The sequence below is a fragment of the Paranoxybacillus vitaminiphilus genome (assembly GCF_003259935.1).
GTDB classification, from domain to species: Bacteria; Bacillota; Bacilli; order Bacillales; family Anoxybacillaceae; genus Paranoxybacillus; species Paranoxybacillus vitaminiphilus.
The window spans coordinates 173,015-230,086 of record NZ_QLMH01000002.1; the positions used below are offsets into that span (position 1 = coordinate 173,015).

The following is a 57,072-nucleotide window of genomic DNA, read 5'->3' on the forward strand; positions in this document are numbered from 1 at the left end:
ATGTATATTATATTGTGTAATGTGGTCTGACACTTTGCTTCAGGTCGCCTCTTTTGTTTTCATACAGCAATTTCCGAACATTTAAGATAAAAACGCTTACATTTGTATGACTTCTTCTCAGCTCATTGACAGCCTTTTTTTCGTATGATAAATTATCAGAAATTTAAAAAATATACATTTAAGAAAGGAGTTATCACCGTGTTCCGGATTTTAGTATCTGATTCCATCAGCGAAGAAGGATTAGCCCCTCTATTAAACGCAGAACATATTGAAGTCGTGCAAAAAAAAGTTGCTGAAGTGGAAGAATCTCTTGATCAGTTTGATGCCTTGCTTGTACGAAGCGCGACAAAAGTAACAGAAGAGCTGCTGGCTAAAATGAAAAACTTAAAAATCGTCGGCCGGGCTGGAGTCGGTGTTGACAACATTGACGTAGATGCGGCAACAAAATATGGAGTCGTTGTCATCAATGCTCCTAACGGCAATACGATTTCCACGGCAGAGCATACATTTGCGATGATTGCTGCGCTTGTGCGCCATATTCCCCAAGCACATGTTTCCGTGAAGTCACGGGAATGGAATCGTTCCGCATTTGTCGGCAGCGAATTATACGGAAAACATTTAGGAATTATCGGCTTTGGCCGAATCGGTTCGGAAGTAGCAAAACGCGCGCGTGCTTTTGGAATGAAAGTTCATGTATATGATCCGTTTTTAACAAAAGCAAGAGCGGAAAAAATCGGAGTAGAGCCTTGCACGCTCGATGAATTGTTATCCGTTTCCGATATTATTACGGTACATACCCCTTTAACAAAAGAAACAAAAGGATTGCTGGGCCCGAAAAATTTAGCAAAAACAAAAAAAGGCGTTTACCTTGTGAACTGTGCACGCGGCGGCATTATTGACGAGCAGGCGTTAGCAGAGTTCCTTAAAAGCGGTCATGTTGCCGGTGCTGCTCTTGACGTATTCGAGCAAGAACCGCCTGGTGACCATCCGCTTCTTGCGTTTGATAATGTCATTGTTACACCGCACCTGGGGGCGTCAACGATCGAGGCTCAATTAAATGTGGCCACTCAAGTGGCAGAAGAAGTATTGAAATTTTTAGAAGGAAAACCAGTTACGTCCTCTATTAATCTGCCAACATTATCAAAAGAGGTTTATGAAAAGATTCAATCATTCTATAATTTAGCGAAAAAAATGGGTACGGTCGCTTCACAATACATGGTCGAGCCTGTGCAGGAAATCGCCATTACTTACTCTGGAACCGTTGCCGATTTGGAAACAACCTTTATTACACGCAGCTTGCTTGCCGGCTTTTTAAAACCGCGCGTTGCTTCGACCGTAAATGAAGTAAACGCGGCGATGATCGCCAAAGAGCGCGGTATCATCTTTGGTGAAAAATTCTCGACGAACTCTGAAGGCTATGCGAACTCGATTTCCTTAACCGTTTATGGAGAAAAGCAAACATTTACGATTAAAGGCACACATATTCCAAATTATGGGGACCGCATCGTCCATTTTAACGGTTTTGCGATTGATTTTGCTCCAGAAGGTCATCTTTTATACATTCAACATCAAGATAAACCGGGGATGATTGGACAAGTTGGAAAAATTTTGGGTGATCATCAAGTGAACATTGCAACCATGCAGGTAGGACGTCAAGCTGCCGGCGGAAAAGCAATCATGATGCTGTCGCTTGATAAGCCATTAGACGATTCGATCGTTGAAAAACTGTCCGAAGTTGCAGATATTGAGGTAGTGAAAAAGATCGAAGTATAAACGAAATTGAACTAGAATGATAGAAAAAGAAGCGGTAGACCATTCTAATGGATCCACTTCATGAAAGGAAAATGTTAAACGGCAAGTAAGCAATATATTTAACACAAAAAACAATATAAATCATAAAGAAAAACGCTCGGATTTTTCATTCCGAGCGTTTTTCATACTGCTAAACTTACATTCTAAAAAAGCTCCAAAATACGTTTTTAGGGGATTTATTTCTCAAAGAAATTATCACGTTCTACCTTACAGACTCTCAATCCGAATCGTTTGTACCATTCTGTTTTTCCCTTTTCTTGTGCAACTTTATGCATTGCGTTATCTTTCCAATTCTGAATGGCTTCTAAGGACTCCCAATAAGAAACTGTAATACCTATTCCGTTTTGGTCACGAACGCTTTCTACCCCTAAAAAACCTTGTTGTTTAGAAGCTAACTCTACCATCTTATCCGCCATTTTTTCGTATCCATTATCTCCTTCTGTCCGCTCAGATGTAAAAATGACAGCATAATAAGGCGGTTGTGGAGTTTTTGCAATTGTACTCATAGTTACCTCGGTTCTTCCGCTTTTCTTTTTGTCTAGCTTCGACGCCTTGCTCTTTGTGCCAAATAACCTTCCCCCTTGAAGTGTCAAGCACTTCTGCGGGTGAAGAACATTTGGCTTCAAGAGCTAATCGCGGCGCTTCCGCTTTTCTTTTTGTCTAGCTCCAGCGCCTTGCTCTTTGTGCCAAATAACCTTCCCCCTTGAAGTGTCAAGCACTTCTGCGGGTGAAGAACATTTGGCTTCAAGAGCTAATCGCGGCGCTTCCGCTTTTCTTTTTGTCTAGCTCCAGCGCCTTGCTCTTTGTGCCAAATAACCTTCCCCCTTGAAGTGTCAAGCACTTCTGCGGGTGAAGAACATTTGGCTTCAAGAGCTAATCGCGGCGCTTCCGCTTTTCTTTTTACCCAAGAGGGACTGCTTTTCGTTCTCCTTTTTCAAACGTCATAATTTCTGTATAGCCAACACTTCTTGCCAGTTCGATCGCTTTGTCATAATCCGCTCCTACATGCTCCGGAACATGGGCATCAGACGATAATACGATCGGCACCCCTCTGTCAAAGCACATTTGCAATAGTCTCTTATCTGGATACAATTCACCAATTGGTTTTCGCAGTCCTGCCGTGCTGATTTCAACACACGTTTTTGAGTTCGCCAGCGCCGCAGCGGCCCGTTCGTACTGCTCCAGTAAAAATTCCTCATCTTGCGGAATGTATTTAAAAATTTTTACTAAATCTAAATGACCGATAATATCAAATAAATTCGATTCAGCCAATGTTACAACTTGATCAAAATATTTGCGGTATGTATCGTATAAATCTCGCCGTTCCCACTCTTTTCGGTATTCTGCCAAGTCAATTCCAAAGTCATCCACCCAATGAATGGAACCGATAACATAGTCAAATTCATATGATTTAATAAACTCTTCCATTTCTTTATGCTTGCCAGGCGTATAATCCATTTCAATCGACATTTTCACATCAATTCCCGCATCCCACGCCTCATGAAATAGCTTAACGTAATCGTCCATATCATAATATCTTCGTTCATCGACCCACGGATTTGACAAAATATTTTTCGTTTGATAAAAATGATAGGCATGTTCAGAAATACCAAAATGCTGAATTCCCTTTCGCTCTGCTTCATCCGTAAACCGTTTCAAATAATCAAGCGTTAATGTTCCTCGTTCTAAATGATTGTGGTAATCCGTTAACATATCAGTGCCTCCTACTATACTGTAATTTTCCTTATTATATCCTACTTTTTCATAAGAGGACAATGAGGTTAACGAATTTTCTAAATTTTTAATGGGTCATGCCGACTAAAAACAATAAACGGATACACACCGCCATACCCGCTACAACAAGCAAACGCTTCATAATGTCTTCCATCCGTCTTCCCTCCTTCTGTCTTTTTCACCATATATGTCTTATGTGAAAAACAAAATAATTAGAACATATCAAGTCGAATTTTTACAATTTCTTAAGCAAAGCATCAGACCCCACAACCGAAATATATCGTACATAGCGTTAGGTCATGAGGTCAGACGCTTTTCGGTCATCTCCTTAATTAATTTAACGGCATTGGATTAGGTGCCAATGGAACGCCAATTTTTATATTAAACGTATAAGGCCCAATTTGCTTCACATTTCCACCTGTAAACATGACCGACTTAAATCCAAACTCTTTCGCTGTAAGCAAAATCGCTTCAAGCATCCAAAGAACTTCCGGGATATTCTCAAGCTGTGACGTGTTTGAAAATTGAACAGTCACTTCATCTCCATTCACGCGAACCGCCTCGATTTTAACGTTTTTCGGAATCGCCGGTTGAAGCAGCGAATCTGCCGGATCATCCATTTTATCTAATGCGGATTGTATATCAGCAAACGACTCAGTCGTTGGTGTTAAAAAAACCGGGTGAGCTGCATCGAGCTGATACAGAAAATAGCCTCGTTTTGTTTGATCAACCGTTAATGAATCGAGCCTGCCGGTATGTGAAAGTTGAATTCCCTTTTTGCCATCCGTAGAAAAAACAACTTCTTTTATTCCCTTCCAACGAAACGTTTCTTCAATGCTGTCCAAAAACATCACTTCGCCAGCTGTTCCGCTTCTAAACACAGAATGATCACCTGGTATGCGAACGGTTAATCGTCCGTTTTCATTGGACTGGACAATGGTCAGCGGGTCTAACAAACTTTCCGATAAGCCCCACTCAGCTTCTTTTAAAACGGTTTTTGCTTGTTCAAACTGTTCACTATAAGACTTTTTATCCTTATCAACCAATATGCTTACAGGAATGACATGTTGCGCATGTAGATCTGGGATGCCAAACACGACAACATTTTGCTCTTGCCAGCTTGTGCTGCTGACAACCCGCGATGGAATGACTGCCGATTGTTCGCTAACGGCTTTCTCTTCCTGTTCGCTTGCCGGCATTTCCATCACAATCGCACGTTTCTCTGCGTTTTCGCCCGCTTTTTCTTCGACTTCATGCCTTGCAATAAACGATGAACCAAGAACGATAAAAAGAAAGAGAGCTGCTGCAGAAGCCATCGATGGAATACCCCAAGCTTTTATCCGCTTCTTTTGTAACTTTGCCGACAAATGTTCATAGACGGCTTCTTTTGAACGTTCATCGGCAATATGAGGCATTTGCTGTAATAGCTGTTCCATTTGCTTCTCATTCCACTCGAATCTTCTCACGGCGCATTCCTCCCTTCGCTGCTTCTGCTTCCATCTCTGCCTTTAGCAATTTTAATGCACGATGCTGCGTTGTTTTCACTTTGCTCTCCGTCCATCCGAGCGCTTCAGCTGTTTCGGCAATCGACAGCGATTGAATGAAGCGCAATACAATGACTAAACGCTGATCTATTGTGCATTTATCTAAACAGCGATACATCAGCTGTACATCTTCATTTTGAATCGCAATTTCCTCCGGCAAGGGGGCAGGATCCTGCAGTTGGCGTGTTCCCCAGTCAAACTTTTCAATGATTCTTGCCCGCCAGCTTTTTTGTTTGCGAAAAAAATCAATCGCCACATGCTTTGCAATCGAAAACAACCATGTCTTCTCGCTGCTTTTGCCTTCAAAATGCTTATAGGAGCGCAATACTTTTATATATACTTCCTGAACAAGGTCTTCCGCCTGTTCACGGTTTTTCACCATATAAAATAAAAAATTAAAGATGTCTTGATGATATTTCTCATACAGTTCATCAAAAACGGTGTCCATTCGCTCCCCTCCCGTTCTTTTATATTGGTCGTTCATTTACCCAGTTTTGTTACATACTTTTACTTTAATCTTTTTATATAAAAAAAGGAAGAATATCATCGTATATTCTTCCTTTCGTCTATTTCTTTTGTTAGTTTTTTAAATTGATTAAAAAAAAGTAGTTACCGGCTGTTTCTTTAATCTCTCCTTCAGCCTCCGGGCAATAGCTTATCAGTACAGCTGTTGCCGGACCTGATGAGGCAAAGAGCGGAAGGGAACAGAAAACTTCCTGATGCGCAAAACCGTTGATCTCCATCAGCCCTTTCAGCTCATGAAAAATTCCTTTTGAACCGATCGGAACGATTTCGTAAATACCGGGTAAAGTTAATAACCGTTGAAATAACGGCAGCGGCAATACCCGCTCTTGACGCTTCACCACTTCATCGCCGACTAAAGGCTCCCCAATCACAGCGAATTTCGCCTGCGGAGGAGTGATGCCGATGCGTTTATTTTCTTTACTGACTTTTCCAATCGCTGTAAAGCTGACAGCCGACTGAATCATCGGAATGTTCGATTCCGTACTTCCAGTAATAGGAATTGATAAATGAAGTTCCTCAAACGCTTGGTCAATCCCTTTGAGAAGCCGTTTCCATTCCTTATCACCGACAAAATTCTGTAATACAAAGGCAATCGGAACGGCACCAACGCTCATCAGTTCCATCAGGGCTACCCTTGCGCCATAATAGCTGACGATTTCATATGGAACTTTTACTACATCCGCTTCCTTTAAGCCGATACCGCCGGAACAATCTGTAGCAATCACCAGCTCTTCTTCGCTATCGAGAGGCAAAAATAAAACATCACGCATGTGGCATCTTCCCGCTGTAATTTGTCATATTTTATCTCTCCTCTTTATCACGAAACACAATGGCGCTTCTTTCGTATTCGACATCTTTAACCCCTAAGCGCGCATTAATCACACGGGCAACGGCAAAAAAGTAATCGGATAGACGATTCACATACTGTAGGACAATTTCATTGATCGGTTCGGCTTTACTTAATGACACGATGCAACGTTCCGCCCGTCTTGTTACCGTCCGCGCGACATGAATCGCCGCCGCTGCTGGCGAACCGCCCGGTAAAATAAATTTTTCAAGCGGCGGAGCCTGTTTAATATACTCATCGATTCGTTGTTCTAAAAACGTGACCATCTCGCTTGTCACTTTGTAAGGCAGTTTGTTATTGACAATCGCTAAATCACCGCCGCAATCAAACAATTCATGTTGAATTTTTTGCAGCTCCGCATAAATATCTTGAAAGCGTTCATCAGTCAGCAGTGTCATCGCCTGACCGACAAATGAATTGACTTCATCGAGCGTCCCGTATGCCTCAACACGCAAATGATCTTTATCGACTCTTCCACCGATCATGCTCGTTTTCCCTTTGTCACCTGTCCGTGTATATAATCTCATTTTCCAATCCCCCTTTTACTTCATTCGTTCTGCTAATCCGCACCAAACGCGGTCTACCCGATCGCACATCTTTACTAATTCCTGATAACACCAGCCTGTCACATCGCGCCAATTCCGTTCCTCTTCATTGATTGGAACAATTCCTTGACCAATTTCGCAGCCGATCCATATCACTCTCCTTTCCGCTTCTTCATTTTCCCAGTGCTGCCATAAGCGAAAAGCCTCTCGCCATTCATTGCGGCATGACATGACGCCTGTATGAAGCGTTCGGCGAATGAACATTTCCAATCCTTCAAAAACAATAACGGACCGCGTCATTTTATGATGAGGCAAGAAAAATTCCGTTTCATAGCCATTGCACCAAATATGCCCTTGACCGTCATTTAATTGATAATATTCTTTAACCCATTTTCGTTTTCCTTGAAAGGCACCACCGACAATAAAATGCATCTTTTGCGCTCCCTCCACCGCTCCAATGTACTATATAGTGTAAAGCCACAGCCAAATGGAACGTGCCAATCCCAAAATGAACGTTCAACGGGGGCATACCGTTCAAGAATATAGCGAATCGGTCCGCCGTGTGTGACGACCGCAATGTGCCGGACGTGAAAAGTAGAAAATAGCTCCATCACTTTCCACAAGCCTTTCTCCACTCTCGCTTGAAACTGCAAAAAGCTTTCACCATTCGGCGGCGCAATACCAAATGGCTGCGTTAACCATTGTTGGTACTCCGGCAGCATTTTTAATTCATCATACGTTTTCCCTTCCCAATCTCCAAAATGAATTTCACGCCATTCATTCATTACGAAGAGTGGAGAAGATGTACTTGGAAAAAGAAGTTCATATGTCTGCTGACAGCGTTTTAAATCGCTTGTAACAAATAAATCCGCTTTTGGATATGAAAGTGCAGCCAGCTCTTTTAACTGTTTCATACCGCCCTTTGACAACGGCACATCCAGCGAGCCAATGTATTGTTTTTGTTCATTTTCCTTCGTTAAACCGTGCCGAAGCAGCGTAATAGCCATATCGTAAACCACAGCCATGTCTCAACACCTTCCACAAACGCGCCAAGCGTATCTCCGGTGATGCCGCCAAACTGTTTTTTATAAAACGATTGCGACCAAATCAAACAAATAAACGCACTAACAACTAATAGACTTATAGAAAATAGTTGATCGATATCGAAAACTATCAAACAAAAGGGAATAACAAGCAAAACGGCAGCAATGATCCATCCATCTACAGTGTTAACATGTTCACGAAACGCAGCCGCCATCCCGTTTGGCTTTGCCAACCGCCCTTGAATTAACAAGAGAGACATAAAGCTGCGCGATAAAAATGGAATTAGTAAGAGAAAAGTAAGTTCCATACCGCTCATTATCGTTTCATATATAAACAAAAAGCGAAAGGATAGAAGAAAAATAACGGAAATGACCGCGAACGCACCAACGCGCGAATCGCTCATAATTTCCTGTCTCCGCTTTTGGTCACGGTAAGAAAAAAAGGCGTCACTGCAATCCATCCAACCGTCTAAATGTAGGCCGCCGGAAAAAAGAACCGGGAAAAACAGGAGCCAAAGCGAAAGAAAAAGTGCAGAGACAGAAGTATAATGAGCAAACAGCCAATATTGAGCGGCCAGTAATCCACCGAGCAATCCGCCGACAAGCGGAAAAAAGCGCACGGACCAACGCGCACTATGCTTATTCCATTGTACCGTTTTGCGAATCGGAAGCGTCGTTAACAGCTGCAACGATAAAAGCAGTCCACCAATGATATTGTTCATTCCTTTGTCCCCTCTTTCTTTAGGAACGGTACACCGTTTTGCACAAGAATCGCTTTGTCCGCCAAAGCGACAATTTGTTGATGCAGCCAGCCTAACATTTTCATAAAGTGGTATGTACCGACATCTTCGGGAACCCCGTTATAAAATACTTCATTGGAAACAACCACAAGTGCTTTACTGTTTTTTCCTAATATTCGAATCGCTTCATATATACTCTTTGCCTTTTTCAAGCACGAATCTTCCTGATGCCAAAACTCATCCGCAAATAATTCATTTGCCAGCAGGTTCGTTAAACAGTCTAATAAAATTACGTCATTCTTGCCGAAGCGATTGACAATCGTATGCAGCTTTTCAGGCTGCTCCCACGTCTTCCACGAAAGAGGATGAAGGCTTCGTTCGTGTTGATGACGAATGATTCGTCGTTTCATTTCTTCATCCGTTATTTTCGCAGTAGCGATATAGTGTGCTTCATCATTTTCCGAAACGATTTGTTGCACACATTGTTCCGCCATATGCGTTTTTCCGCTTCTGACACCCCCGCTAATAAAAACAATCATTGCTTCCACCTTACTAAAAAATGTAATAAACGCTCATTCTCGTCTTTTGTTCGCACCGCTAAGCGCAAATACTTTCCCTCAAGCCCATAGAAATTATACGTATGCCTCGGAACGAAACCAGCTTTGAGCATATCGTGCATAAGCTGTTCGGTTTGCTGCCCTGGCTTTCGAAGCAAGTAAAAATTCACGACAGACGGAGACACATAATAGCCGGCATTTTGCAGTATTTTCGTGACCCTTTCCCGCTCCTCGGCGATTTTCTGTTTTGTTTTCTCGACAAAGGAAGTCATTTGTAATAAACGCAAGCTGAATTGCTGCGCCACCCGATTGACACTCCATGGCGGCTGTATCGCTTTTAGTTGCTGAATAATATGTTCATCAGCAACCACATAACCGACGCGTACTCCCGCCAAATGATACATTTTCGTTAAAGAACGCAGCACAATCACATGCGGAAACTGCTGCAGCCATTGAACGGCCGAAAATCCATCGAGCCAAAAATGATAAAACGCCTCATCAATAATCACATACGTGCCGGCATTTTCCGCTATTTGGAGCACATGATATAATTCTTCTTGCGATAGCGCCGTTCCTGTCGGATTATTCGGCTGACATAAAAATAAAATATCAATATCTTTTAAATCATTTTCAATTTCATGAAGATCACATTTCCAACCGCACTCTTCTGTTGTATAAATCGCACTCACCTTGCAGCCGTTAGCGATACAGGCTGCGCGATATTCAGAAAAGGTCGGCTCGATCATTCCCGCTCTTTTCCCGGAAAATAATTGGGCAAGCAGGTAAATACATTGCGAAGCACCGTTGCCGATTAAAATTTGCTCTTTGCTAACCTTCTCTATTTTAGCTAAATGATTCGTTAGTTCAGACGAATCCGGGTCAGGATATTCCAGCATCCATTGGTAAAACTCCTCTTGTGAAGGAATTTGCTCCAGTTGCAGCTGATATGGATTTGTGTTGACACTAAAATCAACCGAGCGTTCAGGCTGTTCAAGGCGAAGGCTTTTGTATAAAAGATGCGGATTAGCTCCATGTGACGGCAAATTCAATCAATATCCCCCCTAAACAAAGCAGCACAATAAAGGCCACCACCGTACGAACCATGACGTTTACAGCATCACAAATATGTTCTTTTCGCAAATTCACAAGCGGCTCACCAAGCTTTGGCCGTACAGATACAACACCTTTATATGTATTGACTCCGCCAAGCTGCACACCTAAAAGGGCCGCCATTGCCGCTTCCCCCCAGCCGCTGTTGGGGCTTGGATGTTTTTTTGCATCGCGAAAAAGAAGTTTTAGACATTGCTTTAAAGAAAAAGGGCTCAGCTTCACATTGGCAAATATTATCATAAACGCGGTGATTCGTGCAGGTAAAAAGTTTAATAGATCGTCAAAACGCGCCGAAGCCCAGCCGAAATCGATATATGTTTCATTTTTATAACCGAGCATGGCATCACATGTGTTCACTGCCCGATAAACAAACGCAAACGTTCCGCCGCCAATGAGAGCGAAAAAAAGCGGAGCAGTAATGCCGTCGCTTATATTTTCGGCAACGGTTTCCACACAGCCGCGCACCACTTCTCCTTCGTCTAATTGTTCCGTATCCCTGCCGACAATCATGCTTAACTGCTTTCTGGCGCTGACTAAATCGCCTTGCTTAAGCGGGATATACACTTCATAGGCAGCATCTTTTAAACTTTTTGTTGCAATCGTTGTAAAGATGACAATGCTTTCTACGATAATCCCCAATACCGTTGAAAGCTGATAGCTCATATGAATGAAGGTAAAACTAACCGCATAAGCAACAAGACAGACGATGAATAGCGTCAATATCCCGTTTAATTTTCGATACTCTCCATCATTGAAGCGGCGATCCAAATAGGAAATAAGCATTCCCATTCCCCGGACAGGATGGGGCAGCCAGCGCGGATCACCGATAAAGTAATCAAGAATGACGGCGATGATGATCGCCAGCAGATGTTCCATCATTGATATTCCCTTCTTCGCTCCCTATATTTTTGAAGCGCCTGTCTTGTTGCTTCATACACAGAACGCCCAATGGCTTTCCCAATTGGCGTAATCGTTCCGGCATATTCAAAATAATGACCTTTTTGCGTGGCGGCAATGGCAATGCTGTCAGTTGATGTCCCTGTCGCCGGTGTAGCCGTTTCCGGATCGATGATTTGTTCATCAAATAACGCTTTCACTTTCGCTTCCGTTGCCGTCATCATTGCCTGGGCATAGGCGGCATCTGTTAAATGACCGTCGATAAAAATCATCATGTTAATCGTTCCCGGCCCTTGCGTGAGCATTTCCCGCTCCCACGCCTTGGAAATATCAACGGCGTTTCCTACTCCCGCCGTTACGACGGTAAACAAAGAGAAGCACTCCGTTTTCATATGTACATAAGCAGCATCTTCCAAACGAACGGCCGTCATCATGCCAATCGTACGGTGAATATCAAAGTCATGCATGCGCAAATATTGTTTCATTTCTTCACAAGCATCATCACAGCGATAATCTTTCGGAACATGACGGTTCACAAAGCGGGTCGCCCATTGAAACCCTGCTCCGACAAGTGCGGAAGAAAACACTTTAAACGGGTGCATCGTTTTGATGGCAATCATTTCATCATTGGCTGTCACTGTGACTTTATCGCGAATATCCCCGCAATGCTCTCCAAAAGCTTCTATATTCGGGAGAAACGTAATAAGCGGCTTCGGAACAACAGGATGTTCTTGCCGTTTCACTGAAGTTTGGAACACTTTCTGCAAGATTCGTTCATCAACAAGATGGCGCGGCTTATTGACTCCAATCATTTCTCCATTATGAAGTAAAAGGATGCGATCACAATATAAGCTGGCAAGATTAATATCATGAAAAATCGCAATCACCGTCAACTTTTTTTCTTTTGTCCACCTTTTTAATGCATTAAGCAAATTCATCTGATGGGCAATATCCATATGGTTGGTCGGTTCGTCCAATAGCAGCACTTCCGGCTCTTGTACAAGTGCTCTTGCCAAATACGTCCGCTGCCGTTCGCCGCCGCTTAAACTATCAACGTATTTATCACGTTTTTCCCATAAATCTACCTGCCTCAGCGCTTCCGTTACCGCTTTCTCATCTTCCTCCGTCCATTTCGGAAACAATGATGATTGGTAAGCATAGCGCCCAAGCTCAGCCGTTTCTTTTACCGTATAACCGAAAGACATCTCGACCGTTTGCGGCAACACGGCAACAAGACGCGCAAACTCTTTTTGATTATAAAAGGAAAGTGCTTTTCCATTGAGTGAAATCGTTCCAGCTTGCGGTGATAATTCTCTGCTTAATAATTTCAGCAAAGTTGTTTTTCCGCTTCCATTCGGCCCTAGAATCCCAAATAATTCTCCTTTATGAACAGAAAATGTAAGATCTTTTAGCACAACCTCACTGCCGTAACTATATGAGACATTCTCTAACCGCAACATGCTCATCCCGCCTTTCTTTTCATCCTTTTAAAATAAAGAAATGCGAAAATTGGCGCGCCAATCAATGATGTAATCACGCCAATCGGCAATTCACGCGGAGAAATAATCGTTCTCGCGAGCAAATCAGCTAATACAAGAAAGGCCCCGCCATACAAAAACGATAACGGCAATAGGCGGCGATGATTCGCCCCGCATATGATTCTAGTAATATGGGGAACAACTAAACCAACAAAGCCGATAGTTCCTGACACGGCAACAGCCGCTCCGGTAAGCAATGAGGCTCCTGTCAAAATCATCAGTTTTCGTTTCGCGACATCTACTCCAATATTCGCTGCTGCTGACTCACCAAAAGCAAACGCGTTTAATTCACGGCTATTCATGAAAAGAAGCAATGAGCCCATCACCAAAAATGGAAACATCATCATAATATAATCCCAGCCACGCATGGAGACGCTTCCCAACAGCCACGAAATAATTTGCCGCAGCTCTTCCCCAGTTAAGGCGATCATTAGGGAAATGAGAGAGCTGAAAAACGCGCTGAAAATAATTCCCGTTAAAATAATGGTTTCAATGGACATCTTTTTTTCCACTGCTCTTGCAAAGGCAAGAACGAGAAATAATGTACAAAGCCCCGTGATAATACTTACCGTCGGCAATGTAAACTCGCCGATAAGCGGTAGCTGAATTCCAAAAAATAATACAAACACCGCACCGACGGAAGCACCTGAAGATACTCCTAACGTATATGGATCAGCAAGCACATTTTTCAGCAATCCTTGAAAAGCTGCGCCTGCGAGTGCTAATGACGCACCAACAAAGAACGCCAATATGACACGCGGCAGCCGAATCATCATCACCACTTGGACAAGATTTTGCGAAATGTCCCCACCCAGCGGCATTCCAAACCATGCATGAAGAAAAATGCGGATAATAGAAGAAAAGGGAATCGATAGAGCTCCTATCGATATCCCGAGCAAAATGGACAAGCAAGCGATCGCGATGGCAATCGCATAAAGGCTTGCTGTTGAATTACTTAAAGACTTCCGGATAAACGGCTTTTGCAAGTTCCTCTACTCCTTCAACAAGGCGCGGACCTGGACGATCCACCAAATCACTATGAATATCATATACACGTTTATTTTTCACGGCAGGTACATCTTTCCAGGCTGGACGCGCCATTACTTGTTCAGCCGCATTTTGTACGTAATAGCCATATGTTGTCACAATGACATCCGGATTTAAAGCGACTGCTTTTTCTTCTGTATACATCGGCCATCCTTCCTGATCTCCCGCTGCATTTTTCGCCGAAATCATTTCCAGCATGTCATGAATAAATGTTCCTTTACCGGCCGTATAAAGTTCTGGCACAGGCGATACTTCTACCCAAACAGTCACTTTTTCTTCTTCTTTAATCGCTTTTGCCTTTTCTTGAATATCAGCAAGCTTTGTTTTCATGTTTTTAATGATCTCTTCTGCTTTTTTCGCTGTTCCCGTTGCTTTTCCAATCAATTCAATCGATTTATATACATCTTCAAACTTTTTTGCATTTGGAACAACTAGTACTGTAATACCTGCATCTTTTAATTGCTGCCAACCCTCTTTTTGTTGATTTTCTCCTGAAGCATGAGCCAACACTAGATCAGGTTGCAAGGAGATAATCTTCTCGATATTAGGATTCATCAAGTCACCAATTTTTTCTTTATTTTTTACATCCTCTGGATAATTATCGAAATCTGAGACACCAACGATCTTCTCTCCTAATCCTAGCTCATAGGCAATTTCTGTATTGCTTGGGATTAACGAAACGATTTTTTTCGGCTCGGCTTCAATGGTCACTTTCTCTCCTAAACCGTCTGTCAGCGTCACCGGAAACGCTGCTTCTTCTGTTTTTGTTTCTTGCTTCGTATCTTGTTCCGTTTGCTTGTTACTCACGTTTTCGTTGCCGCATCCGACGACTAAGCCGAACGTCAACAAGAAAACAACGAGCAACAAATAGTGTTTCAACGGTTTCATTCTTCTTCTCTCCCTGATATTATATTTTTTGTATAGACAACAAAAAAACCCATTCCGGTTTTGGAATGAGTTGGAAACGGCAAAATATGCAAAAATACCCCTTATGCAGAAGTATTCTCCTACCGTTTCACTATCTCACTCCCCGAAGATAGGAAACACGCTAGGCAAAAAGGCAGGTCTACTGACTCATGCTTCATCCTACTCTGAACCTTCCCATGCGGGTAACAGCTGCTGCCATCGCACCGCACAGTGGTTACTTCATTTCGTCAGCATTTACAGTTGCGGGGACAGTTCTGGAATTTCACCAGATTCCCTATTAAGCCTACTAAAGCGCACTGGCTCGTTCGACACCTTTTTGACCATCGTATGCAATTGTATGAAATTGTCGAACAATTACAGTTATTATATTAAAGCAACTTATGAGGTTTGACAATAAGAAAATCATTTTGTTTTTCATCCGTTACATAAACAGCAACAGAATGATATGTTTCGGCTTCACGCCACCCTTTTATGAAATTTCCACTTCTCAAATAGAATAATAAAAACCGATAAACAATAACATATAGTTAGTTGTTTACCGGCTTCGTTCGCTCCAATGACTTCTGAAACAATTACTCTTCCTTCTGACGTTTTTATCGATTGTTTTAACATGTTCACCGAGAAGTCTCCCACCTCTAAACAACGTGTCGGTGGGAGAGGTTCATTTGTTTCCCATTCATATGGTGAAAATCAGAAGCAGTGCAATCTAACAAAAGTTTCATAAAGACTCCCATTTGGAATAAGCTAATTTCCCACGGCAAAACGTCATAACAACATCATATTCCTCATCAAGGACGACGAGATCGGCATCTTTCCCCTTTTGAATGCTTCCTTTTCGGTCAAGAAGCTGCAATTGTTTTGCTGGATTCCAAGCAGCCATGCGAATAACATCTTCAAGTGAGCATCCTGTGAAAGACATCATATTTTTCATGGCATCTTTTAGCTTTAAAACGCTTCCTGCCAGCGTTCCATCTTTCAATATGGCTCTTTCGCCATCAACAGTGACTTCTTGGTCGCCTAAATCATATGTTCCTGCACCGAGATATTTGGCGCGCATCGCGTCGGTAATTAAAACGATGCCGTCTGCCCCCTTGTTGCAGTAAGCAAAACGCACCATTTCCGGTCCTACGTGAATGCCATCTGCAATCATTTCACACTTTACTTCATCATGCATAAGCACCGCTCCGGCTACTCCCGGTTCGCGATGATGAATGCCGCGCATGCCGTTAAAAAGATGAGTAGCGTGAGTAATTCCGGCCGCGATTGCCGCAACGACTTCCTTATATGTTGCATCAGAGTGCCCTATGGAAGCAACAACGCCGCTGTCTCTTAAATATTGTGTTAATTCCAAACCGTTCTCTTGTTCCGGTGCCAACGTTACAAGCCGAATAGAACCAGCGGCGATCTCCTGCCACTTTTTAAAAAGTTCGATATCAGGAGCCATAATATGCCCCGGATGTTGCGCTCCGGCTCTTTCCGGTGAAATAAACGGCCCTTCAAGATGAACTCCGAGCAGTTCGGCTTCTCCAAAGCTGTTTTCATGTTGAATGTAATTGGCTGCATTTTTTAACGCTTTCTCAATGTCTTCCAGAGAAGTTGTCATCGTCGTTGCGAGAAAACTAGTTGTTCCTTCTTGCGGCAAGATTTTCGCCATCGTTTTTAGCGCTTGCAAAGTGGCATCCATTGTATCTGCTCCGGCAGCGCCGTGAATATGAAGGTCGATGAAACCAGGAACCAGTTTATAGCTTTCATCAAGTTCAACAATCTCCATATCATCATGTAATCGAGGCAGTGATTGAATAGAACCAATGTCTAAAATTTTGCCGTTTTCTATTAGCACGTAACCTTTATCAATCGTTTTATTTTCTAAGTAAACTGTGGCATTGGTAACAAGTATCCGCTTTGTTTTCATTATTTTTGCACCTTATAGAAATCTTTTTTGCAAATATCATAACATTATATAAACTACTACTAAAAAACCTCCACAATACAAAGAGACTGACCTTAAGCAAAGCGTCAGACCCCACAACCCAAAGTGATAAATGAATGATATATTGTGGATTATACGTGAGGTCAGACACCTATAGGTCAGCCCCGGGGCTGTTTTGTTTCAGATTTCTTGCATTGCCGCTCACTATCTCGTTTCTGCTTTTTTACCCGGCAAATAAAACGTAAACGTTGTTCCCTCATGCAGTTTACTATGCACGGAAATCGTTCCTTTATGAGCTTCGACAATGTTTTTCGCAATCGCAAGGCCAAGCCCTGTGCCTGAACGGCCGCGGGTTCTTGCTTTATCCGCTTTGTAAAAGCGTTCAAACACAAACGGCAAGTCTTCTTCCGGAATGCCGGAACCGGAATCTTGAACTTGAACTTGGATACCATCCCCGCTTCGTTCAGCCATGACATTGACGGATCCGCCCGCGTCTGTATGACGAATCGCATTATCAATTAAGTTCGTCAACACCTGTTCGATGCGATCAGGGTCTAACTGCACCATCATGTCTCGTTCTTTTATTTCACATGACAAATGAACATGTTTTTCTTTTGCCATCCCTTGAAACTTGCGAATAATCCGCTCGATATAAGGCCCAAGCTCGACCGTCTCATAATTTAGGGTAATATGCCCTGCTTCCATGCGCGCCAAATCTAATAAATCGTTCACAAGGCGGCCCATTCTTAGTGATTCATCATAAATCACTTTCGCCAATTCTTTTTTCTCTTCTTCAGAAGCAGCGATGTCATCAATGATCGCCTCGCTATATCCTTGAAGCATCGCAATCGGCGTGCGCAGCTCATGAGAAACATTGGCGATAAAATCTTTGCGCAATTTGTCCAAACGACGTTCTTCCGTCATATCGCGCAAAACAGCAACAGCACCGCGAATCACTGTTTTATTATAAAGCGGTGTCATTAAAATCACCCAGCTGCGCCCTTGGAGGGTGATCTCCGTCATTTGTTCCTTTTCTTCAGAAACAACGCGGGCAAATAAATCATTGACTTGCGGGGGCAGCTGTGCCATCTCGTTCGCCTGCCATCCTTGCTCGTAATACCAAGCTTGAAGAAATCGGTCTGCCGGAGGATTCGTAATTAAAATTTCTCCATTGCGGTTAAAGGTGATGACTCCATCAGCCATGCTGCTTAAAATGCTGGATAACTGCTCTTTTTCTTGGTTTAAGGCATTCATATTAAATTGCAGTTGGCGCCCCATTTGATTGAACGCCATGGCAAGCTCCCCGATTTCATCATGTGTTAAAATCGGCACTTTCGTATCAAACTTTCCGCGCGCCATTTCAAAAGCAGCCTGGCGCATTTTTCGAAGCGGGGCAGTAATTCTCGTTGACAAGAAAAACGCAAAAATCGTTGTTAAGATGATGGCGATAAACGCGGCCAGAAAAATAAATTTCGTTGTATGCCTTGTCGTATCTTCAACAATCTTAAGCGACTGATAAATAAAGACCGCACCATTCTTCCCGTTTTCCATCTTAAGCGGCACACCGACAATTAATAATTCGCTATAGCGGTCATTTCCTAATTGAATATTAGGCAAATACGTTTTTTTATGCACTTTTTTTCGTTCCGTAAATACTTTCGCTAAATCCGGATCTTTCTTAATAAATGTTAATGGGATATCGGCCAGCTTTTTATTATCTGGCGAATACCAATAATGCTCGTCATCGGCAATAATCACGGCTTTCGATATATCATCTACAAGCCGCCAGGCAATCGAGCGGCCGAGTTTCTGATCTTCATATTCCTCCATCACTGCCGCTACTTTTGTCGCTAATTGGGTCAACTTTTTTTCTTCTTCTTCCACATGGTAGTTCTCAAAAAACTTTAATAATAGAATAGTTAAAATAAACAAAACAAACGAAACAAGCAAAAGAATAGTAAACCAAAGTTTCCCAACAACACTGCGCCAAAACACAATCATTCGTTCACAACCTCAAACTTATAGCCTACTCCCCAAACCGTTACAATCATTTTCGCGGCAATTGGAGAAACTTTATTTAATTTTTCGCGCAGACGTTTAATATGCGTGTCGACTGTCCGCAAATCGCCAAAAAATTCATAATGCCAGACTTCCTTCAATAACTGTTCGCGGTCAAACACTTTGTCAGGGGATTTCGCTAAAAATAAAAGCAATTCATATTCTTTCGGCGTCAAGCTGACCTCTTTGCCATCCGCCATCACGCGGTGCGCATCATTATCGATCGTTAAGTGCGGAAAAACGAGCACATCCTTCGCTATTGTATTCGTCTGAATATATGTAGAATTAGCGGCACGGCGCAACAGCGCTTTGACGCGGAGCACTACTTCGCGCGGACTGAACGGTTTGACAATATAATCGTCCGTACCTGCTTCAAAGCCTTGCACGCGGTTTGCCTCTTCTCCTTTTGCCGTCAACATAATGATCGGTGTCGCTTTCTTTTCGCGAATTTCCTTGCATACGTCAATACCATCTTTGCCCGGGAGCATTAAATCGAGCAAAATTAAGTCATAATCGTTTTCGAGTGCCATCGTTAACGCGTCATCTCCGTTATCCGCTTCTTCAATGGCATATTCTTCCCGCTCCAAATACATTTTTAACAAACGGCGAATACGCTCTTCATCGTCGACGACTAAAATTTTAATTTGCTTATTCTCCATGATGAATATCCCTCCATTGTTTATTTTACAAAAGTGCGGACTTCCCTTCTATGGATTCTTCGACAAATATGGAAAAAGGGGCTGACCCACAAGCGTCTGACCTCACATGTATTTCACAATATATAGTCCATTTTATATTATGTCCTATATATTGTGTCATGGGATCTGACATTTTGCTTTGGGTCAGCCTCTTCCGTTATTATTATGTTCCTGCATACGAATGCAATCCAGCAATTACTAAATTTACAGCCACTAGGTTAAACATGATAATCGCAAAACCAATGACCGCAAGCCAAGCCGATTTTTCACCGTGCCATCCTTTTGATAAACGAAGATGCAAAAAGGCTGCATAAAAGAGCCATGTGATTAATGCCCATACTTCCTTCGGATCCCAGCCCCAAAAGCGGGTCCAGGCAATTTGCGCCCAAATCATCGCAAAAATAAGCGCACCCAGCGTAAAGACAGGAAAACCGATCGCCACCGCACGATAGCCAATTTCATCGGTTAAATCCAAGTTAACATTTTTGACTAAAGGCTGTAAACTAGCGGCAATCCGCTTGCGCAAAATAAGGCGCAGCAGCCAATATAAAACAAATCCTCCCATTAACGACCAAATGACGGTATTTAACTTTTTCGCATTAATAATGGCCGGCATTTCAACGATTGGTTCAAAGCGATCGGCCGTTTGCAGTTCTCCTTTATGAGGGCCGACTAATGCCGGCATTTCATACACCGTTTCCGCCTCTTTACCGTTTTTATCAATCCATGTAAATTTTGCCTCATAATCAGCCGCTTTAAAGGATGTCGACACAAGCACAAAGCCGAGCGTACTTATTAAACAGAAAAGAATAAATTCGAGCCAGAATGTACGCTTGCTTGGCTTTGATTGATCAACGACGCGAATCAAATAAATGAGCCCTGCAACGAAGCTGATCGCAAGAATCGCTTCTCCAGCCGCCGCTGTCGTTACGTGAATATGCAGCCAGTCGCTTTGCAATGCCGGAATGAGCGGAGAAATTTCCCGCGGAAACATGCTTGCATAGGCAATGATTAAAATCGCAACAGGTAAAGCGAATAAACCTAATATGCTTATTTTATAAATAAAATAAATGACAATAAAGGCGCCGACAAGCATCATGCCGAAAAATGTCGTAAATTCAAACAAGTTGCTGACAGGGGCATGTCCTGCGGCGATCCATCTTGTAATGAAATATCCTAACTGGGCAATAAATCCGATTATCGTGATCGCAATTCCAATCGTTGCCGCGCGGTTCGTGCTGCGTTTCGCTTTTTTATCGCGAATCGCACCGCCAAAAAAAACCGTGCCGAGCAAATATAAGACAAAGGCGATATAAAGCAATGTACTACTTAGCTGCGCCACTGTCATCCCCTCCTCGCGCTCCTTTTTTCGCTTCTTCCACTTGGTCAACCGGCATTACAAGTTCTGTGCCGTCAATGATTTGCCTGATTTCATTTTTTAAGCCGTACCAGTTTTTGTTCGTGTGTGCTGCAAACAGCACTTCACCGTTGACATGCTTGAGCCAAATACGGCGGTGATTCCAATACATTCCTTGAATAAGTCCAATCATAAAAATCGTTCCGCCTACTCCAAGAATCCAAAGTGTGAAGTCGCGACGCACAGTGAGTCCAGAAACATTTTTCGTCTCAAGGCCGGCAAACGCCATTTTATATTGATTGTCACCGAAAGGCTCAATCGTTTGGCGAATGGCTACAAAGCTTACTTCTCCTTCCGGTTTGTCAGGAGTCATCATTTTAAAGACAAATGCCGGATTGTTGGGAATTTTTGATTTTGTCGCTGGATTGCCATTCTCGTCAAAATAGAAATCCGGAAAATAGCTTAAAAGTTCGACACGATATCCGTTTCCTAAATCATACGCAGATTGCGGATTGCGCAAATCAACGGTTACAAGACCGAATTGTTCATTTGTTTTTTTATCAACTAAGTGAAACGACATTTTATTCGGTTCATTCATTTTAAAATCAACCTGATACAATGCATAATGGTCATATTTGAGCGGTTCATTGACGCGAATCTTATAATCTTTTACTTTCTTTAATTTTGGTTCTTCCCCTGGCACGATAGGCCCGACGCGCTCATACAGCACAACATCGGACTGATAGTTTTTTGCCACCATGCCGCTGCCGACGCGGTCAATCGCCTCTTGGAACACCTCTTTTTCTTTATCTTTTTCATAGACTTCAAACGTAAATTTCTCATTTTTTAAAAAGTATTTTCCGTTTGTTCCCGGAATTTCTTTCGTCTCGCCTTCGCGAATCCATAATACTTCATCGACATACATCCCTGGTACGAAGCGAAGCATCGCACCAATTAAAAAGATGATTAAACCGATATGATTGACATACGGTCCCCAGCGCGAGAAGCGGCCTTTTTCCGCTAAAATGTTACCATTCTCTTCACGGATATGATAGCGGCGTTTTGCCAGCTTTTCCTTTACCTCAGCAAAAAGCTTGTCATAGTTGTCCACTTTTGAAGCGCTGAACAGACGCTGGCGGCGCAAAAATGTTTCATGGCGCACAACACCTTGGTTTTTTAAAGCGCGATACAGCGGAACGACACGGTCAAGACTGCAAATGACAAGCGACACACCAATTGATGCAATTAACAGCATGTACCACCATGAGCCGTACAGGTTATGAAATCCGAGTTCATAATAAAGCTTTCCCGTCCAGCCATACTGATCTTCATAATATTCCGCCGGCGTAACGTTCGGCGGAATGTACATTTCCTGCGGATAAATCGTGCCAATCGCAGACGCTAATAACGTAATGACAATGAGCCATACTCCAACCTTTACAGATGAAAAGAAATTCCAAATTTTATCAACTATCGTTTTATTATATGTTTGCGAGCGGCGTGCGCTTCCTTCATAGCGCATATCCAGCAGTTTTTTTGTTGAATCTTCTGCAATCGGTTTCCCGCATGACTCACATAAAACGGTTCCGTGCGGATTGACATGACCACATTCACATTTTACTTTTTCCATATTAAAAACTCCCTACGGTTTAATGCTTTCCATATATTGTTGAACCATGCTTTCCGTCATTGTTCCTGTTATAATTTTGACGATTTTTCCATCCTTATCGATTAAAAATGTTGTCGGCAATGGATCAATGTCATAGGCATTCATGACTTGGTCCTGCTGGTCAATGACGATCGGGAATTTTAAATCGAAGCGTTCTGCGAATTTTCTTACCGCCAATTCCGGCTCACCAACGTTGACGGCAATAACCTCAACTCCTTGATTTTTATACACCTGATATTGCCTGTTCATATAAGGCATTTCTTTTTCACACGGCTTACACCATGTTCCCCAGAAGTTAAGGAACACACCTTTGCCGCGATAATCCGATAAACGATGTTTTTTACCGTTTAAATCTGTTAAAACAAAATCAGGTGCTTCCGAACCGACGGTTACTCTTGTTTTTTCTGTAAAAAAGTTCGCATAAATTGTATAACCGACCGCTCCTAACAGCAGTATTAAAATAACCGTTCGCAGCAAAAGACGTTGTTTTTTCATGAGTCTACTCTCCCAAAACCAATAGATTAAAATATCCCATTGTTCATTATACCAATACTCACTGTTTCAATAATGAAAATTATTTGAAGGTTGTGTGACAAAATGGGCGGGTTACTTATGTCCGCCCGATAACGCAAGCGCGCGGAGCTGTTTCACTTCATGAGGGGACAACTCGCGATATTCCCCCGGATTTAATCCTTTTAAGTCAAGAAATGCGTAACGCTCGCGTTTCAATTTCATCACGCGGTGTCCAATCGCCTCAAACATGCGGCGCACTTGACGATTGCGTCCTTCATGAATGCGAACTTCAATGATCGCTGTTTGTTTGCGTTTGTCTAATGAAAGCATTTTCACTTTTGCCGGTGCTGTCATGCCATCCTCAAGAAGAATCCCTTTTTCGAGCTGCTTTAATTGCTCACGCGTCGGTATTCCTTTCACTTTCGCAATATACACTTTCTCAATTTCATAGCGCGGATGCATTAACAGGTTGGCAAACTCGCCATCGTTTGTTAGCAGCAACAATCCCGATGTATCGTAGTCTAAACGGCCGATTGGATAAATCCGCTTGTCCACATCTTTCAAAAAGTCAGTGACGACTTTTCTTCCTTTATCATCTTTCACGCTTGAGATAACGCCGCGCGGTTTATAGAGAAGATAATAAACAGGTTCTTCTCTTTCAACAGGAATGCCGTTTACTTCAATTTTATCTTGAGAGCTTACTTTCACGCCAAGCTCTGTTACGACCTTCCCGTTTACCTTTACTTTTCCTTGCAAAATGAGTTCTTCCGCTTTTCTTCGTGATGCAATACCTGAGTGTGCGATCACTTTCTGCAATCGTTCCATCCTATTCACCTCTTCAATCATCTTACTGTTTCCGTTTTAAATATACAAGCATTCTATCCCATCTATTTTTACCATAATCGCTGTTATTTTAGCAAAATAAAAAAGCAACCTAATGATAGGTTACTTTTTATCTTCCGAATACTAATAATACAACAAGAAAAGAAAGAATAAAACTAAGGATATCCGCCAAGATTCCGACTTTTAGGGCATCCCCCATTTTTTTAATGCCGACAGCGCCAAAATAAACCGTTAACACATACAACGTTGTTTCCGTGCTGCCTTGAATCGTGGAAGCAAGCCTGCCAATGAATGAATCCGGTCCATATGTGGCAATTAAATCCGTTGTCATTCCTAATGCCGCATTGCCGGAAATCGTTCTGATCATCGCCAGCGGAACAACTTCAGCAGGAATTCCAATAAGATGAATGGCGGGTTCAAGAAAGTTCATAAAATAGTCAAGCGCCCCGGAAGCACGAAAAATCGAGATCGATACGAGCATGCCGACTAAATACGGAATAACAGAAAAAGCGATTTCAATCCCTTCCTTACCGCCTTCAACAAACGCTTCATAGGTTGGTACTTTCTTGAATGTACCGTAGAGAAGAATCAACCCGATTGTCACCGGGATTAACCATATTGAAACGAGCTGGACGAAATTCACGGTTACCTCCCCCCTCTACGGCTTCGTTTCCAATAATAGTAACGGTCAATAAAAACCGCACCGATTGTCCCTAAAGCAGATGCGACTAATGTTGTGCCGATGATTTCTCCCGGTGCGGCGGAGCCATACGTCATCCGAATCGAAATCACCGTGGCCGGAATAAGAGTAATGCTTGATGTGTTAATCGCTAAAAATGTCACCATCGAGCGGCTTGCAACGTCTTTATTGCCGTTTAATTTTTTTAGTTCTTCCATCGCCTTAATCCCCATCGGTGTCGCTGCATTTCCGAGCCCAAACATGTTCGCAATCATATTGGAAACGATATACCCCATCGCCGGATGGTTAGGCGGCACTTCCGGAAATAAACGCTTAACAATCGGTTTGGCGAGCGTCCCTAATGCTTTTAACAATCCGGCTTCTTCGGCAATCTTCATCAAACCTAACCAAAACACTAAAATACTGATCATTCCAATGCTGATTGTAACCGCTTCTTTTGCTCCCTTAAAAATTGCCGCATTAACTTCGTCCATCGTACCGTTCACTGCGGCAAACACAATCCCAATCAGCGCCATCATTACCCAAATGATATTAACCATTTTCGCCCACACCTAAAAAGCTGAATATGTCCCATACCGATTTTTTCGTCGTTTCTTCATGCTTGCTTTCATAGAACAACGGCATTTCATCAACAACCTCATCGTCCAAGTACAGCATGGCTTTTCCAACTATACGCGGCACGTTGTCTTCATTTTCCCATTCTTTCCGCTTCGGTTTCAGCAGTTTGATTTCGATCCGCAAATTCTCCAGCTCATCTTTCGTCACAGGATATAAAAAGTCGCGGTTTGCTATGACCTTTTTACGATAAAAGCGGTCTTTAATATTTTTTACAATTCGTCCATCGTCGACTTTTGCCAAAACATAGTTGTCAAATCCGTATTCATACAGCGCAATATGGTCATTCCAGTCGTCAGGTGCATTTAATGTCACGGCAATCAAATTTAATCCTTCCTTAGAAGCGGTGGTGACAAGGGTACGTTTCGCCCGCTTTGTATATCCCGTTTTTCCGCCCGTGCAATAGTCATAAAGATTTGTCAGCAATTTATTTTTGTTGCGCCATACTCTGTCCCATCTTTCATCGGGATTGGGCGCGCGATAAACTTTTGTTCCGGAAATGTTGCGAAACTCCTTGTTTTGCATCGCATAACGCATTAACAGCGCCATATCGTAAGCGGTCGAATAATGGTTTTCCGCATCGTCCAAACCGTGCGGATTGGCAAACTCCGTATTCGTCATGCCAATTTCCGCTGCCTTTTGATTCATTAAAAACACAAAACCTTCAACGCTGCCAGCGACATGCTCGGCAATCGCAACGGCTGCGTCATTTCCGGAGCGGAGCATAAGACCGTACACTAAATGTTTCAGCTTAATCTTTTCATTCGGCTTTAAATAAATGGACGAGCCTTCCGCGCGAACAGCCCGATTGCTGACAGTGACGATTTCCTCCATTTTTCCCGATTCAATCGCTAAAATCGCCGTCATAATTTTTGTAATGCTTGCGATTCGTCGCTTCGTACGGGCATCTTTTTCAAACAGTACTCTCCCTGATGTCTGTTCTATTAAAATAGCACTTTGAGCGCTTACCGAACGTGCGGACACTGTTTGTTCCGGAATACATGAAAAAAACAGCATGAGCGCAATCATAACAAAAAAAGAGCGTTTCCCTAGTAACATGTAATCCCATCCCTTTTGCCGTTTTGTACAAGTTTATGCGCAAAAACCTTTGATATGAATAGAAATGTACAAGTTACAAAGAAACGCAGAATTATAAACGCCATTGAGGATGTTCGAAATTCATGTTCCTCATGCTGAATATCACTTATGTAAATGTTAGTTAAGACAATGCGTAAAGAGGCTTGCTCTTATCCTTTTGAGCCAGACTCGATGACAATTAATACGGCTGCCAGCGCAATTTGTTTGCTTCCTTAAATCGTTGCTCTACATACCGCCAGTTCACAATGTTCCACCAATTGTTAATATAAGCGGCGCGGTCGTTTTTATATTGCAAATAATACGCATGCTCCCAAACATCTAATACGAGTAACGGAATCGTATCCCATTGCGTCATCAACTGATGTTTTTCCGTCTGTAAGATTTCAAGACGGCGTGAACGCGGCGACCATACAAGCAATGCCCAGCCGACACCTTCCACCTTGTCTGCCGCTTCGGTAAAATGCTTTTTAAACTTTTCAAAACTTCCGAAATCCCGATTGATTTGCTGAAGCAGTTCTCCGCTCGGTTTTCCCCCGCCATTTGGTGTCATATTGCTCCAAAAAATCGTATGCAAATAGTGTCCGGAGCCATGAAACGCCGCTTCGCGTTCCCAATGTTTTAAAAGGCTGTAATCATTTGTTTCCCGCGCTTTTTGCATCATTTTTTCCGCTTGATTCAACCCGTCGACATAGCTTTGATGGTGTTTCGTATGATGCAGTCTCATTATTTCACGGGAGATATACGGTTCTAAAGCTTCATATGCATACGGAAGCGGCGGGAGCTTGTGTCCTCCGCTAGGAACGCGCTGCACCTGCTGTCTTACATCCGTTAGCTCATTTGCATTTCTATGCAGCTTATCGACCGTTTCCTGAAGGGAATAGATAAACGTTTCCGTCCATTCACCATCGTTCGCCCGAATCACGTCCGTTAATGCTTCTAACTCCTCATACAGTGTTGTTTCCTTCTGTCCGCGAAACACTTCCTTCATCTGTTCACTCCAAGCTAACACTTCATCAATGTACTGTTGAAACAGAGCTTGTTGTTCCACAAAAAAACCTCCTCCTAAATGTTCATAGCGATATCATAATCATATGCGCTTGAAGAGAAAGTGTTTCATCTTCATGAAAAAGAGATGCAGACGTTTGAACATGAAAGGAAAAACGTTCCTAATGTTCATCTGCTGCACCATGATGGCTATAGAGGTTAGATGCGGCAGAATATCCAGATGCAATGAAATGACGAACCCGGTTGAACAGAGACGAAACTGAAAAAGAAAGGCATGAAAATATGGAAGAGGCTGCCCCAAAACAAAGTGTCAGATCTCACAACACAATATATAGAACAAACTATATATTGTGAAATGCATGCGAGGTTAGACACTTATGAGTCAGCCTCTTCTGTCCTCTCTTTATTTCGACTGAATTATCTTTGTTCGGTAATCCGTTTCATAAAACTCTAATTCTTCGCGAATCGTTTGAAAGCCGCTTTCAAGCGATGCAATCAAGTTTTTCAGCGAAGGCGGAGGCGTTTGCCGGAATTTAATCGAGTTGCGTCCCGTATAAGCCGAACGGCTGTCTTCATACCATCCCTCATTTTTTGGGGCAAAAAATTCCTCTATGCACGAATGATAAATGCGATACAGCGTTTTTTCCGCAGCCGCTTTACGGAACGGCTCATCATGAAGAACAACGCGGCATGCTTCCAATCCTTCTTCACAATATACAACAAGGCGGCGCAAATCAGAAAGAAGCAATTCATAGTAGGCTTTATCGCCGTCCGCTTGTTCATTTAACAAACTTGTAATTGTTGTGTTGTTTAAATAATCAGAAATCGTTTCAACAGTTTGCTGTAAAAATGCTTCCACTTGCTTCATTTGATTAAGTACGATTGTATTTCCCATACATAACCCTCCGTAACCGCTTAAGATGGCTGTTTGATAAACAAAAGCGGCGATTTTAGTTCATAGCCGTTATTCATTTCGATGGCGGAAAAAATCTCTGGCAGCTTGTCAAACTCAACATGCTCAAAATAGCACTGAAACTCTTTCTCCGAGTTAATGTAGACCCGTTTACGATGACGAAAGCCTGGATTTTTTAATAAACAAACTAAAGCAACAATATCTTTAAAACATACCTCACGCTGACCCACCGTAAAAATGGGGTCTTGTTCGTATGGAGTAAATGACGGAAACAACTCATCAAAATAGCGCACATATAACACGTGCAACGTCTTTTCATTTCCGTCTTCCACGAACGTCACTTCGGAGCGGTTAAAAAAATCTTCAGACGTATTCGGTTGCGCTTTTTCCAATTCATAACCTTTACATCGCCGAATTAGCATATCAACACCCCTTAGACCGTGGCAGCATTTCAAAAGTTTACTATTATCTTAACATATAATATAGCAAATGATGCGAAAATTATTTCAATTCACCGAAATTTTCTGCGAATTTTTCAAAGAACAAATCAGCTTCCTGCTCACGTTCTTGTTCCTCAGCCATTTCTGGAAGCGGCGGCAGTTCTTCAATCGTTTTTAATCCAAAATAATCAAGAAACTCTTTTGTTGTACCGTAAAGAATCGGGCGGCCTGTTCCCTCTGCTCTTCCAACTTCCTTGATGAGCGCCTTGGCGATTAATGTTTGCAGCGGTTTGTCGCTTTTGACACCGCGGATTTCCTCAATTTCCGCCCTTGTAATCGGCTGCCGGTATGCAATAATCGCAAGCGTCTCTAGCGCCGCCTGCGACAAAGAAGATGAACCTGGCGACTCTACTAATTTCTTTAAATAAGGCGCATGTTCTTTTTTCGTTGTCAGCTGAAATGTCCCTGCTATCTCGTTTATTTCAATACCGCGATACGCTTGCTGGCAATCTTTTTTTAGCTCTTCGATAATTTGAAGCGTCTGTTCCTCGCTCAGCTCCAGCACTAAAGCAATTTGCGGCAGCGAAAGTCCCTCATCTCCGGCAGCAAATAATAACCCTTCGACGATCGCTTTATAGTCATTCATCTCCATCCGCTTTCACTCCTTCGTTGCTAGAGATGAAAATATCAGCAAAGTTTCTTTCCTGCTCAATAATAATCAGATTTTTTTTCATTAACTCAAGAATTGCTAAAAACGTCACTACAATATGTCCGCGGTCATAATAAGGAAAAAGCTCATTGAAATTTTTTCGTCTTTTCTCTTTTTTTAACTCTTTTAAAATCTCATCCATTCGTTTTTCAAGTGAAATCTCTTGTTTTGTAATTTTGGTATGCAGCGGTTTTTGCAGCTTTTTGCGGCGCAATAACTTTGATAAAGCACCGAGCATATCGTATATATTTACATCGAGCGGGCGGTTTTGGGCGTTGATTTTTGACGCATAGACGCTTAAATCGCTCGGTGGTTTTGTAAATAAAAGCGATCGCTCCTCTTCACGTTTTTTCAACTCACGTGCCGCTTCTTTATATTTTTTATATTCAAGCAAACGCTGCATCAATTCTTCACGAGGGTCTTCTGTAAATGGTTCTATCTCATCGTCAAGCGGTTCTTCTTCATGTTTAGGAAGCAGCATCTTGCTTTTAATCGCTAAAAGCGTAGCTGCCATCACTAAATATTCGCTTGCAATATCCAACTCCAACTCTTGCATTGCATGAATATACGCCATATATTGCTCGGTAATTTCCGCTACAGGAATATCGTAAATATCAATTTCATAGCGGTTAATGAGATGCAATAATAAATCAAGCGGTCCTTCAAACGCATCAATTTTTACGTTGTACTGCACGTTCATCCCACCAATTCCAAATACACTATCCTTAAGTAGTATAGATGATATTAAATCATTGTCCAACAAAATTTTTCATGATTTTATGATACAATACGAATACAACTAATTGGCGTTAGGAGAGAACAACCCATGTATCCAAAAGCGTATGTTGACTTTCTTCTTCACTTTCATACGGATCGTGATTATTTTGAGTGTCATGAAATTTTGGAAGAATATTGGAAAAAAGAACCACCCGAAAACCGACAACAAGTTTGGGTCGCTTTGATTCAAATTGCCGTCGCTCTTTATCATCACCGCCGTCAAAATTGGAAAGGTGCAGAGCGCATGATGAAAAAAGCGCTTTTGTTGGCTTATAAGGAACAAGAAGCTATAGAAAAATTAGGCATGGATTTTCCAAAATTGGTGCAGCAGCTTGAAAAACGCAGCAAAGACATTGAACATCGGCTTCCATATGCAAGCATGAATTTACCTATTAAAGATGCAACATTGTTCGAAATGTGTCAAAATCTTTGTAAACAGCTTCAGTTGCAATGGGGAAAAGAAAGCGATCTTTCCAATGAATATCTTCTTCATAAACATAAACTGCGTGACCGCACAGACGTAATCGAGGAACGCGAGAGGCGAAAAAAGCTTAGAGAAAAAAAGAAAGAGGCTGACCAATAAAAGTCAGCCTCTTATCATTCACACCTATCGATAAAAGCTGCCGTAAATGCATTTGCTCGAAACTCATATTGCGGAAACATCTCTTTTAATGCTTTGACCATTTGCTTTCCGATTCCTTGATGACGGTGTGAAGGATTTACACTAATGTGCTGAATTTCAGCAATTCTGTCATCAAGAAGCAAAATGCCGATAATTCCAATAATATCATCGTCTTCTTTCCATAAAAACAGTTGCCAGTCATCGTTTACTTCATAGTTTTTAATCGTTTGCTGGAGCTTTTTTAAGTCTTTCTCCGAAGGCATGAATGAAAGAAGCCCCATCGCAATTTTTTCATAATTTTTTCGATAACGAATAAGCATAAATAATCCCTCATTACTGACAAGACTTTTCTTCAATCCAGAAAAGCAGCTCAGTCATTTTCTAATTAGGTATTATAAACGTTATTTTTCCGATTGTGAACTCCCCTTGAGCGGGGATTCTAAACGACTTACGATGAATACCATACAAAAACAGCTTTACATATATCTGCCGCTCGGGCTGCCCATAAGCGTCTGACCGCATGTGGATTTCACAATATATCGTTCATTTATCAAATGCTATGTCCCATATATTGTGTTGCGGAGGCTAACACTTTGCTTTTGGATCAGCCCCATACATTCGCTATGATGAACTGCAATTTATTTTCCACTTCAAGCAAAACGCTGAAAGGTTTTGATGAGTGAAAGACTTCTTTATATTTTTATGCAAAAGAACGAAGAACATTTCCCATTTCGATTGCACTTACAGCTGCTTCCCATCCTTTATTGCCGGCTTTTGTGCCCGCTCGTTCAATCGCTTGTTCAATCGTATCTGTCGTTAAGACGCCAAAAATGACCGGTGTGCCTGTTGATAAAGCAGCATGTGACACACCTTTTGCCACCTCATTGCAAACATAGTCATAATGGCTTGTTGCCCCTCTAATAACCGCTCCCAATGTAATGACTGCATCGAATTTTCCTGATTCCGCCATTTTTTTCGCCATTAACGGAATTTCAAATGCACCTGGCACCCAAACCACTGTGATATCATTTTCGTCAACACTGTGACGCTTTAAACCATCCATCGCGCCAGATAACAATTTACCTGTAATAAATTCATTAAAACGTGAAACAACAATACCAATTTTCAACCCTGTACCCACTAAATTTCCTTCTATTACCTTCATCATTCCATCCATCCTCCTATTGTCGAACCATCAACTAGTACAAGATGGCTAATCGCTTTCATAATACAAAAATTTTTGTGTCTCTACAACAATTTCCTTAAAAGTGTAACATATGTCCTAACTTTTCGTATTTTGTCTTTAAATATCGTTCATTTTCCTTTTTCATTGGCATTTGCAGCGGCACACGCTCGACCACTTCTAAATCGTACCCTTTTAATCCGGCAATCTTGCGCGGGTTGTTTGTCAACAAGCGCATTTTTGTCACACCTAAATCTTTTAAAATTTGCGCTCCGATGCCATAATCACGCAAATCAGGAGCAAAACCGAGTTTTTCATTCGCTTCCACCGTATCATATCCCTGTTCCTGAAGCTTATAGGCGCGCAATTTGTTGATTAAGCCGATACCGCGGCCCTCTTGACGCATGTATAAAAGAATGCCGCGGCCCTCTTCTTCGATTTGCCGAAGCGCCGCATGAAGCTGCGGTCCGCAATCGCAGCGGTGCGAACCGAATACATCTCCTGTTAAGCATTCAGAATGAACGCGAACAAGAACGGGCTCATCTGGAATGATTTCTCCTTTGACAAGCGCGACATGCTCTTTATTGTCTACGGAGTTTGTATAGCCAATGGCGCGAAACTCGCCAAATTCCGTCGGCAGCGTAATTTCCACTTCGCGCTTCACCAATTTTTCTTTTCGGTTGCGATATTTGATTAAATCTTTAATCGTAATCATTTTTAAATCAAATTCATCGGCGATTTTCCGTAAATCCGGCACCCTTGCCATTGTTCCGTCTTCCTTAATAATTTCACAAATAACCCCCGCTGGTTTTGCTCCGCAAAGCCGCGCCAAGTCAACGGCTGCTTCCGTATGTCCGGCGCGGCGCAACACTCCTCCGTTTTTGGCCACAAGCGGAAACACATGACCCGGCCGCTTAAAATCGCTTGCCTTAGTATTCGGGTCTAACAGCGCTTGAATCGTCGCCGAACGTTCAAACGCACTAATGCCTGTTGTTGTTGTTTTATAGTCGATGCTGACAGTAAAAGCGGTGCTGTGCGGATCTGTATTATGATTGACCATTGGGTGTAATTCCAGCTTATCGGCCAGCTCTTCCGTAATTGGTACACATACAAGCCCGCGGCCATGAGTAATCATAAAGTTAATCACTTCAGGTGTCGCTTTTTCCGCTAATGCGACAAAATCTCCCTCGTTCTCTCGATCTTCATCATCACAAACGATAATCACTTTTCCTTGCATGAGTTCATAAATCGCTTCTTCAATTGTGTTAAACATATCGTTCCCCCCTTTGAGTTTACTTATATCCATGCTCTTCTAAAAATTCGAGCGTAATGTTTGACTTAGGTTGCTCACCTTTTTTTCCTTTTATAAACTGTTCGACATATTTACCTATGACGTCACATTCTATATTCACGATATCGCCGACTTGTTTGTCTCCTAAAATCGTTTCTGCTCGGGTATGTGGAATGAGGGAAATCGTAAACGTATCATCCGTCAAACCAAAAATCGTTAAACTTGTCCCGTCGACCGCAACTGATCCTTTGAAAATCATATATTTTCGTAACTCTTTTGGAACTTTAATTTCGTAATACACAGCATTGGCAACCGGCTCTTTGCGAATAATTTCTCCGACTCCATCAACATGTCCGGAAACGAAATGACCACCAAAGCGGCCGTTTGCCGCCATCGCCCGCTCAAGATTCACTTTCGATCCGCGTTTTAGCGTCCTTAGTGAAGTCGCTCTAACCGTTTCCGGCATAACATCGACGGTAAACGATTGTGTAGTAAATGAAGTGACCGTTAAGCAAACACCGTTGACGGCAATGCTGTCACCAAGTTTCACATCCTCTAAAATTTTGCGGGCACCAATTGTCAAAACAATCGCTTCTCCTGATTGCTTCATTTGTTCGATTGTACCGACTTCCTCAATAATTCCCGTAAACATCATTCCTCATCCTTTTCATCTGTAATAGGCAAAGCAACGATTTTTAAATCCGGGCCAATCGTTTCGACGCTTTTGATTTTCAAATTCATCACATCTGCCATTTGCGCAAAACCGCTGCCGCCAATCGGAGCAGGAGCATCTTTTCCGCCGATGACTTTCGGCGCAATATAAGCAATCACTTGATTAACCGCTTTTGCTTCAATAAAACTGCCGTGCACCTCGGCCCCGCCTTCAACAAATAAAGAAGTAACCTGTTTCTCTCCAAGCACCTTTAACAACTCATCAATGACGATTTTAGGTTGATTCATTTTGATAATTTGCACATGTTTCCCGCTGTATTGCGCGATTTTCTCCTCTTTTACCCCGCTGCCGACAACAATCCATGTTTCTGCTTCCCCATCGTTAACGACGTTCGCATCGAGAGGCGTGCGCAAATGTGTATCTAAAATGATGCGGATCGGGTTTTTTCCCCCTTCTACATGCCGTACCGTTAAACTTGGATTGTCAGCAATCACCGTATTGACACCGACAAGGATCGCATCATGCAGATGGCGATAACGATGAACATCACGCCGCGCCGCTTCCGAGGTAATCCATTTGCTTTCTCCCGTTTTTGTCGCAATTTTTCCATCTAAGCTGCTTGCATATTTCAACGTAACAAATGGCGTTTTTGTCGCGATATAGTGAAAGAAAACTTGATTAAGCTCATCTGCTTCTTGTTTTAAAATGCCGACATCGACTTCAATCCCTGCTTGGCGCAGCTTGGCGATGCCTTTTCCGGCAACAAGCGGATTCGGGTCAGTTGTCGCGATGATCACGCGTTTAACCCCTGTTTCAATAAGCAAATCCGCACATGGCGGCGTTTTGCCGTAATGGCTGCATGGCTCAAGCGTCACATACACGTCAGCATCTTTCGCCTTCTCACCTGCCATACACAGCGCATGGACTTCTGCATGCGGCTCACCCGCCTTTAAATGTGCGCCAAATCCAACGATTTCACCGTTTTTCACAACGACCGCACCGACGACTGGATTAGGAGACGTTTGTCCGATTCCCGCTTTAGCTAGTTCGATCGCAAATCGCATATAATATTCATCCCGTTTCACATTGACGCCTCCTTTCTGCATAAAAAAACCCTAGGATAAAAGTCCTAGGGCAGGATTATGTAAGAACGATTATTCATTGACATTTTTCGCGTGTCAAATCACAGCACATCATTCATTGTATGAAAGCTATTTTATGTATACATAGCTTCTCGACCAACTATAACTTGCAAATAAATTGGCCGACAAACTTGTTTTTCACCCTTATCGCTGTCACTGGTGTACATGTGACGCAGCAACGAACATGGGCAAAAAACAGCTTATGTTGAATGTGCTGCGCATAATCCTTCTCCCATCCAGACTATACTGTCGGCTCCGGATTCGCACCGGATCGTGCCTATACGGCTCGCGGGCTGAGAAACGAATTCGTTTCAATACCGCCGGTCGGGAATTTCACCCTGCCCCGAAGGATAAACAATATTAAATTTTTTATCATTATAGCACAATAAAAACATTTGTCTATGATGAGATGCTCATCAACTCGCAATAAATAGCCAATAAACCACACCCCAAATCAAACTTGCTCCTAATAAAATGGAAAATAAAATCCAATTGCTGCGGTTCATTTTTTTCACCTCTTAGCTCCATTATACAAAAAAAGACTTAACAGCCGCTAATCTGTTAAGTCTTTTTTCGCCAGAAGTTATTGCTCTTCCCAAACTTTTACTTCTTTCATCACATCGCCTTGTTTAATGCGATAAACAGCGTCCATTCCTTCAATGACTTGTCCAAATACCGTATGTACCCCATCTAAATGCGGCTGCGGTTCATGAACGATGAAAAATTGGCAGCTTCCCGTGTCACGGCCGCGATGTGCCATTGAAACAGCACCAGTCACATGTTTATGCGGATTGTTGTCTGTCTCGCACTTAATTGTGTAACCAGCATCGCCAGTCCCGTTTCCCCTTGGGCATCCACCTTGGGCAACAAAGCCTGGAATGACGCGATGGAACGTCAGTCCGTTATAAAAACCTTCGTTGGCTAATTTTTCAAAGTTCGCCACCGTTCCCGGTGCTTCATTCGGGAATAGCTCGATTACGATGCGGTCACCGTTTTCCATTTCAATTAACGCTTTTTTCATCATGAAACCTCCATCCTGTTTGAATCGTCTAAATAAACGCGCTTTTTTTATTCTACTATATTTCGCTTCTATATTCCAAATATTCTATGTACAATAAGAATGGACAAGTAGAAACGAAGGATCATGTATAAATAAAGGGAGGTAATGATATTGAAGCGAAACATTGCGGGATTGTTATTAACGTCACTCCTGCTTGTCTATCCAGCGATTGCCGCTGCCGATGCAGCAGAGGGCGATGTCATTATTACATTAGGTGAAAACTTAACAGAGCAACAAAAACAACAAGTGTTAAATGAAATGAAGGCGCCAGAAAATGCACAAACCATTACCGTATCAAACGCCGAAGAACATAAATATCTTGGCGGTGTCATTCCAAAAGCGCAAATTGGTACAAAGGCGATTTCGTCATCGATGATTACAATCGGTGCAAAAGGCTCAGGGCTTGACGTCGAAACAAATAATATCACATGGGTAACGGAAGAAATGTACACAAACGCCCTCATTACTGCGGGGGTAAAAGACGCAAAAATTTATATTACCGCCCCTTTCCCTGTTTCCGGAACGGCTGCGTTGACCGGGCTAATGAAGGCATATGAAGTTTCTTCCGACAAAATCATTCCTGATGAAGTGAAAAAAGTCGCCAATGAGGAAATGGTTAAAACAGCAAAACTCGGTGAATCAATCGGTAATGATCAAGCTGTAGCACTTTTGACAAGAATTAAAGAGGAAATCGCCAAAAATCCACCAAAAACCGACGCAGACTTGCGCGCCCTTATTGAACGCATCGCCGAAGAGTTAGGCATTACGCTAACAGAAGACGAAATCAACAGCTTAATTTCGTTATTTAACAAAATGAAAAATTTAAATATCGACTGGAACCAAGTAAATGACCAATTAAGCAAAGCAAAAGATAAACTTTCGACGTTCTTGCAATCGGAAGAAGGAAAAACGTTTATTCAAAATATTATTGACATTTTAAAAGAAATTTGGAATGCGATTAAAGAGGCGTTTACTTCAGAAAAGCAGCAAAACCAATAGCGGCTGCCTCATAAATACCGAGGCTGATCGATAATGTCTGACCTCACGCGTATAGTTTTGATCCATTGTTAGGATAATGATGGTGAGGTCTGACCCTTTGCTTTTAGGTCAGCCTCACTCTGTCTGTACAGTCTCGCTTCAAAATCTATTTTTCAGTCTATAAACATCAAGTAGCTGCATAAGAATGTATAATGCTCTTGTTGCTTTATTGTTAGTTAAGCAGCCATTTTCAATCATTATCGCTTTTGCTGAAGAGCGAATGACGATCAATTTATTCAAAAGGCTGTCTCATAACGGTCTGACCTCACGCACGTTTCATAATATATCGTTCATTTATCCAACATGTATATATTGATTGTATTGTGGGGTCTGACCCAGGAACATTTGAGACAATCTCTTTTCTATTTTTATTTATTCACTTTCGCCTTGAGCGGCACATCCAATTTGACTAAGTCTTCATATGTCTCCCGCTTGACGACGAGCTGTGCTTGGCCGTTTTCGACGAATACGACAGCTGGACGCGGAATGCGGTTATAATTGTTCGCCATTGAATAGCCGTAAGCTCCTGTGCAAAATACGGCTAAGTAATCGCCTGCCTGCGCTTTTGGAAGCGGCAAATCCCAAATTAACATATCTCCCGACTCACAGCATTTTCCGGCAATAGAAACAACTTCTTCGTTCTCATCAAGAACACGGTTGGCGAGTACGGCCTCATATTTTGCTTCGTAAAGGGCCGGACGGATATTGTCGCTCATGCCGCCATCCACCGCTACATATTGACGGACGTTTGGCACTTCTTTCCGCGAGCCGATCGAATAAATCGTCGTTCCGGCATCTCCGACTAACGAACGCCCCGGCTCAATCCAAATTTCCGGCATGGCGATGCCAAGCTCTGCTACTTGCTTCTTTACTTCAGCAATAATTTGTTCAACATACACGGAAGCCGGAATCGGATCATCTTCGTTCGTATAGCGAATGCCGAAACCGCCGCCAAGATTGACAACTTCCGGCACAAAGCCGAATTTTTCTTTCCAATCCCCGATTTTCTTAAACATTTTCTGTGCCGCTAATACAAATCCCGTCGTCTCAAAAATTTGCGAACCGATATGGCAATGAAGCCCTAATACTTTGAAAGACTCAGATGTCAATGCCTTTTCGAACGCTTCATCCGCTTGGCCATTATTCAAATCAAAACCAAATTTCGAATCTTCCTGTCCTGTTAAAATATAGTCATGTGTATGCGCTTCAATTCCCGGCGTTACCCTTAGCAATATGGAAGTTGTCACGCCATGCTGCTTGCTTAACTGTTCGAGAAGGGACAATTCATAAAAATTATCGACAACAAAGCAGCCTATTTTATGTTGAAGCGCCATTTCCAGTTCCTCATAGCTTTTGTTATTCCCATGGAAATGAATGCGCTCAGGTGGAAATCCCGCCTTTAACGCTGTATACAATTCGCCGCCAGAAACAACATCTAACGACAACCCTTCTTCTTCTACTAATTGCACCATTGCCATTGTTGAAAACGCTTTGCTTGCGTAAGCGACTTGCGCTTTCACACCATGCTTTTCAAACGTTTGCTTAAAAGCACGAGCACGTTCGCGAATTAACGCAACATCATAAATATATAACGGCGTGCCATACTCTTTCGCTAAGTCAATAACATCGACACCGCCGATTTCCAAATGCCCTCTGTCATTTACGCGACTTGTCCCATGAAAAAACATGTCAACCCCTCGTTCCTATAAGATTAAATATTCAAAAAAAATAATTTTTATTCATATATAAATCAAAAAAGACAGTTAACAAGCAACGATTAACTGCCTTTTCCGCGGTAAAAAGATTACGTATAAATTATCACAACTTATAAAAAGTTGCAACTAGTTTTTTTACAAAATTAGGTTGGCTGTTTTTGACGGTTTTGCGGATGCACAATGCTCGGTCTTACTTTTGAACCGGGCACAGAGCGGCGGACGAGAATTTGCAAAAACGCTGATGGGTTAAACGGAATAAACGGCCATAAATACGGAGTATTCAATGAACGAATTTGTATTAAAAGCAATATATAAATCGTTACGCCAATCACAAAGCCAGGCACTTTAAAGAAAGCTACCGCTAATAAAAGAAACAGACGGGCAATTTTATTCGCAATGCTTAACTCATAGCTTGGTGTTGCAAATGAGCCAATGGCGGAAACAGAAATATAAAGAATCACTTCCGGCACAAACAATCCGACATTAATCGCAATTTCTCCGATTAATACCGCAGCAATTAAACCCATCGCTGTCGATAAAGGAGTTGGCGTATGAATCGCTGCCATACGCAAAAACTCCACCCCGATATCAGCAATAAACAATTGAACAATGGTAGGGATATTCGTTTTTTCATTCGGACCGATATACGAAAGTTTTTCCGGCAGCAAAGACGGCTCGATGACAAATAAATACCAAAGCGGCAATAGAAAAATCGATACGAAAATTCCGATAAAACGCACCCAGCGCACAAATGTCCCAATTGCCGGCGACTGCCGATATTCCTCGGCATGCTGTACATGGTGAAAAAAGGTCGTCGGCGTAATAATGACACTCGGCGATGTATCAACCATGATAATGACATGCCCTTCTAAAAGATGGGTGGCGGCAACATCCGGTCTTTCGGTATAGCGGACAAGCGGGTACGGGTTATATCCTTGCTTCACTAAAAATTCCTCGATCGTTTTATCCGCCATTGTTAAACCGTCAATTTTAATTGCTTTCAATTCTTTTCTAATCAGTTCAACAAGACCGGGGTCGGCGACGTCTTTAATATAAGCGATGCATATATCCGTTTTCGAACGTTCGCCAACTTGAATAATTTCATAGCGCAGCCGCTCATCGCGAATCCGTCTTCTCGTTAATGCCGTATTGACGATAATATTTTCCACATAGCCATCGCGCGCCCCGCGAACAACCTTTTCCGTATCCGGTTCTTGCGGCTGCCGTCCCGGATAACTGCGGACATCGACAACAAATCCGCTTGATTCTCCTTCCATTAGAATGACAATTAATCCTGACAAAAGCTTGTCAACCGCTTCGTCAAGATTTTCAACAGGGGTTACTTGCTGATGAACGAGACGATTTTCAATAATTTGCTTCGCCTGCGCCCGCTGTCTTTCATGATCGTTAATATCAACAATCTCTTTCAGCAATTCAATAATAAACTGCGTATCACAAAGACCATTGCAGTAATAAATATGTACTTCTTTATTTAGCACTTTCAGCTTGCGAATTCCTAAGTCAAAGCTGGTGCCTACACCGATTTTTTCTTTAAAAAAATTCTCATTGTCACTCAGTTTTTCAGAAATTGGTATATGATTTTTTTGCTTTGCTGCCATAGTACCCGCTCCTTTCGAGGATCATTTCTACCGCTTTTCTTGTAATAGGCGAGCCGTATTGAATGTGATCGTTATAGTCCATTTTTCCAATATCACCAATTCATCACCATCTGTCACTAATATGACCTGTCTTTTTTACATTTTGCTTATCCTTTCGGCTTAACAATCAAGCTAATGAGAAAAGAGAACAAAATTGCCGCAGAAAGGCTGATACCCGTTTGGGCAAACATTCCTGGTCCAATGCCAAGCAAGCCGCTCTCTTGCATATTTGCTTCAACTCCATCCATGAGCGCATAACCAAAACCGCTAATTGGAATGATGGCTCCGGCACCAGCAAAAGAGACGAGCCAATCATACACCCCGATGCTTCCAAGAAGGGCTCCTAGCACAACGAACATACTCATCACATGAATCGGTGAAAATTTCCACACATCCATTGCCATCTGACCGAATACACAAATGATTCCGCCCACCAAAAATGCAAAAATATATTCCATTACTTTTCCCCCTTCACCGCTTCTAACACCACTCCATGAGCAATGGCAGGTATAGATTCGTTTTGCCGCATCATCGTCGGACTTAACAATGCCCCTGTTGCAACAACGAAAATTTTCCGCAAATTCCCTTTTTCCATTTCCTTTAATAAATGGCCGTATGTCACAACGGCGCAGCAAGCACATCCGCTTCCTCCGGCAAACACTTCTTGGTCCGTCCGGTAAATCAGCAAACCGCAATCACGATGCTTATCAGCAAGATCATATCCTTCTTCACGTAACAACTCCCGCAAAATCGGACTGCCTACTCCTGATAAATCGCCTGTAACAATGAAGTCATAGTCTTGCGGGGAAGTTTTTAAATCTTGGAAATGCTGCCGAATCGTCGATGCCGCAGCCGGCGCCATTGCTGCCCCCATATCAAGCGGGTTGTACATCCCGAAATCAACGACTTTTCCGATGGTTGCCGCGGTAATGCGGAACAGGCTTTTTTCCCGGCTAACAAGTGCCGCTCCGGCCCCGGTTACAGTGAAGGTGGCGCTTTTTGGTTTTTGTCCGCCAAATTCGGTTGGATAGCGAAATTGCCTTTCTGCAGTGGCGTTATGGCTGCTTGTCGCGGTTAATACTCGTCTGGCAAAATTACCGTCGACAAGTGCCGCAGCTACAGCTAACGTCTCCATTGACGTTGAACAGGCACCAAACATGCATAAAAACGGGACCGGAAAATCGCGGGCTGTATAATTCGCTGTCACATTTTGATTTAATAAATCTCCTGCTAAAAAAAAGTCGATATCATTTATTTCTAACTTTGCTTTCGTTAAACATATTTGCACCGCTTCTTTCATTAAACGCCGCTCCGCTAACTCCCAAGTATCTTCTCCGCAATACAAATCTTGATAAGTTACATCAAATTGTTCGCCAAGCGGTCCTTCCGTTTCCGTTGGTCCGACAGCGGTCGCCGCTGCTTGAAGGTATACTTCATTTTCAAATATCCATGTTTGCTTTCCGACAAGCTTCACGCCGCTCCCTCCTTCAAGCTAGAATAAGGTCGAAAATAAATAGTGAATGACGCCAAGAATATAGGCGATGACAACACTATATACAATAACAGCACCAGCCACTTTAAACATATTGCTGGCAACTCCAAGAACAATACCTTCGCTGCGATGCTCAATAGCTGCGCTGGCTAATGAATTAGCAAAACCGGTGATTGGAATCAGCGAACCAGCCCCGGCAAATTGTCCAATTTTGTCATACACTCCCATCCCTGTTAACAATGTTGCAAGCAAAATGAAAGTTCCAAGCACCATCTGTTGTGCCACCGAAATATGTAGTGTAAAAATTTCTATATAAAGATTTTGTAACGCTTGACCGACTGCGCAAATGAAACCGCCGACAAAAAAAGCTTTTAGCGAATTAAAAAAATAGGAAGGTTTCGGTTGAAATAGTTTCACCGCTTCTTGATAGTGATCTCGTAACTTCATACAAGTCCCTCCCCAGAGCTTTTTTCAAACAATTCTTCCAACCGTAGGCGGGCGATATATTCAAATTTGTCTGCAAAGAGGCGCACATATGCTGTCCAGCTTTTTGGTAAGTGACCCTATATGGTGTATGAGGTCAACAGCTTCTTTATCAATGGTTAACAAAATAAATCCAATGAAACAAAGAACCAAATACTTTACCAAAGGCGATTGCCATCAGTAAAATGACAATTTTCTCCGCTACGCCAATTCGTTTGGCTAAAATGGGCCATACATTCAGCACTTCTGTTAAAGCGGCTGCAAGCATTCCAATAAAGACGCCGCTAAAAAGTCCCAATGGAATTAACAAATATTTTGATAAAGACAACACCGTATCACGAAGGCTTATCCACCCTCCTGTCAGTGCACCGGATACCACAGCCCATTCATACGCATGAATCCATTTCATCGTTTTTGTCAATTGCGTAAGCCGCGGAATCACGCCAAGAACAACGATAAAAGCAACAAAGCCGCTCCCCACCGCCAAGCCTCCCGCCAAGCCGATCATAATCGTGAGGATGACGTCAATCGTCATGAATTCTCCTCATGCTCTCTTTGTTTTCATTTACAATGACGTATTGATCGATCGCTTGCTGGTAGTTAAACATTTCGACTTCGAGAGGGCTTGGTTCTTCATTAATTCGCTTGCGAAATACATGGTTAAAAAACAAAATCATTCCAATTCCCAAGCCGATGGAGTAAGGAATTTGGAATAGCAGCGGTTTATCGGCTTTTTCGCCTGTAATAATCGTATACAGGCGCTGATGCACTTTCTGCATGCTCACATCCTCATGAAAATTCATAATGGCTAACGCCGAACCGATAAACAGCAGCAGCCAAATTAACGCAAAGTAAAGATTTGTCAAATTTCTTTTTTTGTATACGACTTCAATAATCGTTTGTGCAGGACCAATCGTTTGAATATCAAGAGACGAATCGAAATCCAGTATCGCCTCAACTACTTTCATCATGTCAATAATAACGATATTTTTATCGCTCGCTTTTATTTGGTAAATCCTAATTTTTTTTAGTTTTTCAATAAGTTCTGGATCGTTTATAATCATTTGTGCAATATCCCCAATACATACATCCGCGTTCGGATGTACTTGAACACGATTACGCAGCCTAATAAATACCGTTTTCTCCATCTGTCTCACATCCTGCGCATGAAATTCCTTATGAAATAGTATGTTTGAGCGCTGAAGCAATCATGCAGGGAAATCATATTTTCCAAAAATTTCACACAAATACTTTTATTTAGCACAACTTTAAACAGCAAAAAACAAACGAATGGATGTCACTCATCCATTCGTTCTTTTATTTGTTGCAATATTTTCTTTTCTAATCTTGAGACTTGTACTTGAGAGATGCCTAATCTAGATGCCACTTCTGATTGGGTTTGGTCTTTATAGTAACGCAAATAAACAATGAGCCGTTCTCGTTCGTCGAGCTCTTCAATCGCCTTTTTTAAAGCAAGTTTGTCAAACCATGATGTTGTAGTTTGATCGGTAATTTGGTCAAGAAGCGTAATTGGGTCGCCGTCATTTTCATAAACCGTTTCATGAATCGAGGTTGGCGAACGGCTCGCATCTTGCGCAAGAATCACATCTTCAGGCAATATATTCAAATAGTCGGCAAGTTCCGTAACAGTTGGCGCTCTTCCGTATTGTTTTAACAATTCATCTTTTGCCTTGCGAATTTTGTTGCCTGTTTCCTTTAAAGAACGGCTGACCTTAACCGTTCCATCATCGCGAATAAACCGCTGAATTTCACCGATAATCATCGGGACTGCATAAGTCGAAAACTTAACATCATATGATAAATCAAATTTGTCAACTGACTTTAGTAAACCGATGCAGCCGATTTGAAATAAATCGTCCGGCTCATAACCACGGTTTAAAAAACGCTGAACAACCGACCAAACGAGGCGCATATTTTTTTCGATAATTTCATCCCGCGCCTCTTGGTCTCCTTCTTGGCTTCGGCGAATCAATTCTTTTATTTCGTGATCTTTTAAATGCGACTGATTATTTTCTTGTTTGACATCGACATCCATAGGCATGTCTCCCTTAATTGCATAGCGCTTTGCTCTTCGTTAAATATTTGGTTAAATGAACGGTTGTTCCTTTGTTGATTTCCGAATGAACAACAACTTCATCCATAAAATTTTCCATAATCGTAAAGCCCATTCCTGAGCGCTCAAGTTCTGGTTTTGTCGTAAACAAAGGCTGGCGCGCTTCTTTAACATCAACGATGCCGACACCTTCATCGCGAATAGTAATTTCCGCAACACCGTCATCAATGACAACAGAAATGTATACAATTCCATTCGGATCGTTATTGTAGCCGTGAATAATGGCATTCGTTACTGCTTCTGAAACGACAGTTTTGATTTCTGTAAGCTCATCCATCGTCGGATCGAGCTGGGCAATAAAAGCCGCAACAGTGATGCGAGCGAATGATTCATTTTGGCTAAGCGCGGAAAATTGGAGGTGCATTTCGTTTCTCATTACGCCACCCCCAATGTTTTTAATGCATATTGTTCATCGCTTTCAAAGCGAATAATTTTGAATAGACCCGCCATTTCAAATAGCCTTTTCACAGATGGGGAAATGGAGCAAACGATCATTTCGCCACCGATATTCTTAATTTGCTTGTATCGTCCTAAAATCACTCCAAGTCCCGAACTGTCCATAAATGTTAAATGCTCGAGATTTAAAACAATATGACGAATTTGTTCTTTTTCCAATAAATGAGCTGCTTTTGTACGAAGTTCCTCAGCCGTATGATGATCCAGCTCGCCTGCGAGACGAATGAGTAATACATCATGTTTGACTTCAAGACTAATCGTAAGACTCATTGCACTTTCCCCCTTGTTAACTCGGATAGGGAGAGTTTCGATGAACAAAGCCTAGAATCCTTCATTCACGACAAAACTAGTGACTATTCGCTAAAACTAGAAAACAGTATACAAAAATTGACAAGTCATTTAGGACTTCACAAACCAGCCGAATGTCCGTTTAAATAAATCCCACCAGCTTGCCTGCTCAACATTTTCTTTAGCGACAAGCGGACTTTCGAGAACCACTTTGCCGTTTTGTTTTAACACAAGTGTGCCGAGTGGATCGCCTTTCTTAATCGGTGCTTTTATGTTTTCTTTCACTTCAATCACTTTTTTAATGTCTTTAATGGACGCCCCTTTTTTCGTTAAAACGGAAATTGGCTCTGATGTGACAATATCGACTTCATTCCATTTTCCTTTGCTCACATTGGCTTTGCTAATGACGTGATTTCGCTCATAAATAGGGTGTGTTTTATATTGGCTGAATGCATAATCTAGCATTTTTGTCACTTGTGCGTTGCGCTCTTTCGGTGTCGGTGCGCCAAACACGACCGCAATAACGCGCATATTATCCTTTTTAGCCGTTGCTGTTAAACAATATTTTGCCTCGTTCGTAAACCCTGTTTTTACTCCATCAACTCCAGGGTAAAATTTGACAAGCCTGTTCGTATTCACAAGCCAAAATTTTTTATCTGTATTTTCACGCAAATAGTCTTCGTATTTACCTGTATATTTTGTAATTTGTTCATATTTCAAGAGCTCTTTTGCCATTATCGCCATATCATAAGCTGAACTGTAATGATCTGCAGCTGGCAAGCCGGTGGAGTTTTTAAATGATGTATTTTTTAGTCCTAACTCTTTCGCTTTGTTGTTCATCATGGCGACAAACGCTTCTTCAGAGCCGGCAATTCGCTCTGCCATTGCGACCGAGGCATCGTTTCCTGAACCGATGGCAATGCCTTTTAATAGTTCATCAACCGTCATTTCTTCTCCTGGTTCGAGGAAAATTTGTGATCCGCCCATAGAAGCAGCATATTCGCTCGTGCGCACTTTTTCTGTTAATGTCAGTTCGCCTTTGTCGATGGCTTCCATAATTAAAAGCATCGTCATAATTTTTGTCATGCTCGCCGGCGGCAGTTTTTCATGTGCATTTTTTTCATACAGCACAGTTCCAGTATCACGTTCAATGAGAATCGCTGATCTTGCCTCATCTGCTAGCTCTACATTTTGTCTATTCGTTTTTGCTTTTTCCTCCGCTTGGACGCCTGCGGAAATGGTAAACACAAACAGAAATGTAAAAACACTTATGAACAACCTCTTCATGTCCCAAACCTCCATTCTTTATACATGCCATTTTTTCCAAATGATACATTTTTATACAAAACAAAATAAAAAAAGGGGGTCTGACCCTCACCGCGTTAACGTGTTGGAGTCAGACCCCTTTTATGTTTTTAGGAGATTTTGTCATAAATTAATGTTGGTGCTTGAACCGGTGCTGCTGAGATTTTGATGTTTTCGTACAGCTTTTGTTTTACTTCTTCAATGTTTTCTGTATTGCTGTGAATGGTCACTAAGGAGTCACCTTTTTTCACTTGATCGCCAATTTTTTTGCGCAGCACTAAACCGACTGCTAAATCGATCGTTGATTCTTTTGTAGCGCGCCCTGCACCCAAAAGCATCGCCGCCGTTCCGATTTCATCTGCCACAATTTCTGAAACATAACCGTCTTCTTTAGCTTCTAACTCAAATTGATATTTCGCTTGCGGAAGCTTCGATGGGTCATCGACAACAGAAGCATCGCCGCCTTGGGCACTTAAGAATGTTTTAAATGTTTCAAGCGCTGAGCCATCCTTCATTGCTTGTTCAAGCATTGCCCGCGCCTCTTCTAACGATGCTGCTTTCTCTGCCAAGTAAACCATATGGCTGCCTAATGTTAAACACAATTCTTCGAGATCTTTCGGTCCTTCTCCTTTTAGCGTATCAATTGCTTCTTTCACCTCAAGCGCATTTCCGATCGCAAATCCCAGCGGCTGGCTCATATCGGAAATAACCGCCATCGTTTTACGGCCTACTCGCTTGCCGATTTCCACCATGGCTGTGGCTAACTGTTTCGCCCCTTCCAAATCTTTCATAAATGCGCCTGCGCCTGTTTTAACATCCAGTACAATCGCATCAGCCCCCGCCGCAATTTTTTTACTCATAATCGAAGAAGCGATGAGCGGAATGCTGTTTACCGTTGCTGTTACATCGCGAAGTGCATACAGTTTTTTATCCGCTGGAGTTAAATTTCCCGTCTGTCCAATGACAGCAATTTTGTTTTGATTCACTAAGCGAATAAACTCATCGTTATCAATTTCAACATGGAATCCAGGAACGGATTCTAATTTATCAATGGTTCCTCCGGTGTGTCCAAGACCGCGTCCCGACATTTTCGCCACAGGAACACCAACAGAAGCGACAAGGGGACCTAATACTAATGTCGTCGTATCGCCAACACCGCCTGTCGAGTGTTTATCAACCTTAATTCCGTCGATGTTTGAAAGATCAATCACATCTCCGGAATGAACCATTGCCATTGTCAACGTTGCTGTTTCTTCCTCAGTCATACCGCGGAAAAAGACAGCCATCGCAAAGGCGCTCATTTGATAGTCTGGAATATCACCTTTTGTATAACCTTCAATAATAAATTGAATTTCCTCTTTTGTTAAAGCATATCCGTCACGTTTCTTTTCAATTAAATCGACCATTCTCATCGTTTATCACCTTTTTCCCTTTATTAAAAAATATATGTGTAATGCGGAAAGGCTGTTTTATTTCGCCATTTCCGCAATAATCGCTTTGACGAAACGCAAAAAGTCAGACTTTACCTTTTCCGTTGTCTCGATTACTTCATCATGTGTTAACGGCTGGTCTAAAATACCTGCTGCCATATTGGAAATACAAGAAATTCCCAACACTTCCATTTGCGCATGACGGGCTACAATCACTTCAGGTACAGTAGACATGCCGACAGCATCGCCACCGAGTGTGCGAATCATGCGGATTTCCGCTGGCGTCTCATATGAAGGACCTGTGTTGGCGACATAAACGCCTTCTTGCACTTTTATATTCAATTTTGATGCTGCTTCTTTTGCCAGCTTGCGGAGACGTTTGCTGTAGGCTTCCGTCATGTCAGGGAAACGCACTCCTAATGCCGGATCGTTCGGACCAATTAGCGGGTTTCCGCCCATATTATTAATATGATCCGTGATAATCATTAAATCTCCCGGTTGAAAGCTTTCATTTACTCCTCCGGCCGCATTCGTTACAATTAACTGCTCAATGCCTAACGCTTTCATTACCCGTACCGGGAATGTCACTTTCTCAAAATCATATCCTTCATAGTAGTGAAAACGGCCTTGCATCGCAAGCACAGTTGCGCCTTCCAATTGACCGTATACAAGCTGACCTGCATGCCCTTCTACCGTTGACACAGGAAATTCCGGTATTTCGCGATAAGGAATTTTGATCGCATTTTCGATTTCGTCGGCCAAAACGCCAAGACCTGAGCCAAGAATCAAGCCGATTTGCGGTGCTTTTGGGAATTTTTCTTTTAGATAGCTCGCGGCTTTTTCAATAGCTGCTTTGTTCATCGATATTCCTCCTATTTTAGCTCTTCTAAGAAGCTTGTGCCGTATTTCGGCATTGTCACGTTAAAGTTATGGGCGATCGTTGCTCCAACATCAGCAAATGTTTGGCGCAGCGGCAGTTCTTTTCCGCCATTCATGCTTGGGCTGTATACAAGAAGCGGCACATATTCACGCGTATGGTCCGTACCATGATGTACAGGGTCATTGCCATGGTCTGCGGTAATCATGAGTAAATCGTCTTCTTTTAACAATTCAAATACTTCCGGAAGACGGGCATCAAACTCTTCAAGCGCATCTCCATAACCTTGCGGGTCGCGGCGATGTCCGTATAAGGCATCAAAGTCAACTAAATTTACGAAGCTAAGCCCTGTGAAATCCATTTTTAACGTTTCAACTAATTTATCCATACCATCCATATTTGATTTTGTGCGCAATGATTTTGTCACACCTTCGTTATCATAAATATCGGAAATTTTACCAATGGCAATCACTTCATATCCCGCATCTTTCAATTCGTTCATCACTGTGCGCCCGAACGGCTTTAACGCATAATCATGACGATTGGCAGTCCGTTGGAAATGACCCGGTGTTCCGATGAACGGACGAGCGATGACACGCCCAACCATATATTTTTCATCTAACGTCAGCTCCCGGGCGATTTTACAAATGCTGTATAGCTCATCGAGCGGAATGATTTCTTCATGAGCGGCAATTTGCAATACAGAATCCGCCGATGTATAAACGATCAAAGCGCCTGTTTCCATATGCTCTTTTCCAAGCTCTTCAATAATCGCTGTGCCACTTGCCGGCTTATTGCCAATCACTTTGCGGCCTGTCCGTTTTTCCAATTCGTCAATCAATTCTTTCGGAAAACCTTCAGGAAACACTTGGAATGGAGTATCAATTTTTAACCCCATAATTTCCCAATGCCCTGTCATCGTATCTTTACCGGCAGATGCCTCCTGCATTTTTGTATAATAAGCAAGCGGTTTTTCTGCTTTTGGCACACCTTTAATTTCGCGAATATTGCTTAAACCGAGCTTCGCCATATTCGGCATGTTCAAACCGCCGCGATGCTCAGCAATATGTCCAAGAGTATCGGCACCTTTATCGTTGTATTTTTCCGCATCCGGCGCTTCACCGATTCCAACCGAATCCATCACAATTAAAAATACACGCTTATATGAATGATTCACGTCGATTCCTCCTGAGTGTAATAAAATTGCTTTCTAACTTATATGATTTCCTAATTGGCAAAAAACAAGCAATAAAAATTGGTCAGAAGTCTGACAACTAGATTATAAAACGTTTTCATCGTTGTAAGCAATAAAAAAATAAAATAAGGCTGATCGATTCAGCCTTATAACACTAATAACTAATAAACTATCAAACTACTATGCACGCGGATGATACATGTTGTATACATCTTTTAATCTTGTTTTTGTAACATGGGTATAGATTTGCGTTGTCGAAATATCAGCATGTCCAAGCAATTCTTGTACAGCTCTTAAGTCAGCACCGTTCTCTAATAAATGAGTGGCAAACGAATGTCTTAATGTGTGAGGAGTTAATTCTTTTTCAATTTTTGCTTCTTTGGCAAGCTTCTTTAAAATTTTCCAAAACCCTTGCCTTGACAAACGCTCTCCGTGATGGTTCAGAAAAAGCGCTTCCGTTTTTGGCTTTTTCGGGTTTATAAGCTTTCTCCTTGCCGATTCGATATACAATTTTAATGCCTTCGTTGCCATGCTGCCAATCGGCACAATCCGTTCTTTATTCCCTTTTCCGTAACAGCGCACAAAGCCCATCGTTAAATGAACATCTGATATGTTCAAATTGACAAGCTCGCTGACGCGAATGCCTGTTGCGTATAATAGTTCCAGCATCGCTTTATCGCGGATACCAAATGGTGTATTCGTTTTCGGCGTCTCCAGCAAAGCCTCCACTTCCGCAGTTGACAACACTTTCGGAAGCGTTCTTTCTACTTGAGGAGATTCAATATGAACGGATGGATCCCGCTCCGTTACCTTTTCTCTCAATAAAAACTGATGGAACGAACGAATCGAGGCGACATGCCTTGCAATCGTTTTTGGTGAATTTCCTTTTTCCTTTAAAAATTTTAAAAATTGAAGGATATGAAGCCGCGATACATCGTTAAACGAATCAAGCTGCTCCACATTGATAAGATATTGCATATACTTTTTTAAATCCCGTTCGTATGAAACAATCGTATTTTGTGCTAAGTTTCTTTCCACAATCAAATAGTGAATGAAATCTTTTATATGGTTTTCCAATGCTCTCTACTCCCCATCTCGATAAAAAAACAACAATCGTTCCAGCCAATCGCTTCGATGCTGTCCTACCGTCGACACTTTTAATGCTGAACCTTCAGGCTCATCGTAGCGATGGTAATTCTCATACTCTTGATTCATCCATACAATACTATAATAAAATAAAATTGTACAACCCGTAAATAAAAGGAACACTTTTAACATCTGCAGCAACATCTTTATCCAAGATTTCATGGCCTTCCTCCGTATTTAATACTTTATTTAATAGAGGATATGCCATATTTTTTTTCATTTATACATATAAACTAAAAAACCTTTTCAAACTTGAAAAGGTTTTTTACGAAGTCATTCATGCTCCTCTTTCTGTTCTTTTTCTTGACAGCGGTAACAAATGCCATGGAACGTTAAACGGTGATCTTTAATTTTGAAATTCCAATCCCGCTCAACAATCGCTTCGACATCTTCAAGCAAATCTTCTTGAATTTCATCAACTGCACCGCATTCAATGCAAACGAGATGGTGATGAAAGTGAGCAGCCCCTTCTTTGCGAAGGTCATAACGCGACACGCCATCTCCAAAATTAATTTTATCAACAATTTTCAGCTCCGTTAACAACTCAAGTGTTCGATACACTGTCGCTAAACCGATCTCAGGTGATTTTTCTTTAACGAGGAGGTATACGTCTTCCGCACTTAAATGATCCTCTTCATGTTCTAAAAGCACTCGAACTGTTGCCTCACGTTGCGGCGTAAGCTTATAGCCAGCCGTGTGTAGCTGTTTTTTTATTCGTTCAATACGACTTTCCATCTTTACTCCCTCCCACGCCATTCAACCATAATTATAACAAAAGAAATGAAAGTGTCAAAATAAAATGATTATAAACTAATAAATAAAATGATTATTATATGATAATTATTATTTATTTATTGTTTGAATCACTTCTCTCATCAATATGGGTGATAAATATGCTTCAATAAACGATGAAGCTAATAAACCAATGCTGACAAATATTATGACAAGCATATAGCGGACAATTATTGGAAAAACCGGCTCATAAGCGCGCTTCATAAACTGATTGCGCACCATTTTTAATGAAAACGATACGGATACAGTCCCCATAACGATAAAAGCAGGAATGACAAGCAAATTTTGCGGCATAACCGAAACGAATGATAATAAAAATCCGTGCCATCCCATTTGATTGACTAAAAATCCAACGGTAAACCCGACAACGATGCCTTTTAAAAACAGCAAAATTAAAATAATTGGCAATCCGATAATCGAAATTCCTAACATCCACATAAGTCCGACGTATTTTATATTATGAAAATAACTTTGTTGAAACATATCGTATGCGCCGGCCAGTTCTCCGCTTGATACTTGTCCAAAAAAGCGCGTTAAGTAATAATATAAATCTTGTTTTTGACTAAAATTTAAACTGTTCACAACAATCGCCCCAAAAACAACACCCATTAAAAATAAAACAATCATAAACAAATAAATCGATGAATGCTCGCGAAAATGCAGCATAAGCGCAGATTTAAAAGTTTGTCTTCTCATTTCTAGTCTTTCCCCCTATCATACTCTTAGTAGATTGTATGAAAAGATTTGAAATCTATGACAGGGAAAAAGATTTAGTAGAAAAAGGAGCCAACAAAAATCGCTCCTTCTACTCAGGAGCGATTTTTCCGTATTTGCCGCCGCCTCCAGCGTGAATATGGAGCTTTCCAGAACGTGCGAGAACAATGAGATTCGCCAGTTTTTCTCCGACAACCTCTGTTAATTGTTCGCAAGACACATCATGTAACACGCGCATTTCGGTTCCGAAATAAGAGAGCAATTTTTGATACGCTTTTGGACCGAGCCCAGGAATGAACTCTAACGGCACTTGATAAATATAAGGCGGACGATGGCCGGGCAAAACAGTGCTTGTTTTCAATTCCTGCAAGCGCTCAAAAACCCCTTTTATTTGTTTGCGATGTCCGCAAACAGAACAAGGTTCGTTCCCGTTTTCAAGCGGATGCAAACAGTTTTCACAGACGGTTTGATGATACTTTCCAAGCAATGGGTTAAGTCCATAATTGGCGACCATCGCGCGTCCTTCTTCTCGTTTTAATGCCTTTTTCAACTCGGCAAAAGTCGCTGCTTCCATGCGAATAATTTGATATTCCCGAGCGATTTTCCTAAGCGAGTGGGCATCGGAATTCGATAAATACGAATAACGGTGAAGCTCAGCAATCTGGTCTGCCATCTTTGTATCCGCGCTCAACCCTAACTCAATCGCATCAATTAAATCGGCATCAAACACTTCTGTTAAACTTTTACGCACACCTTTGCCGTAAAGACTTTTGAACGGAGTGAACGCGTGTGCCGGAACAAATAATCCGCCTAGCTGCTTAACGATCTTTTGTAATTCTTTTCCTAAACCATACATTCTCTGTGAGCTTAATGAAATGTTTTTTACCCGTTTTTCCAGCCATTGTGAAAATAGGCGCATTGTCTCAACCGTCGGAAAAAAAGCAAGCACATGAATCGGACCTTGACAATGTTCATCATACACTTCAATTTCACTTCCTAAAATAACGGTCATATCATTGGCACGCACACCGCCGTCTTGATGTTCTGTGAATGCTCCCGTCAAAATGCCATGTTCGATTTCAGCCAAAACTTCCGGCACATGGCAATCAATAATGCCAATCATATTTAATCCTTTTGTTTCCGAAGCTTCGGTTAAAATATTCGGAAGCGTTAGCGTTTTCGCCCCCGTTATTTTTACCGGTTTTCCCGATGCAGTCCGGCCAATGTGAATATGTAAATCAACATAATAGTTATTCATGCTTCTCTCCTAACATTTGTTGCAGTTGTAAATATTGAATCGCATACGCTGTTTTTGCATCATAGATTTGCTGTTCTTTGACAAGCTGCAACGCTTCCTCAAGCGTGACTTCCAACACATCTACAAATTCATCTTCGTCGAGCGATGCGGCATTTTCTAGTTTTGATAAATTTTCCGCGATATATAAGTGGACGATCTCATCAGCAAAACCCGGTGATGTATAAAAGGAAGTTAAGTGGCGCAGAGTTTCGCACTTGTAGCCCGTTTCTTCTTCTAATTCCCGACGCGCAGTGGCGATCGGTGCTTCCCCTTTCTCTAATTTTCCTGCCGGTATTTCTACTAAGACGCGATCCATTGCTTTACGATATTGACGAACGAGTACAATTTTCCCTTCGTATGTCACTGCGATAATCGCCACCGCCCCTGGGTGCTTCACAATTTCCCGCTTGCTTGTTTTCCCATTTGGCAGCAGCACTTCTTCCACATATAAGTCAATGACTTTTCCAGCAAAAATCTGTTTTTTCGCAACTGTTTTTTCTACTAAATGTTCCATATCATTCGCTCTCCCGTCTATATTATTTTCCATCTTATTGTACTATATTTGAGGTTTTTTTACCTTTCATTGTAAAATGTGTTTAGTTGGAGGGAGGAATTTTTATGAAAAAAAGACGTATTGGCTCATCAGACTTATATGTGAGCGAAATCGGTCTTGGCTGTATGTCGCTTGGCACAGATGAGACAAAAGCGATTCGAATCATTCACGAAGCGCTGGAGTATGGCATTAACTACTTAGATACTGCCGATCTTTACGATCGCGGCTTGAACGAAGAGTTTGTTGGGAAAGCGATGAAAGGAAAGCGGGAACAAGTGATATTGGCAACAAAAGTAGGAAACCGCTGGGAAGAAGGAAAAGAAGGTTGGTATTGGGATCCTTCAAAAGCATATATAAAACAAGCAGTGAAAGACAGCTTACGCCGCTTGCAAACCGATTATATCGACTTATATCAGCTTCACGGCGGCACGATTGAAGATCGAATCGATGAAACGATTGAAGCATTTGAAGAGCTGAAGCAAGAAGGAGTCATTCGTTATTACGGCATCTCGTCGATTCGTCCGAACGTCATTCGCGAATATGTGAAACATTCAAATATCGTAAGCGTCATGATGCAATATAGCCTATTAGACCGACGTCCAGAAGAATGGTTTCCGTTATTGGAAGAACACAACATTAGTGTGATTGCCCGCGGGCCAGTCGCAAAAGGATTGTTGACAGAACGACCATTAGAAATGGCGAATGAAAGCGTAAAAGAGCACGGCTATCTTGACTATACATATGCTGAACTGCAAACGCTTCTCCCACAAATCAAGGAAAAAATGAAGAAAAACCGCACGCTCACAGCAACCGCCTTGCAATTTTGCTTAGCACACCCAGTTGTTGCCGCTGTTATTCCAGGAGCAAGCAGTCTTGAACAGCTCAAAGAAAACATTTCCGCTGCCTCTGCACCAAGTTTAACAGCCGAAGAATATGAATGGCTAAAACAACTGACAAAATCGTCTGTATATGATGTACATCGTTAAAAGGGGTCTGCCCCCATCGCTTCACCACGTTAACGCAGCATGGGGGTCTGATCCCTATTTAAATTTTCTCCAATCTAAGTCGCTTTCGTTTAACAATTCTTCAAATGATTTATTTTTCTCGCGGCGTTTTTGTTCTTCGCGTCTTTTTGCTGCTTCTTCCGCTTTTTTTCGCTGTTCTTCTGCTTCCAATTCCCTCTTCTTCGCCTTTAATTGCTCAAATAAATTGGAATGAAGATGATCTTTTAACGTTATTTTCTCCTCTTTTTCTGGTGATAATGGTTGACGGCGTTTTTTCACAATTCATTCCCCCTATGCATAAAAACAAACGTTTTTCTTCATGATAATAGCGAATATCAAATTATATAGAAGGAGGCGAACATCATGGCCAAAAACCACGGACAAAAAGGGAAACCGAATGCCGACACTGTAAAGCCAGTGATCGCCAAAGAAGAACTGGAAAAAGCAACTCACCCGACAAAAAGACAAAATGCACCACAATAAATACCTTTTTCTTTAACACATCACCGCGTGAACATAGCGGGGGTCTGACCCCCGCTTATAAAACCTCTGTTATATGCTCCATGTGTTTGGCCATCCATTCAAGCGCATCATTAAGCGTGGCGAATTCTCGTGTTTCAAACGTCATTTCGTCCTGCAAAAGCCAAACATCTTTCGGTTCTTGATACACTCCGGCGATGGACCAATGCAATAAGCTGTATGGATGGTTTTCGTGCAAAAAAGACACCCATGTTTTATTTTTGGCGATATTTCCGATTTGTTTTAATTTGTCATTCATTGCGTTCACTTCTTTCTACTAACGACATGCGCGGATTAATGATCTCGCTTGGGCTTTTTAACTGAAAACATCCGACCGATTCAACCGTATCAATTGTCATTGTCTCATCATAAAAAACGAGCCGCGATTTTTCAAGTAAAATCGGTACAAAATTTGTGTCGACAACGATATCATCTTGATCTGCATGTTCAACAAGCCAAAGGGCCGTCACCCCATTCACTGCACAACCGCAGCCATCTGTATCATATTTTAATTTTAACTGCTTATTCGTACGAGACAAAATCGGTTTTAGCTTTTCGATCGCTTTATCAGTAAATGTGATTTTCATAGTTGTTGATACTCCTTTTTTGTTATTTTACTACTATGACAGTTATTGAATTTTCCGTTCATAACCATTACTATCAAAAATGACACATTTATGAACATCTCACAAAATAAGAGGCGGCCTTAGACCCCCTCTTGGGAAATGGAGAAAAAAAGCTTTCTCCTTATAAGATACAGCAACTCCTCTCCTTCATAAACCAGCGTCATTTTTGATAAAACGCTTTTCCGCCT

At 42.0% G+C, this 57,072-nt stretch carries 65 protein-coding genes, 1 pseudogene and 2 riboswitches (1 of these 68 running past the window's edge); of the genes and pseudogenes, 4 read left to right on the forward strand and 62 right to left on the reverse strand.

Going from position 1 to position 57,072, the window contains the following annotated elements; genetic code table 11:
• Nucleotides 1-198: 198 nt before the first annotated feature.
• Complete coding sequence (gene serA / locus B0I26_RS03365) at nt 199-1,773, forward strand: phosphoglycerate dehydrogenase (protein ID WP_111644060.1); 1,575 nt, start codon at nt 199-201, stop codon at nt 1,771-1,773.
• 215 nt (nt 1,774-1,988) lie between these two features.
• Here serA and B0I26_RS03370 read toward each other — a convergent pair whose 3' ends face one another.
• The 31 genes from B0I26_RS03370 to B0I26_RS03515 form a co-directional block, all read right to left on the reverse strand.
• Entirely contained in the window at nt 1,989-2,318 is a 330-nt protein-coding gene (locus B0I26_RS03370) for an antibiotic biosynthesis monooxygenase family protein (RefSeq protein WP_111644318.1), read from the reverse strand.
• Nucleotides 2,319-2,712: 394 nt separating this feature from the next.
• Nucleotides 2,713-3,525 carry a histidinol-phosphatase gene (locus B0I26_RS03375; RefSeq protein ID WP_111644061.1) on the reverse strand — a complete coding sequence of 271 codons (813 nt, stop codon included), beginning with the start codon at nt 3,523-3,525 and terminating at the stop codon, nt 2,713-2,715.
• A 353-nt stretch (nt 3,526-3,878) separates the two neighbouring features.
• Nucleotides 3,879-5,012, reverse strand: coding sequence for a GerMN domain-containing protein (locus tag B0I26_RS03380; RefSeq protein ID WP_111644062.1), 1,134 nt, complete (start codon nt 5,010-5,012; stop codon nt 3,879-3,881).
• Complete coding sequence (gene sigX, locus B0I26_RS03385) at nt 4,990-5,538, reverse strand: RNA polymerase sigma factor SigX (protein WP_111644063.1); 549 nt, start codon at nt 5,536-5,538, stop codon at nt 4,990-4,992. The genes B0I26_RS03380 and sigX overlap by 23 nt, the downstream gene beginning before the upstream one ends.
• A 130-nt stretch (nt 5,539-5,668) precedes the next feature.
• Nucleotides 5,669-6,385, reverse strand: coding sequence for an AIR synthase related protein (locus B0I26_RS03390; protein WP_111644064.1), 717 nt, complete (start codon nt 6,383-6,385; stop codon nt 5,669-5,671).
• Between the two features lie 31 nt (nt 6,386-6,416).
• The gene (locus tag B0I26_RS03395; protein ID WP_111644065.1) at nt 6,417-6,989 is read right to left on the reverse strand and encodes a cob(I)yrinic acid a,c-diamide adenosyltransferase; all 573 of its coding nucleotides are present in this window, start codon (nt 6,987-6,989) and stop codon (nt 6,417-6,419) included.
• A 15-nt stretch (nt 6,990-7,004) separates the two neighbouring features.
• Nucleotides 7,005-7,439: a bifunctional adenosylcobinamide kinase/adenosylcobinamide-phosphate guanylyltransferase gene (locus B0I26_RS03400; protein WP_111644066.1), complete on the reverse strand. Its 435-nt coding sequence runs from the start codon at nt 7,437-7,439 to the stop codon at nt 7,005-7,007.
• Nucleotides 7,373-8,032, reverse strand: coding sequence for a histidine phosphatase family protein (locus B0I26_RS03405; protein ID WP_342767116.1), 660 nt, complete (start codon nt 8,030-8,032; stop codon nt 7,373-7,375). The genes B0I26_RS03400 and B0I26_RS03405 overlap by 67 nt, the downstream gene beginning before the upstream one ends.
• The gene (locus tag B0I26_RS03410) at nt 7,984-8,772 is read right to left on the reverse strand and encodes an adenosylcobinamide-GDP ribazoletransferase (protein WP_111644067.1); all 789 of its coding nucleotides are present in this window, start codon (nt 8,770-8,772) and stop codon (nt 7,984-7,986) included. Before B0I26_RS03410 ends, B0I26_RS03405 begins: the two co-directional genes overlap by 49 nt.
• Nucleotides 8,769-9,329 carry a bifunctional adenosylcobinamide kinase/adenosylcobinamide-phosphate guanylyltransferase gene (locus B0I26_RS03415; RefSeq protein ID WP_111644068.1) on the reverse strand — a complete coding sequence of 187 codons (561 nt, stop codon included), beginning with the start codon at nt 9,327-9,329 and terminating at the stop codon, nt 8,769-8,771. Before B0I26_RS03415 ends, B0I26_RS03410 begins: the two co-directional genes overlap by 4 nt.
• A complete protein-coding gene (gene cobD / locus B0I26_RS03420; RefSeq protein WP_111644069.1) occupies nt 9,326-10,396 on the reverse strand; it encodes a threonine-phosphate decarboxylase CobD in 1,071 nt (356 codons plus the stop codon). The genes B0I26_RS03415 and cobD overlap by 4 nt, the downstream gene beginning before the upstream one ends.
• The gene (cbiB, locus tag B0I26_RS03425; protein WP_111644320.1) at nt 10,371-11,333 is read right to left on the reverse strand and encodes an adenosylcobinamide-phosphate synthase CbiB; all 963 of its coding nucleotides are present in this window, start codon (nt 11,331-11,333) and stop codon (nt 10,371-10,373) included. The genes cobD and cbiB overlap by 26 nt, the downstream gene beginning before the upstream one ends.
• The gene (locus tag B0I26_RS03430) at nt 11,333-12,820 is read right to left on the reverse strand and encodes an adenosylcobinamide amidohydrolase (protein WP_111644070.1); all 1,488 of its coding nucleotides are present in this window, start codon (nt 12,818-12,820) and stop codon (nt 11,333-11,335) included. The genes cbiB and B0I26_RS03430 overlap by 1 nt, the downstream gene beginning before the upstream one ends.
• Nucleotides 12,817-13,878, reverse strand: a complete 1,062-nt coding sequence (locus tag B0I26_RS03435) for a FecCD family ABC transporter permease (RefSeq protein WP_111644071.1) — start codon at nt 13,876-13,878, stop codon at nt 12,817-12,819. Before B0I26_RS03435 ends, B0I26_RS03430 begins: the two co-directional genes overlap by 4 nt.
• Nucleotides 13,844-14,827, reverse strand: coding sequence for an ABC transporter substrate-binding protein (locus B0I26_RS03440; protein ID WP_111644072.1), 984 nt, complete (start codon nt 14,825-14,827; stop codon nt 13,844-13,846). The genes B0I26_RS03435 and B0I26_RS03440 overlap by 35 nt, the downstream gene beginning before the upstream one ends.
• 154 nt (nt 14,828-14,981) lie before the next feature.
• A riboswitch (cobalamin riboswitch) is annotated at nt 14,982-15,197 on the reverse strand.
• Nucleotides 15,198-15,322: 125 nt separating this feature from the next.
• Nucleotides 15,323-15,484: a hypothetical protein gene (locus tag B0I26_RS18180; protein ID WP_181502676.1), complete on the reverse strand. Its 162-nt coding sequence runs from the start codon at nt 15,482-15,484 to the stop codon at nt 15,323-15,325.
• Nucleotides 15,485-15,584: 100 nt separating this feature from the next.
• A complete protein-coding gene (nagA, locus tag B0I26_RS03445) occupies nt 15,585-16,778 on the reverse strand; it encodes an N-acetylglucosamine-6-phosphate deacetylase (RefSeq protein ID WP_111644073.1) in 1,194 nt (397 codons plus the stop codon).
• A gap of 222 nt (nt 16,779-17,000) precedes the next feature.
• The gene (locus tag B0I26_RS03450) at nt 17,001-18,797 is read right to left on the reverse strand and encodes an ATP-binding protein (protein ID WP_111644074.1); all 1,797 of its coding nucleotides are present in this window, start codon (nt 18,795-18,797) and stop codon (nt 17,001-17,003) included.
• Nucleotides 18,794-19,513 (reverse strand): response regulator, encoded by a 720-nt coding sequence (locus B0I26_RS03455; protein WP_111644075.1) that lies wholly within the window; start codon nt 19,511-19,513, stop codon nt 18,794-18,796. The genes B0I26_RS03450 and B0I26_RS03455 overlap by 4 nt, the downstream gene beginning before the upstream one ends.
• Before the next feature lie 202 nt (nt 19,514-19,715).
• A complete protein-coding gene (ccsB, locus tag B0I26_RS03460) occupies nt 19,716-20,900 on the reverse strand; it encodes a c-type cytochrome biogenesis protein CcsB (RefSeq protein ID WP_281268671.1) in 1,185 nt (394 codons plus the stop codon).
• Nucleotides 20,878-22,539, reverse strand: a complete 1,662-nt coding sequence (resB, locus tag B0I26_RS03465; RefSeq protein ID WP_111644077.1) for a cytochrome c biogenesis protein ResB — start codon at nt 22,537-22,539, stop codon at nt 20,878-20,880. The genes ccsB and resB overlap by 23 nt, the downstream gene beginning before the upstream one ends.
• Before the next feature lie 12 nt (nt 22,540-22,551).
• A complete protein-coding gene (gene resA, locus B0I26_RS03470) occupies nt 22,552-23,073 on the reverse strand; it encodes a thiol-disulfide oxidoreductase ResA (protein WP_111644078.1) in 522 nt (173 codons plus the stop codon).
• 111 nt (nt 23,074-23,184) lie between these two features.
• The gene (gene rluB, locus B0I26_RS03475; protein WP_111644079.1) at nt 23,185-23,916 is read right to left on the reverse strand and encodes a 23S rRNA pseudouridine(2605) synthase RluB; all 732 of its coding nucleotides are present in this window, start codon (nt 23,914-23,916) and stop codon (nt 23,185-23,187) included.
• A 127-nt stretch (nt 23,917-24,043) separates the two neighbouring features.
• Entirely contained in the window at nt 24,044-24,577 is a 534-nt protein-coding gene (locus tag B0I26_RS03480; protein WP_111644080.1) for a spore maturation protein, read from the reverse strand.
• A gap of 2 nt (nt 24,578-24,579) precedes the next feature.
• Nucleotides 24,580-25,173 carry a nucleoside recognition domain-containing protein gene (locus B0I26_RS03485; RefSeq protein ID WP_111644081.1) on the reverse strand — a complete coding sequence of 198 codons (594 nt, stop codon included), beginning with the start codon at nt 25,171-25,173 and terminating at the stop codon, nt 24,580-24,582.
• Nucleotides 25,166-26,308, reverse strand: coding sequence for a D-alanyl-D-alanine carboxypeptidase family protein (locus B0I26_RS03490; RefSeq protein WP_111644082.1), 1,143 nt, complete (start codon nt 26,306-26,308; stop codon nt 25,166-25,168). Before B0I26_RS03490 ends, B0I26_RS03485 begins: the two co-directional genes overlap by 8 nt.
• 217 nt (nt 26,309-26,525) lie before the next feature.
• A complete protein-coding gene (locus B0I26_RS03495; protein ID WP_111644083.1) occupies nt 26,526-27,395 on the reverse strand; it encodes a superoxide dismutase in 870 nt (289 codons plus the stop codon).
• Nucleotides 27,396-27,755: 360 nt separating this feature from the next.
• Nucleotides 27,756-28,247: a YpuI family protein gene (locus tag B0I26_RS03500; RefSeq protein WP_111644084.1), complete on the reverse strand. Its 492-nt coding sequence runs from the start codon at nt 28,245-28,247 to the stop codon at nt 27,756-27,758.
• A gap of 20 nt (nt 28,248-28,267) precedes the next feature.
• Nucleotides 28,268-28,687, reverse strand: a complete 420-nt coding sequence (locus tag B0I26_RS03505; protein ID WP_111644085.1) for a hypothetical protein — start codon at nt 28,685-28,687, stop codon at nt 28,268-28,270.
• 79 nt (nt 28,688-28,766) lie between these two features.
• Nucleotides 28,767-29,357 (reverse strand): SMC-Scp complex subunit ScpB, encoded by a 591-nt coding sequence (gene scpB, locus B0I26_RS03510; RefSeq protein ID WP_111644086.1) that lies wholly within the window; start codon nt 29,355-29,357, stop codon nt 28,767-28,769.
• A complete protein-coding gene (locus B0I26_RS03515; RefSeq protein ID WP_111644087.1) occupies nt 29,344-30,114 on the reverse strand; it encodes a segregation/condensation protein A in 771 nt (256 codons plus the stop codon). The genes scpB and B0I26_RS03515 overlap by 14 nt, the downstream gene beginning before the upstream one ends.
• Nucleotides 30,115-30,240: 126 nt before the next feature.
• Between B0I26_RS03515 and B0I26_RS03520 the strand changes: the two genes are divergently transcribed.
• Nucleotides 30,241-30,774, forward strand: coding sequence for a DUF309 domain-containing protein (locus B0I26_RS03520; RefSeq protein WP_111644088.1), 534 nt, complete (start codon nt 30,241-30,243; stop codon nt 30,772-30,774).
• Nucleotides 30,775-30,788: 14 nt separating this feature from the next.
• Here the strand turns inward: B0I26_RS03520 and B0I26_RS03525 are convergent, their stop codons facing one another.
• The 6 genes from B0I26_RS03525 to B0I26_RS03550 form a co-directional block, all read right to left on the reverse strand.
• Nucleotides 30,789-31,133, reverse strand: coding sequence for a GNAT family N-acetyltransferase (locus B0I26_RS03525; protein WP_111644089.1), 345 nt, complete (start codon nt 31,131-31,133; stop codon nt 30,789-30,791).
• Nucleotides 31,134-31,513: 380 nt separating this feature from the next.
• Nucleotides 31,514-31,978, reverse strand: coding sequence for a 6,7-dimethyl-8-ribityllumazine synthase (ribH, locus tag B0I26_RS03530; protein WP_111644321.1), 465 nt, complete (start codon nt 31,976-31,978; stop codon nt 31,514-31,516).
• Nucleotides 31,979-32,075: 97 nt separating this feature from the next.
• Entirely contained in the window at nt 32,076-33,269 is a 1,194-nt protein-coding gene (locus tag B0I26_RS03535) for a bifunctional 3,4-dihydroxy-2-butanone-4-phosphate synthase/GTP cyclohydrolase II (protein WP_111644090.1), read from the reverse strand.
• 19 nt (nt 33,270-33,288) lie between these two features.
• Nucleotides 33,289-33,939, reverse strand: coding sequence for a riboflavin synthase (ribE, locus tag B0I26_RS03540; protein WP_111644091.1), 651 nt, complete (start codon nt 33,937-33,939; stop codon nt 33,289-33,291).
• A complete protein-coding gene (ribD, locus tag B0I26_RS03545; protein ID WP_111644092.1) occupies nt 33,939-35,045 on the reverse strand; it encodes a bifunctional diaminohydroxyphosphoribosylaminopyrimidine deaminase/5-amino-6-(5-phosphoribosylamino)uracil reductase RibD in 1,107 nt (368 codons plus the stop codon). Before ribD ends, ribE begins: the two co-directional genes overlap by 1 nt.
• 277 nt (nt 35,046-35,322) lie before the next feature.
• A riboswitch (FMN riboswitch) is annotated at nt 35,323-35,457 on the reverse strand.
• Nucleotides 35,458-35,685: 228 nt separating this feature from the next.
• Nucleotides 35,686-36,126 carry a peptidylprolyl isomerase gene (locus B0I26_RS03550; RefSeq protein ID WP_111644093.1) on the reverse strand — a complete coding sequence of 147 codons (441 nt, stop codon included), beginning with the start codon at nt 36,124-36,126 and terminating at the stop codon, nt 35,686-35,688.
• A gap of 147 nt (nt 36,127-36,273) precedes the next feature.
• Between B0I26_RS03550 and B0I26_RS03555 the strand changes: the two genes are divergently transcribed.
• Complete coding sequence (locus B0I26_RS03555; RefSeq protein WP_111644094.1) at nt 36,274-37,161, forward strand: DUF1002 domain-containing protein; 888 nt, start codon at nt 36,274-36,276, stop codon at nt 37,159-37,161.
• A 407-nt stretch (nt 37,162-37,568) separates the two neighbouring features.
• On the opposite strand, the gene lysA is transcribed toward B0I26_RS03555, so the two are convergent.
• The 21 genes and pseudogenes from lysA to B0I26_RS03660 all read right to left on the reverse strand — a co-directional run bounded on the left by lysA (nt 37,569) and on the right by B0I26_RS03660 (nt 54,696).
• The gene (gene lysA / locus B0I26_RS03560; RefSeq protein WP_111644095.1) at nt 37,569-38,888 is read right to left on the reverse strand and encodes a diaminopimelate decarboxylase; all 1,320 of its coding nucleotides are present in this window, start codon (nt 38,886-38,888) and stop codon (nt 37,569-37,571) included.
• 170 nt (nt 38,889-39,058) lie between these two features.
• Nucleotides 39,059-40,534, reverse strand: a complete 1,476-nt coding sequence (locus tag B0I26_RS03565) for a spore germination protein (RefSeq protein ID WP_111644096.1) — start codon at nt 40,532-40,534, stop codon at nt 39,059-39,061.
• Nucleotides 40,497-40,634: pseudogene (locus B0I26_RS03570) on the reverse strand (stage V sporulation protein AE); the annotation flags it as partial. The pseudogene B0I26_RS03570 and the gene B0I26_RS03565, both read right to left, overlap by 38 nt.
• A gap of 46 nt (nt 40,635-40,680) precedes the next feature.
• Nucleotides 40,681-41,031: a stage V sporulation protein AE gene (spoVAE, locus tag B0I26_RS03575; protein WP_111644097.1), complete on the reverse strand. Its 351-nt coding sequence runs from the start codon at nt 41,029-41,031 to the stop codon at nt 40,681-40,683.
• The gene (spoVAD, locus tag B0I26_RS03580) at nt 41,031-42,047 is read right to left on the reverse strand and encodes a stage V sporulation protein AD (protein ID WP_111644098.1); all 1,017 of its coding nucleotides are present in this window, start codon (nt 42,045-42,047) and stop codon (nt 41,031-41,033) included. Before spoVAD ends, spoVAE begins: the two co-directional genes overlap by 1 nt.
• Before the next feature lie 18 nt (nt 42,048-42,065).
• A complete protein-coding gene (gene spoVAC, locus B0I26_RS03585; RefSeq protein WP_111644099.1) occupies nt 42,066-42,512 on the reverse strand; it encodes a stage V sporulation protein AC in 447 nt (148 codons plus the stop codon).
• A 148-nt stretch (nt 42,513-42,660) separates the two neighbouring features.
• Nucleotides 42,661-43,083: a stage V sporulation protein AB gene (locus tag B0I26_RS03590; RefSeq protein ID WP_111644100.1), complete on the reverse strand. Its 423-nt coding sequence runs from the start codon at nt 43,081-43,083 to the stop codon at nt 42,661-42,663.
• A complete protein-coding gene (locus tag B0I26_RS03595) occupies nt 43,073-43,696 on the reverse strand; it encodes a stage V sporulation protein AA (protein WP_111644101.1) in 624 nt (207 codons plus the stop codon). Before B0I26_RS03595 ends, B0I26_RS03590 begins: the two co-directional genes overlap by 11 nt.
• A 149-nt stretch (nt 43,697-43,845) precedes the next feature.
• On the reverse strand, nt 43,846-44,604 hold the full coding sequence (gene sigF, locus B0I26_RS03600) for an RNA polymerase sporulation sigma factor SigF (RefSeq protein ID WP_111644102.1): 759 nt from the start codon (nt 44,602-44,604) through the stop codon (nt 43,846-43,848).
• Nucleotides 44,605-44,617: 13 nt separating this feature from the next.
• The gene (spoIIAB, locus tag B0I26_RS03605; protein ID WP_111644103.1) at nt 44,618-45,058 is read right to left on the reverse strand and encodes an anti-sigma F factor; all 441 of its coding nucleotides are present in this window, start codon (nt 45,056-45,058) and stop codon (nt 44,618-44,620) included.
• Nucleotides 45,058-45,408 (reverse strand): anti-sigma F factor antagonist, encoded by a 351-nt coding sequence (gene spoIIAA / locus B0I26_RS03610; RefSeq protein ID WP_111644104.1) that lies wholly within the window; start codon nt 45,406-45,408, stop codon nt 45,058-45,060. The genes spoIIAB and spoIIAA overlap by 1 nt, the downstream gene beginning before the upstream one ends.
• A 129-nt stretch (nt 45,409-45,537) precedes the next feature.
• Complete coding sequence (locus B0I26_RS03615) at nt 45,538-46,713, reverse strand: D-alanyl-D-alanine carboxypeptidase family protein (RefSeq protein ID WP_111644105.1); 1,176 nt, start codon at nt 46,711-46,713, stop codon at nt 45,538-45,540.
• A 128-nt stretch (nt 46,714-46,841) separates the two neighbouring features.
• Nucleotides 46,842-48,143, reverse strand: a complete 1,302-nt coding sequence (locus B0I26_RS03620) for a pyrimidine-nucleoside phosphorylase (protein WP_111644106.1) — start codon at nt 48,141-48,143, stop codon at nt 46,842-46,844.
• 57 nt (nt 48,144-48,200) lie between these two features.
• Nucleotides 48,201-49,022 carry a purine-nucleoside phosphorylase gene (locus B0I26_RS03625; RefSeq protein ID WP_111644107.1) on the reverse strand — a complete coding sequence of 274 codons (822 nt, stop codon included), beginning with the start codon at nt 49,020-49,022 and terminating at the stop codon, nt 48,201-48,203.
• An 11-nt stretch (nt 49,023-49,033) separates the two neighbouring features.
• Nucleotides 49,034-50,215 carry a phosphopentomutase gene (gene deoB / locus B0I26_RS03630; protein WP_111644108.1) on the reverse strand — a complete coding sequence of 394 codons (1,182 nt, stop codon included), beginning with the start codon at nt 50,213-50,215 and terminating at the stop codon, nt 49,034-49,036.
• A 198-nt stretch (nt 50,216-50,413) separates the two neighbouring features.
• Nucleotides 50,414-51,310 (reverse strand): site-specific tyrosine recombinase XerD, encoded by an 897-nt coding sequence (xerD, locus tag B0I26_RS03635; RefSeq protein WP_111644109.1) that lies wholly within the window; start codon nt 51,308-51,310, stop codon nt 50,414-50,416.
• A gap of 6 nt (nt 51,311-51,316) precedes the next feature.
• Complete coding sequence (locus B0I26_RS03640) at nt 51,317-51,529, reverse strand: YqzK family protein (RefSeq protein ID WP_111644322.1); 213 nt, start codon at nt 51,527-51,529, stop codon at nt 51,317-51,319.
• A 123-nt stretch (nt 51,530-51,652) separates the two neighbouring features.
• Nucleotides 51,653-52,114, reverse strand: a complete 462-nt coding sequence (gene fur / locus B0I26_RS03645; protein WP_111644110.1) for a ferric iron uptake transcriptional regulator — start codon at nt 52,112-52,114, stop codon at nt 51,653-51,655.
• Nucleotides 52,115-52,222: 108 nt separating this feature from the next.
• A complete protein-coding gene (gene spoIIM, locus B0I26_RS03650; protein WP_111644111.1) occupies nt 52,223-52,867 on the reverse strand; it encodes a stage II sporulation protein M in 645 nt (214 codons plus the stop codon).
• 109 nt (nt 52,868-52,976) lie between these two features.
• Nucleotides 52,977-54,143: an endonuclease Q family protein gene (locus B0I26_RS03655; protein WP_111644112.1), complete on the reverse strand. Its 1,167-nt coding sequence runs from the start codon at nt 54,141-54,143 to the stop codon at nt 52,977-52,979.
• Nucleotides 54,136-54,696 carry an NUDIX hydrolase gene (locus B0I26_RS03660; protein ID WP_111644113.1) on the reverse strand — a complete coding sequence of 187 codons (561 nt, stop codon included), beginning with the start codon at nt 54,694-54,696 and terminating at the stop codon, nt 54,136-54,138. The genes B0I26_RS03655 and B0I26_RS03660 overlap by 8 nt, the downstream gene beginning before the upstream one ends.
• Before the next feature lie 104 nt (nt 54,697-54,800).
• On the opposite strand from B0I26_RS03660, the gene B0I26_RS03665 reads away from it, so the two are divergent.
• Complete coding sequence (locus B0I26_RS03665) at nt 54,801-55,721, forward strand: aldo/keto reductase (RefSeq protein ID WP_111644114.1); 921 nt, start codon at nt 54,801-54,803, stop codon at nt 55,719-55,721.
• 54 nt (nt 55,722-55,775) lie between these two features.
• Here the strand turns inward: B0I26_RS03665 and B0I26_RS03670 are convergent, their stop codons facing one another.
• The 4 genes from B0I26_RS03670 to B0I26_RS03685 form a co-directional block, all read right to left on the reverse strand.
• Nucleotides 55,776-56,018, reverse strand: coding sequence for a YqkE family protein (locus B0I26_RS03670; protein WP_111644115.1), 243 nt, complete (start codon nt 56,016-56,018; stop codon nt 55,776-55,778).
• 259 nt (nt 56,019-56,277) lie between these two features.
• Nucleotides 56,278-56,517 (reverse strand): DUF2552 family protein, encoded by a 240-nt coding sequence (locus tag B0I26_RS03675; RefSeq protein ID WP_111644116.1) that lies wholly within the window; start codon nt 56,515-56,517, stop codon nt 56,278-56,280.
• On the reverse strand, nt 56,510-56,845 hold the full coding sequence (locus B0I26_RS03680; RefSeq protein WP_111644117.1) for an iron-sulfur cluster biosynthesis family protein: 336 nt from the start codon (nt 56,843-56,845) through the stop codon (nt 56,510-56,512). The genes B0I26_RS03675 and B0I26_RS03680 overlap by 8 nt, the downstream gene beginning before the upstream one ends.
• Nucleotides 56,846-57,044: 199 nt before the next feature.
• Nucleotides 57,045-57,072, reverse strand: the end of a protein-coding gene (locus tag B0I26_RS03685) for an SDR family NAD(P)-dependent oxidoreductase (RefSeq protein ID WP_111644118.1). Its footprint extends 761 nt past the window's final position; the window shows 28 of its 789 coding nt (coding positions 762-789); the start codon falls outside the window, past its right edge; its stop codon occupies nt 57,045-57,047.

Bases quoted from the DNA above. Each gene is read 5' to 3' on its own strand.
- B0I26_RS03370 (WP_111644318.1), bottom strand. From the start codon at position 2,318: ATGAGTACAATTGCAAAAACTCCACAACCGCCTTATTATGCTGTCATT.
- B0I26_RS03375 (WP_111644061.1), bottom strand. From the start codon at position 3,525: ATGTTAACGGATTACCACAATCATTTAGAACGAGGAACATTAACGCTT.
- sigX (WP_111644063.1), bottom strand. From the start codon at position 5,538: ATGGACACCGTTTTTGATGAACTGTATGAGAAATATCATCAAGACATC.
- B0I26_RS03390 (WP_111644064.1), bottom strand. From the start codon at position 6,385: ATGCGTGATGTTTTATTTTTGCCTCTCGATAGCGAAGAAGAGCTGGTG.
- B0I26_RS03395 (WP_111644065.1), bottom strand. From the start codon at position 6,989: ATGAGATTATATACACGGACAGGTGACAAAGGGAAAACGAGCATGATC.
- B0I26_RS03400 (WP_111644066.1), bottom strand. From the start codon at position 7,439: ATGCATTTTATTGTCGGTGGTGCCTTTCAAGGAAAACGAAAATGGGTT.
- B0I26_RS03405 (WP_342767116.1), bottom strand. From the start codon at position 8,032: ATGGCTGTGGTTTACGATATGGCTATTACGCTGCTTCGGCACGGTTTA.
- B0I26_RS03410 (WP_111644067.1), bottom strand. From the start codon at position 8,772: ATGAACAATATCATTGGTGGACTGCTTTTATCGTTGCAGCTGTTAACG.
- B0I26_RS03415 (WP_111644068.1), bottom strand. From the start codon at position 9,329: ATGATTGTTTTTATTAGCGGGGGTGTCAGAAGCGGAAAAACGCATATG.
- cbiB (WP_111644320.1), bottom strand. From the start codon at position 11,333: ATGGAACATCTGCTGGCGATCATCATCGCCGTCATTCTTGATTACTTT.
- B0I26_RS03430 (WP_111644070.1), bottom strand. From the start codon at position 12,820: ATGAGCATGTTGCGGTTAGAGAATGTCTCATATAGTTACGGCAGTGAG.
- B0I26_RS03440 (WP_111644072.1), bottom strand. From the start codon at position 14,827: ATGAAACCGTTGAAACACTATTTGTTGCTCGTTGTTTTCTTGTTGACG.
- nagA (WP_111644073.1), bottom strand. From the start codon at position 16,778: ATGAAAACAAAGCGGATACTTGTTACCAATGCCACAGTTTACTTAGAA.
- B0I26_RS03450 (WP_111644074.1), bottom strand. From the start codon at position 18,797: ATGATTGTGTTTTGGCGCAGTGTTGTTGGGAAACTTTGGTTTACTATT.
- B0I26_RS03455 (WP_111644075.1), bottom strand. From the start codon at position 19,513: ATGGAGAATAAGCAAATTAAAATTTTAGTCGTCGACGATGAAGAGCGT.
- ccsB (WP_281268671.1), bottom strand. From the start codon at position 20,900: ATGACAGTGGCGCAGCTAAGTAGTACATTGCTTTATATCGCCTTTGTC.
- resB (WP_111644077.1), bottom strand. From the start codon at position 22,539: ATGGAAAAAGTAAAATGTGAATGTGGTCATGTCAATCCGCACGGAACC.
- resA (WP_111644078.1), bottom strand. From the start codon at position 23,073: ATGAAAAAACAACGTCTTTTGCTGCGAACGGTTATTTTAATACTGCTG.
- rluB (WP_111644079.1), bottom strand. From the start codon at position 23,916: ATGGAACGATTGCAGAAAGTGATCGCACACTCAGGTATTGCATCACGA.
- B0I26_RS03485 (WP_111644081.1), bottom strand. From the start codon at position 25,173: ATGGTTAATATCATTTGGGTAATGATGGCGCTGATTGGGATTGTGTTT.
- B0I26_RS03490 (WP_111644082.1), bottom strand. From the start codon at position 26,308: ATGTTACTAGGGAAACGCTCTTTTTTTGTTATGATTGCGCTCATGCTG.
- B0I26_RS03500 (WP_111644084.1), bottom strand. From the start codon at position 28,247: ATGGGAAATACAATCGTACTTAATCAAATGAAGCAAGTGGAAGCATTT.
- B0I26_RS03505 (WP_111644085.1), bottom strand. From the start codon at position 28,687: ATGCTAATTCGGCGATGTAAAGGTTATGAATTGGAAAAAGCGCAACCG.
- scpB (WP_111644086.1), bottom strand. From the start codon at position 29,357: ATGGAGATGAATGACTATAAAGCGATCGTCGAAGGGTTATTATTTGCT.
- B0I26_RS03515 (WP_111644087.1), bottom strand. From the start codon at position 30,114: ATGAACGTGCAGTACAACGTAAAAATTGATGCGTTTGAAGGACCGCTT.
- B0I26_RS03520 (WP_111644088.1), top strand. From the start codon at position 30,241: ATGTATCCAAAAGCGTATGTTGACTTTCTTCTTCACTTTCATACGGAT.
- B0I26_RS03525 (WP_111644089.1), bottom strand. From the start codon at position 31,133: ATGCTTATTCGTTATCGAAAAAATTATGAAAAAATTGCGATGGGGCTT.
- ribH (WP_111644321.1), bottom strand. From the start codon at position 31,978: ATGAAGGTAATAGAAGGAAATTTAGTGGGTACAGGGTTGAAAATTGGT.
- B0I26_RS03535 (WP_111644090.1), bottom strand. From the start codon at position 33,269: ATGTTTAACACAATTGAAGAAGCGATTTATGAACTCATGCAAGGAAAA.
- ribE (WP_111644091.1), bottom strand. From the start codon at position 33,939: ATGTTTACGGGAATTATTGAGGAAGTCGGTACAATCGAACAAATGAAG.
- B0I26_RS03550 (WP_111644093.1), bottom strand. From the start codon at position 36,126: ATGATGAAAAAAGCGTTAATTGAAATGGAAAACGGTGACCGCATCGTA.
- lysA (WP_111644095.1), bottom strand. From the start codon at position 38,888: ATGTTTTTTCATGGGACAAGTCGCGTAAATGACAGAGGGCATTTGGAA.
- B0I26_RS03565 (WP_111644096.1), bottom strand. From the start codon at position 40,534: ATGGCAGCAAAGCAAAAAAATCATATACCAATTTCTGAAAAACTGAGT.
- spoVAE (WP_111644097.1), bottom strand. From the start codon at position 41,031: ATGGAATATATTTTTGCATTTTTGGTGGGCGGAATCATTTGTGTATTC.
- spoVAC (WP_111644099.1), bottom strand. From the start codon at position 42,512: ATGAAGTTACGAGATCACTATCAAGAAGCGGTGAAACTATTTCAACCG.
- B0I26_RS03590 (WP_111644100.1), bottom strand. From the start codon at position 43,083: ATGACGATTGACGTCATCCTCACGATTATGATCGGCTTGGCGGGAGGC.
- B0I26_RS03595 (WP_111644101.1), bottom strand. From the start codon at position 43,696: ATGGAGAAAACGGTATTTATTAGGCTGCGTAATCGTGTTCAAGTACAT.
- sigF (WP_111644102.1), bottom strand. From the start codon at position 44,604: ATGGATGTCGATGTCAAACAAGAAAATAATCAGTCGCATTTAAAAGAT.
- spoIIAB (WP_111644103.1), bottom strand. From the start codon at position 45,058: ATGAGAAACGAAATGCACCTCCAATTTTCCGCGCTTAGCCAAAATGAA.
- spoIIAA (WP_111644104.1), bottom strand. From the start codon at position 45,408: ATGAGTCTTACGATTAGTCTTGAAGTCAAACATGATGTATTACTCATT.
- B0I26_RS03615 (WP_111644105.1), bottom strand. From the start codon at position 46,713: ATGAAGAGGTTGTTCATAAGTGTTTTTACATTTCTGTTTGTGTTTACC.
- B0I26_RS03620 (WP_111644106.1), bottom strand. From the start codon at position 48,143: ATGAGAATGGTCGATTTAATTGAAAAGAAACGTGACGGATATGCTTTA.
- B0I26_RS03625 (WP_111644107.1), bottom strand. From the start codon at position 49,022: ATGAACAAAGCAGCTATTGAAAAAGCCGCGAGCTATCTAAAAGAAAAA.
- fur (WP_111644110.1), bottom strand. From the start codon at position 52,114: ATGGAAAGTCGTATTGAACGAATAAAAAAACAGCTACACACGGCTGGC.
- spoIIM (WP_111644111.1), bottom strand. From the start codon at position 52,867: ATGAGAAGACAAACTTTTAAATCTGCGCTTATGCTGCATTTTCGCGAG.
- B0I26_RS03655 (WP_111644112.1), bottom strand. From the start codon at position 54,143: ATGAATAACTATTATGTTGATTTACATATTCACATTGGCCGGACTGCA.
- B0I26_RS03660 (WP_111644113.1), bottom strand. From the start codon at position 54,696: ATGGAACATTTAGTAGAAAAAACAGTTGCGAAAAAACAGATTTTTGCT.
- B0I26_RS03665 (WP_111644114.1), top strand. From the start codon at position 54,801: ATGAAAAAAAGACGTATTGGCTCATCAGACTTATATGTGAGCGAAATC.
- B0I26_RS03675 (WP_111644116.1), bottom strand. From the start codon at position 56,517: ATGAATGACAAATTAAAACAAATCGGAAATATCGCCAAAAATAAAACA.
- B0I26_RS03680 (WP_111644117.1), bottom strand. From the start codon at position 56,845: ATGAAAATCACATTTACTGATAAAGCGATCGAAAAGCTAAAACCGATT.